Origin of the sequence: Streptomyces sp. NPDC046939, assembly GCF_040644575.1 — a bacterium.
In the GTDB taxonomy this organism is placed as follows: Bacteria; Actinomycetota; Actinomycetes; order Streptomycetales; family Streptomycetaceae; genus Streptomyces.
On the sequence record NZ_JBEYWV010000011.1, the window covers coordinates 56,068 to 112,567 of the forward strand.

The 56,500-nt window shown below is 73.3% G+C and carries 47 protein-coding genes (2 of these 47 running past the window's edge); 18 read left to right on the forward strand and 29 right to left on the reverse strand.

What is annotated here, in order from left to right; translation table 11 throughout:
- The 5 genes from ABZ877_RS14340 to ABZ877_RS14360 form a co-directional block, all read right to left on the reverse strand.
- Positions 1–695, reverse strand: partial view of a sugar ABC transporter permease gene (locus ABZ877_RS14340; RefSeq protein WP_361069632.1) — the 5' portion only. The gene continues 274 nt to the left of window position 1, outside the view; the window shows 695 of its 969 coding nt (coding positions 1–695); the start codon lies at positions 693–695; its stop codon lies beyond the left edge, outside the window.
- Positions 695–1,960, reverse strand: coding sequence for a sugar ABC transporter substrate-binding protein (locus ABZ877_RS14345; RefSeq protein WP_361069635.1), 1,266 nt, complete (start codon positions 1,958–1,960; stop codon positions 695–697). Before ABZ877_RS14345 ends, ABZ877_RS14340 begins: the two co-directional genes overlap by 1 nt.
- A gap of 34 nt (positions 1,961–1,994) precedes the next feature.
- Complete coding sequence (locus ABZ877_RS14350; protein ID WP_361069638.1) at positions 1,995–3,161, reverse strand: ROK family transcriptional regulator; 1,167 nt, start codon at positions 3,159–3,161, stop codon at positions 1,995–1,997.
- Between the two features lie 172 nt (positions 3,162–3,333).
- On the reverse strand, positions 3,334–4,503 hold the full coding sequence (locus tag ABZ877_RS14355; RefSeq protein WP_361069640.1) for a hypothetical protein: 1,170 nt from the start codon (positions 4,501–4,503) through the stop codon (positions 3,334–3,336).
- A complete protein-coding gene (locus tag ABZ877_RS14360; RefSeq protein ID WP_361069643.1) occupies positions 4,500–5,717 on the reverse strand; it encodes a hypothetical protein in 1,218 nt (405 codons plus the stop codon). Before ABZ877_RS14360 ends, ABZ877_RS14355 begins: the two co-directional genes overlap by 4 nt.
- A 276-nt stretch (positions 5,718–5,993) precedes the next feature.
- On the opposite strand from ABZ877_RS14360, the gene ABZ877_RS14365 reads away from it, so the two are divergent.
- A complete protein-coding gene (locus ABZ877_RS14365) occupies positions 5,994–6,902 on the forward strand; it encodes a YceI family protein (protein WP_361069646.1) in 909 nt (302 codons plus the stop codon).
- 454 nt (positions 6,903–7,356) lie between these two features.
- Here ABZ877_RS14365 and ABZ877_RS14370 read toward each other — a convergent pair whose 3' ends face one another.
- Positions 7,357–7,533 carry a hypothetical protein gene (locus ABZ877_RS14370; RefSeq protein WP_361069648.1) on the reverse strand — a complete coding sequence of 59 codons (177 nt, stop codon included), beginning with the start codon at positions 7,531–7,533 and terminating at the stop codon, positions 7,357–7,359.
- Between the two features lie 104 nt (positions 7,534–7,637).
- Complete coding sequence (locus tag ABZ877_RS14375) at positions 7,638–8,447, reverse strand: SAM-dependent methyltransferase (protein ID WP_361069651.1); 810 nt, start codon at positions 8,445–8,447, stop codon at positions 7,638–7,640.
- Between the two features lie 157 nt (positions 8,448–8,604).
- On the opposite strand from ABZ877_RS14375, the gene ABZ877_RS14380 reads away from it, so the two are divergent.
- Positions 8,605–9,450, forward strand: a complete 846-nt coding sequence (locus ABZ877_RS14380; protein WP_361069653.1) for a GNAT family N-acetyltransferase — start codon at positions 8,605–8,607, stop codon at positions 9,448–9,450.
- A 761-nt stretch (positions 9,451–10,211) separates the two neighbouring features.
- On the opposite strand, the gene ABZ877_RS14385 is transcribed toward ABZ877_RS14380, so the two are convergent.
- The gene (locus ABZ877_RS14385) at positions 10,212–10,985 is read right to left on the reverse strand and encodes a crotonase/enoyl-CoA hydratase family protein (protein WP_361069656.1); all 774 of its coding nucleotides are present in this window, start codon (positions 10,983–10,985) and stop codon (positions 10,212–10,214) included.
- Positions 10,986–11,089: 104 nt separating this feature from the next.
- Between ABZ877_RS14385 and ABZ877_RS14390 the strand changes: the two genes are divergently transcribed.
- The 5 genes from ABZ877_RS14390 to ABZ877_RS14410 all read left to right on the forward strand — a co-directional run bounded on the left by ABZ877_RS14390 (position 11,090) and on the right by ABZ877_RS14410 (position 17,955).
- Positions 11,090–12,976 carry an ABC transporter ATP-binding protein gene (locus ABZ877_RS14390; RefSeq protein ID WP_361069996.1) on the forward strand — a complete coding sequence of 629 codons (1,887 nt, stop codon included), beginning with the start codon at positions 11,090–11,092 and terminating at the stop codon, positions 12,974–12,976.
- A gap of 65 nt (positions 12,977–13,041) precedes the next feature.
- Entirely contained in the window at positions 13,042–15,795 is a 2,754-nt protein-coding gene (locus ABZ877_RS14395) for an AAA family ATPase (protein ID WP_361069659.1), read from the forward strand.
- Positions 15,796–16,152: 357 nt separating this feature from the next.
- Complete coding sequence (locus ABZ877_RS14400; RefSeq protein ID WP_361069662.1) at positions 16,153–16,536, forward strand: hypothetical protein; 384 nt, start codon at positions 16,153–16,155, stop codon at positions 16,534–16,536.
- 16 nt (positions 16,537–16,552) lie between these two features.
- Entirely contained in the window at positions 16,553–17,515 is a 963-nt protein-coding gene (locus ABZ877_RS14405; protein ID WP_361069663.1) for a hypothetical protein, read from the forward strand.
- Entirely contained in the window at positions 17,515–17,955 is a 441-nt protein-coding gene (locus ABZ877_RS14410; protein ID WP_361069666.1) for an RDD family protein, read from the forward strand. Before ABZ877_RS14405 ends, ABZ877_RS14410 begins: the two co-directional genes overlap by 1 nt.
- Here ABZ877_RS14410 and ABZ877_RS14415 read toward each other — a convergent pair.
- Positions 17,940–19,358 (reverse strand): MFS transporter, encoded by a 1,419-nt coding sequence (locus ABZ877_RS14415; RefSeq protein WP_361069669.1) that lies wholly within the window; start codon positions 19,356–19,358, stop codon positions 17,940–17,942. The genes ABZ877_RS14410 and ABZ877_RS14415 overlap by 16 nt on opposite strands.
- A 158-nt stretch (positions 19,359–19,516) precedes the next feature.
- Here ABZ877_RS14415 and ABZ877_RS14420 point away from each other — a divergent pair, with 158 nt between their 5' ends.
- The 4 genes from ABZ877_RS14420 to sulP are packed head-to-tail and all read left to right on the forward strand — an operon-like array spanning position 19,517 to position 25,313.
- A complete protein-coding gene (locus tag ABZ877_RS14420) occupies positions 19,517–19,936 on the forward strand; it encodes a hypothetical protein (protein ID WP_361069672.1) in 420 nt (139 codons plus the stop codon).
- 60 nt (positions 19,937–19,996) lie between these two features.
- Positions 19,997–20,923, forward strand: coding sequence for a polyphosphate kinase 2 family protein (locus ABZ877_RS14425; protein WP_361069674.1), 927 nt, complete (start codon positions 19,997–19,999; stop codon positions 20,921–20,923).
- Positions 20,920–23,613 (forward strand): HAD-IC family P-type ATPase, encoded by a 2,694-nt coding sequence (locus ABZ877_RS14430; RefSeq protein WP_361069677.1) that lies wholly within the window; start codon positions 20,920–20,922, stop codon positions 23,611–23,613. Before ABZ877_RS14425 ends, ABZ877_RS14430 begins: the two co-directional genes overlap by 4 nt.
- 5 nt (positions 23,614–23,618) lie before the next feature.
- A complete protein-coding gene (sulP, locus tag ABZ877_RS14435; RefSeq protein WP_361069680.1) occupies positions 23,619–25,313 on the forward strand; it encodes a sulfate permease in 1,695 nt (564 codons plus the stop codon).
- Here the strand turns inward: sulP and ABZ877_RS14440 are convergent.
- From ABZ877_RS14440 to ABZ877_RS14450, 3 genes are read right to left on the reverse strand one after another with little or no spacing between them, the layout of a single operon-like run.
- Positions 25,310–26,797: an alpha-amylase family glycosyl hydrolase gene (locus tag ABZ877_RS14440; RefSeq protein WP_361069683.1), complete on the reverse strand. Its 1,488-nt coding sequence runs from the start codon at positions 26,795–26,797 to the stop codon at positions 25,310–25,312. The two genes, sulP and ABZ877_RS14440, sit on opposite strands and share 4 nt — an antisense overlap.
- A complete protein-coding gene (locus ABZ877_RS14445; RefSeq protein WP_361069686.1) occupies positions 26,794–29,493 on the reverse strand; it encodes a glucosidase in 2,700 nt (899 codons plus the stop codon). The genes ABZ877_RS14440 and ABZ877_RS14445 overlap by 4 nt, the downstream gene beginning before the upstream one ends.
- Positions 29,494–29,513: 20 nt before the next feature.
- On the reverse strand, positions 29,514–30,968 hold the full coding sequence (locus ABZ877_RS14450; protein ID WP_361069689.1) for a hypothetical protein: 1,455 nt from the start codon (positions 30,966–30,968) through the stop codon (positions 29,514–29,516).
- Between the two features lie 135 nt (positions 30,969–31,103).
- Between ABZ877_RS14450 and ABZ877_RS14455 the strand changes: the two genes are divergently transcribed.
- From ABZ877_RS14455 to ABZ877_RS14465, 3 genes are all read left to right on the forward strand, one after another.
- A complete protein-coding gene (locus ABZ877_RS14455; RefSeq protein ID WP_361069692.1) occupies positions 31,104–31,658 on the forward strand; it encodes a DUF1269 domain-containing protein in 555 nt (184 codons plus the stop codon).
- Positions 31,658–32,143 (forward strand): DUF1269 domain-containing protein, encoded by a 486-nt coding sequence (locus ABZ877_RS14460; RefSeq protein ID WP_361069695.1) that lies wholly within the window; start codon positions 31,658–31,660, stop codon positions 32,141–32,143. Before ABZ877_RS14455 ends, ABZ877_RS14460 begins: the two co-directional genes overlap by 1 nt.
- 302 nt (positions 32,144–32,445) lie before the next feature.
- Positions 32,446–34,725 (forward strand): LuxR C-terminal-related transcriptional regulator, encoded by a 2,280-nt coding sequence (locus ABZ877_RS14465; protein ID WP_361069698.1) that lies wholly within the window; start codon positions 32,446–32,448, stop codon positions 34,723–34,725.
- Between the two features lie 10 nt (positions 34,726–34,735).
- Here ABZ877_RS14465 and ABZ877_RS14470 read toward each other — a convergent pair whose 3' ends face one another.
- Positions 34,736–34,945, reverse strand: a complete 210-nt coding sequence (locus tag ABZ877_RS14470; protein WP_361069701.1) for a hypothetical protein — start codon at positions 34,943–34,945, stop codon at positions 34,736–34,738.
- A gap of 146 nt (positions 34,946–35,091) precedes the next feature.
- Here ABZ877_RS14470 and ABZ877_RS14475 point away from each other — a divergent pair, with 146 nt between their 5' ends.
- Positions 35,092–35,547, forward strand: coding sequence for a hypothetical protein (locus ABZ877_RS14475; protein ID WP_361069703.1), 456 nt, complete (start codon positions 35,092–35,094; stop codon positions 35,545–35,547).
- 15 nt (positions 35,548–35,562) lie between these two features.
- Here ABZ877_RS14475 and ABZ877_RS14480 read toward each other — a convergent pair whose 3' ends face one another.
- The gene (locus ABZ877_RS14480) at positions 35,563–36,888 is read right to left on the reverse strand and encodes a diacylglycerol kinase family protein (RefSeq protein WP_361069706.1); all 1,326 of its coding nucleotides are present in this window, start codon (positions 36,886–36,888) and stop codon (positions 35,563–35,565) included.
- Positions 36,889–37,022: 134 nt separating this feature from the next.
- On the opposite strand from ABZ877_RS14480, the gene ABZ877_RS14485 reads away from it, so the two are divergent.
- The gene (locus ABZ877_RS14485) at positions 37,023–38,429 is read left to right on the forward strand and encodes a DUF2252 domain-containing protein (RefSeq protein WP_361069709.1); all 1,407 of its coding nucleotides are present in this window, start codon (positions 37,023–37,025) and stop codon (positions 38,427–38,429) included.
- Here ABZ877_RS14485 and ABZ877_RS14490 read toward each other — a convergent pair.
- Positions 38,421–39,242 (reverse strand): YhjD/YihY/BrkB family envelope integrity protein, encoded by an 822-nt coding sequence (locus ABZ877_RS14490; RefSeq protein ID WP_361069712.1) that lies wholly within the window; start codon positions 39,240–39,242, stop codon positions 38,421–38,423. The two genes, ABZ877_RS14485 and ABZ877_RS14490, sit on opposite strands and share 9 nt — an antisense overlap.
- Before the next feature lie 100 nt (positions 39,243–39,342).
- On the reverse strand, positions 39,343–39,699 hold the full coding sequence (locus ABZ877_RS14495) for a PRC-barrel domain-containing protein (RefSeq protein WP_361069715.1): 357 nt from the start codon (positions 39,697–39,699) through the stop codon (positions 39,343–39,345).
- A 129-nt stretch (positions 39,700–39,828) separates the two neighbouring features.
- Between ABZ877_RS14495 and ABZ877_RS14500 the strand changes: the two genes are divergently transcribed.
- Both ABZ877_RS14500 and ABZ877_RS14505 read left to right on the forward strand, forming a co-directional pair.
- A complete protein-coding gene (locus ABZ877_RS14500) occupies positions 39,829–40,722 on the forward strand; it encodes an NAD-dependent protein deacetylase (protein ID WP_361069718.1) in 894 nt (297 codons plus the stop codon).
- Between the two features lie 110 nt (positions 40,723–40,832).
- Positions 40,833–41,459 (forward strand): GNAT family N-acetyltransferase, encoded by a 627-nt coding sequence (locus ABZ877_RS14505; RefSeq protein ID WP_361069999.1) that lies wholly within the window; start codon positions 40,833–40,835, stop codon positions 41,457–41,459.
- 15 nt (positions 41,460–41,474) lie between these two features.
- Here the strand turns inward: ABZ877_RS14505 and ABZ877_RS14510 are convergent, their stop codons facing one another.
- The 13 genes from ABZ877_RS14510 to ABZ877_RS14570 all read right to left on the reverse strand — a co-directional run.
- Positions 41,475–42,317, reverse strand: coding sequence for an alpha/beta hydrolase (locus ABZ877_RS14510; protein WP_361069721.1), 843 nt, complete (start codon positions 42,315–42,317; stop codon positions 41,475–41,477).
- A 31-nt stretch (positions 42,318–42,348) separates the two neighbouring features.
- Positions 42,349–43,077 carry a spheroidene monooxygenase gene (locus ABZ877_RS14515; protein ID WP_361069724.1) on the reverse strand — a complete coding sequence of 243 codons (729 nt, stop codon included), beginning with the start codon at positions 43,075–43,077 and terminating at the stop codon, positions 42,349–42,351.
- Between the two features lie 25 nt (positions 43,078–43,102).
- Positions 43,103–44,806 (reverse strand): class I adenylate-forming enzyme family protein, encoded by a 1,704-nt coding sequence (locus ABZ877_RS14520; RefSeq protein WP_361069727.1) that lies wholly within the window; start codon positions 44,804–44,806, stop codon positions 43,103–43,105.
- Between the two features lie 6 nt (positions 44,807–44,812).
- Positions 44,813–46,123, reverse strand: coding sequence for an NAD(P)-binding domain-containing protein (locus ABZ877_RS14525; RefSeq protein WP_361069729.1), 1,311 nt, complete (start codon positions 46,121–46,123; stop codon positions 44,813–44,815).
- Complete coding sequence (locus tag ABZ877_RS14530) at positions 46,120–46,506, reverse strand: hypothetical protein (protein WP_361069732.1); 387 nt, start codon at positions 46,504–46,506, stop codon at positions 46,120–46,122. Before ABZ877_RS14530 ends, ABZ877_RS14525 begins: the two co-directional genes overlap by 4 nt.
- The gene (locus ABZ877_RS14535; protein WP_361069735.1) at positions 46,503–47,618 is read right to left on the reverse strand and encodes a saccharopine dehydrogenase; all 1,116 of its coding nucleotides are present in this window, start codon (positions 47,616–47,618) and stop codon (positions 46,503–46,505) included. Before ABZ877_RS14535 ends, ABZ877_RS14530 begins: the two co-directional genes overlap by 4 nt.
- A complete protein-coding gene (locus ABZ877_RS14540) occupies positions 47,611–47,775 on the reverse strand; it encodes a hypothetical protein (protein ID WP_361069737.1) in 165 nt (54 codons plus the stop codon). The genes ABZ877_RS14535 and ABZ877_RS14540 overlap by 8 nt, the downstream gene beginning before the upstream one ends.
- Positions 47,776–47,927: 152 nt before the next feature.
- Positions 47,928–49,352, reverse strand: coding sequence for a flavin monoamine oxidase family protein (locus ABZ877_RS14545; protein WP_361069740.1), 1,425 nt, complete (start codon positions 49,350–49,352; stop codon positions 47,928–47,930).
- The gene (locus ABZ877_RS14550; RefSeq protein ID WP_361069743.1) at positions 49,333–50,784 is read right to left on the reverse strand and encodes an FAD-dependent monooxygenase; all 1,452 of its coding nucleotides are present in this window, start codon (positions 50,782–50,784) and stop codon (positions 49,333–49,335) included. The genes ABZ877_RS14545 and ABZ877_RS14550 overlap by 20 nt, the downstream gene beginning before the upstream one ends.
- Before the next feature lie 4 nt (positions 50,785–50,788).
- Positions 50,789–52,402, reverse strand: coding sequence for an aldehyde dehydrogenase (locus tag ABZ877_RS14555; RefSeq protein ID WP_361069745.1), 1,614 nt, complete (start codon positions 52,400–52,402; stop codon positions 50,789–50,791).
- Positions 52,399–53,769, reverse strand: a complete 1,371-nt coding sequence (locus ABZ877_RS14560) for a TrpB-like pyridoxal phosphate-dependent enzyme (protein WP_361069747.1) — start codon at positions 53,767–53,769, stop codon at positions 52,399–52,401. Before ABZ877_RS14560 ends, ABZ877_RS14555 begins: the two co-directional genes overlap by 4 nt.
- A gap of 64 nt (positions 53,770–53,833) precedes the next feature.
- Positions 53,834–55,444: an MFS transporter gene (locus ABZ877_RS14565; protein ID WP_361069750.1), complete on the reverse strand. Its 1,611-nt coding sequence runs from the start codon at positions 55,442–55,444 to the stop codon at positions 53,834–53,836.
- A 63-nt stretch (positions 55,445–55,507) separates the two neighbouring features.
- A protein-coding gene (locus ABZ877_RS14570) for an FAD/NAD(P)-binding protein (RefSeq protein ID WP_361069753.1) crosses the window boundary here: on the reverse strand, positions 55,508–56,500 show its 3' portion. It continues 942 nt past the right edge of the window; 993 of the gene's 1,935 nt are visible here — the last part of the coding sequence; its start codon lies beyond the right edge, outside the window; the stop codon is at positions 55,508–55,510.

A 56,500-nucleotide genomic window follows, 5' to 3' on the forward strand; every position in this document is an offset into this window, starting at 1 on the left:
ATCGTGAAGAAGCGGCGCACCGGGCCCGCCCCGTCCAGCTCCGCCGCCTCGTAGTAGTCCTGCGGGATGCCCTTGATCCCCGCGATGAAGATGATCAGGTAGTAGCCGACGCTCTGCCACACCGAGACGAGGCCGATGGCCCACAGCGCGGTCGACGGGTCCGATGCCCAGAAGTGCCGCGAGACGCCGAACCAGGACAGGATCTCGTTCAGGAGGCCGAAGTTGCCGTTGTAGAGCCAGTTCCAGACGAGGCCGACGGCGACCGGGAGCGTGACGAACGGGATGAAGTACAGCGCCCGGTAGACGCCCACGCCGCGCAGCCCGCGCCGGTTGAGGAGCGCCGCCACCACGATCGAGAGCGGCAGGGTGAGCAGGCCGATCGCCCCGTACAGGAGCGTGTTGCCCAGCGCGCGCCACACGGTGACGTCGCCGACGACGCGCGCGTAGTTGTCACCGCCGGTCCAGGTGTTGCCGCCGAAAGGGCCGAAGTGGGTGAAGCTGAACCCGAACGTCTGGATCAGCGGCCAGATGTAGAACACCAGGAAGCCGATGCCGATCGGGGCGATGAAGAGGTACGCGGCCTTCTGCGTACGGGAGTTGGGGCCCTTGGTGGCGCCGTCGGGCCCGGCCTTGGTACGGGGCTTCCTGATCCGGCCCGCCGCCTCCGCGGCGGCCGTCGACGGGAACACGGCCATCACTTGTCCTCCTCGTCGAGGGCCCGGTCCATCTGCCGCGCGAGCGTGCGCGCCGCCTGCTCGACGCCGCCCTTGCCGCTGAACGGGGCGCCGAGGAGCAGGTACTCCTGGTCCTCCCAGACGGCGGTGTTGCGCGAACTCGGGTACGGGACCGCGTAGTCGAGCATGTCGATGAAGCACGTGAGGCCGAACTCCGGCATCGACTTCAGCCAGGCGTCCTGCGTCCCCTCGTAACTGGAGATGGTGATGCCGCCCTTGGCCTGGATCTCCGCCGCCTCGCGCCGCGCCATGAAGTCCACGAACTTCCAGGCCGCCTCCTTCTTGGCGGACTTGGCGCTGATGACGTTGGCGAGACCGTGGATCACGGTGGCCCGCTCGCGCCCTTTGGGGAGCACGGTGACGCCGCCGTGGTCCTTGATGGCGGGCGTCGCGTACATGAAGGACGCCATCGCGGAGAGGTCGTAGTTCATCGCGACCTGCTCGGAGAGGTACAGGTTGCGGGCCCGCACCTCCGACATGGCGCTCTGCGGCGGCGACCAGCCCCGGTCCACCAGGTCCGTCCAGAACCGCAGCCCTTCGAGGGAGCGCGGGTCGGCGAAGCCGGAGCGTCCGTCGCGGAGCACATAGCCGCCCGCGCCGAAGATCGTCGGATAGAACTTCGCCTGCCGGTCCATCTCGGCGGCGATCCCGTACACCCGCGTCTTCGGGTTGGTCAGCTCACGCGCCGCGTCCCGTACGTCGTCCCAGGTCCAGCTCTCGTCGGGGTACTTCACGCCCGCCTTGTCGAAGAGCGCCTTGTTGTACCAGAGCCCGACGGTGTCGAAGTCCTTCGGGAGCCCGTACTGCGTGCCCTCGTAGGCGTAGATGTCGACGAGCGCCTTCGGGTGTCTGCCGACAGGTGTGCCGTCCCGGGATATGTGTTCACTCAAGGGTTCCAGGACGCCGTTGGCCGCGTAGAGCTGGATGTTCACCGCGTTCATCCAGAACACGTCCGGAGCGGTGCCGCCGCGCATCGAGGTGCGCAGCGTCGTCCAGTACGAGGTCCAGGGCGTGACCTGGACCTCCACGGATATCCCGGGATTGTCCCGCTCGAACGCCTTGATGATGGCGGCCATGCCCGGCGCCTGCGCGGGGTCCCAGATGCCGTACGAGAGGGTCGTGCGGCCGCCTGCCGCGGTGCTTTCGGACGTCGTGCCGCCGCCGCTGCACCCCGCGACGATCGGGGTCGCCGCGAGCGCACCGGCGATCAGCGTTCTCCTGCGCATACGCGTCTCCGGTCGGGTCGATGGAGTCGGTGGTTCAGTGCTGGGCGGCCGGTGACGGCCGTGCCGGGCCCGCCGCGTCGGGGAGCCGCGTCTCGACCGCGTCGAGGGCGCGGCGCACCGCGCCCAGGGCCACGCCCTCGCGGCCGAGCGTGCTGACCGCGATCCGTGGCACGTGCAGGGTCAGCGGGCGCAGGTGCTCGGTGAGCAGCGGGCCGAGGGGCGGGCCGACGGGGGCGAGCGCGCCGGACAGGACGAGCAGCTCGGGGTCGAGGGCGAGGACGAGCGCCGCGATCCCGGGGGCGACCCCGGCGAGATAGCGGTCCAGGACGTCGAGGGCCGCGGGGTCACCGGCGCGGACGGCCCGCGCGAGCGCGTCCGAGCCGGACTCGCCGTCGCGCCGCTCACCGCCCCAGACGAGCGTCTTCCCGGCCTCGTCGAGCCCGAGCTGGGGCAGGATGCCCAGCTCGCCCGCGCCGCCGCGGCGGCCCCGGTGCAGCTTGCCGTCGATCATCACGCCGCACGAGATGCGCCGTCCCACGAGCACGCACGCCACGTCGTCGGCGAGGACGGCGGCGCCCCGCCAGTGCTCGGCGAGGACGGCGAGGTTCACGTCGTTCTCCACGAGGACGCGGCACGGGACGTCGTCCGCGAGGCGCCGCGCGAGGTCGAGGTCGGTCCAGTCGGGGACGACGACCGACAGGATCCGCCCCGTGTCGTCGACCATGCCGGGCACGCCGACACCGACCGCCCACACGTCGTCCGGGCCGAGCCCCTCATCCCTGACGAACCGCCGCAGCCTGGACCGCAGCAGCTCGATCCGCTCGGCGCCCGGCAGTTCGGCGGGGAACTCCTCGCGGTGCCGGGCGACGACCTCGCCGTCGAGCCGCGCGAGCAGCAGCACCAGCTTGCGCAGGCCGATGTCGACGCCGACGACGTGCCCGGCCTCGGCACGGAACCGGAACCGGCGCGCGGGCCGCCCCGGCGCCCGCCCGGCCGCCGGGGCGTCGGTCTCGGCGATCCACCCCTGCCCGGACAGCTCCTCCACGAGCGCCTCGACGGTCGGCCGGGAGAGCCCGGTGCCGGCCGCGAGGGCGCTGACGGTCTGCGGGCTCTCGCGCCGCAACGCCCGCAGCACCACGGCGGTGTTGAGACCGCGCAGCGCCGCGAGGTCGTGCCCCCGGGCCCTGTCGTGCACCGTCATGGCCTGATTCCCTCCCGGGCCGACCTGTCCGGCCTGTCGACCGTAATGCGCAGGACTCTTGCATAACTACGGCACCTTGGGAAGACCACCCGCACGAAGATTACGCAGAACTGTTGCGCAATACGTCCGGACAGTACGCGCGGGGCGGGTGAGCCGCCCCGCGCCGACGGGCTCACACCCGCTGAACGGCCCGGAATCCGGCCAGCTGCGACAGCAACGCGCGCGCGGAGGGCGCGAGTTCGGCCAGGCTCACCGTCGCCCCCGCGTTCAGCAGGCCGACGACGGCGGAGAGTTCGGGCCCCGTCAGCCCGGTCTCCAGCACATGGCCGCACGCCGCCACGAGCCGCCGCCCGCCGGCCTCCGCCCAGAGCACCCGCTCGACGGCCCGTACGGCGTCGCCCTCGGTGAAGTGGACCGGGCGAGCGGGTGGCGGGACCGGCCGCAGCCCGCCGTCCGTGGCGTGCAGCAGCGCCTCCCGCACCGTCCGCCGCCGCAGCACCCCGGGCCGCGCGGCCTCCCGGTAGCGGGCGAGGGCCCCGGCGAGCACGGGGGGCAGCCGGTCCGCGTGGCCGTCGGTCGTCGGGCGTACGAGGATGTCGGCGCCGTCCTGCCAAGTCCGCGGGGGCGCCGGATCGGGCCCGGGCACGAGCAGGGAACGCACCCCGTGCCCGGGTGCGGGCGCGGCGCGGGGGACACCCAGACGCACGACGGCGGCCGGGGCCCCGCCCGCCTCCACGACACAGCGCCGACCGGCGGGCCAGTAGAGCAGATCACCGGGTGCGAGGCGGACGGCCGCCCAGCGCTCGTCCAGCGCGAGCCGCAACCGGGGCCGTCCGAGCAGGGCGTGGAGAAACGTGGCGACACGTGTGTACGGGTGGCCGTATGCGGCCCGGCCGGGGCCGCACACCCCGTGGTGCAGGGCGGTGGACGCGCCGAGCAGCGGCTGGCCCGTGCGGTCCCACAGCGGGGACAGGAAGTTCCGCGCCCTGCGCCACACGGGATGGTGATAGGTGTGCGGCCCGCCCACGCGGAGGGTGAACGGTTCACGGCCCACGTGGGCGACGAGCCGCTGGTCGTACCGGGCGAAGGAACGGTCCTCCGGCTGGGGGAGCAGGTCGCCGGGGTCGGTGAGCCGGCGCGGTCCGAGGGTGAAGCCGAGCTGCCCGGAAGCGGGGTGCCGGGCGGCCGTGACGGCGCTCTCGAAAACCTCGTGCACGTCGAAGGGGGCGGGGATCGCGCCCGAGGCGATGAGCACGGGGCGCCGGTCCCAGTACGTGTCGACGAACAGGTCCCAGTCGAACGCGGTCAGGGTGTCGATCTCGACCGTCCCGGAGCGGCTCACGACTCCGCCTCCAGGGCGCGGACCCGGTACAACTCGGTGAGCAGCGTATGAAGTTGAGGGGTGTCAGGGTGCAGATCGCCCGCCTCGGCCAGGGCGGTGACGGTGGTGCGCGGTGTCGTGGCGAGGTGGTCGAGGACGCGGTGAGCGGCGGGGGTGGTGACGGGGGCCGCGTGTCCGTTGGCGGCCCAGAGCGGCGGGCCGGTCTCCGGCCGTGTGCGCAGGATCTCGGCCGTACGCCGTAATCGGCGGCCCGGGACGAGCGGGACGCCGGGTCTGGGCGGCGGGGCCGGGAGGAGACCGGCCGCTGAGCGCAGGGCCGCCCAGCGCAGCGACAACACGCGTTCGGGCTCGTCACCGCTCAGGGCGGTCATGCAGCGCCGGGCGGGGGCGGTGCAGCGGGGGGTGGGTGTGAGGCGTCCGTCCGGGGCGGCCGGTGCGGGGTGCGGGACGGTGGCCTGGTCGTCGGCGGGGAGCGGGTGGCGGCGCAGGATGTCGCCGAGCACCTCGCCGACGTAGGGGAGGGCCGAGGCGGAGCGGGCCGGGACGCTCAGACGCAACGTCGTGCACAGCCGCGTACGGTCCTCCAGGTGGGTGCTCCCGGCGGGCCAGTGCACCAAGTCGCCCCTCGACGCGCGCAACGCGTACTCGGTGCCGGTGTGCTCGGGCCGCACCCGCAGGGTGAGGGAGCCGTCCAGGACCCAGGTGAACCCGGCCGCGTCGGAGCGCTCGCGCGGGTCCTCGACGGTCCGGTGCCGGGTGCCGACCGCGAGCTCGGCGGTGACGGGCAGCGGAGGCAGTCCGATGTGGAGCCAGAGCCCCGTCACGGCGTCACGGACCCGCGACCAGAGGGAGAAGTCGAGGTGGAGGGCGTGACGGGCAGTCAGCAGCCAGCCCCCGTCCGGCATCCGACCGGAGGCGGCGAGGCGGGCGGCGTAGTCGGCGGCGCTCCGGTCGTCCCGCGAGGGCAGCAGCGGACCGGGGGCGCGGAGCACGCCGTCGGCGACGGCCAGCCGCGTCGTGGTCGGCTCCGGGGCGGTGGCCGCGGCCACCAGGAGGCGGTGCGCCCCCGCCGCGTCCAGGCCGGGACCGGGCGCGCCCGGCACGACCAACGGCTCCTTCGCCCAGTTCGCCGCGTACTTGTCCGCGAAGGGACGCCAAAGGTCGGCGGTCGGTGCGGCGGGTGCCGGGGCGAGCGCGGGTTCGTGGCGGTTCATGGGGGCCGGGATCTCCTCAATCCCTCGGTCGGGAGGCGGCGTGACGGGCCTGGTGACCTTGGCAGAGGCGCTCCGAGACAGTCAACGCCCCGTCACGAACCCGCGTACATGTGGCGTGGAACATACGTTCGCGCTTCGGTCGAGCCGAACTTTGAGGAGATTTCGTGAAGTGCCGCACCCGCAGGAGCGGAATATGGAATTCCGCCTCATTTGCGCCGGTCAGAGCCATGGCAAGGTGTCGAACGAAGATCAACCGTTCTTGGAAAGGCCGCACTCATGCCCCTCGCCCTGTTCCGCCGCAAGCGGGCCCGTTCCGCGGGCGGAGCCGGTCTCGCGCACCCCGTACCGGCGGGCGCGGGCGCCTTCCACTGCCAGGTCGCCGACCCGCTGGGGGAGCCGATGGCGGGCGTCGAGGTGACGGTCACGGAGACCAGCACCGGCCAGGTCGCGGCGAAGGCCACGACGGACCCGTACGGCCTGGTCTTCCTCACGCTGCGGGCGGGCCGGTACGGGGTGCTGCTCGCGGCCGAGGGGCTGCAGCCGCACCAGCAGACGATCGACGTCCTCGCCGGCGCGACCGTCCCCCTCACCCAGGTCCAGCTCCACCCCGGTCGCGCCCCCGAGCTGCCCGGCACCGGCACCTGGCTCTTCGACCCGCCGCACACCGCGATCCGGTTCATCGCCAAGCACGTCGGCATGGCCCACGTCCACGGCCGCTTCACCCGCTTCGAGGGCGGCATCCACGTCGCGCCCGACATGGCCGACTCCCGGGTGGAGGTGCGCATCGACGCGGCGTCGATCGACACCGGCAACAACACCCGCGACAACCACCTGCGCTCCGCGGACTTCCTGGACGTCGAGAACTACCCCTACATCCACTTCTCCTCCGACCGCTTCCTCTACCGCGGCGGCTCGAAATGGACCGTCCAGGGCGCCCTCTCCATGCACGGCGTCAGCCGCACCGTCGAACTCGACACCAACTACCTCGGCGTCGTCAACGGCGGCTACGCCGAGGAACTCCGCTGCGCCGCCCTCGCGACGGCGGAGCTCCACCGCGAGGACTACACCCTCAACTGGAGGACGATGCTGGCCCGCGGCATCGCCGTGGTCGGCCCCACGGTCAAGCTGGAACTGGACGTCCAGGCGATGTACCGCAGCCACGACACGCCTACGCCGCCGGAGTAGACCCGGAGCGGGCCGCCTTCCCCGGCCCTACGGGCAGGACTCGGAAGTCGGGCATGGAGACCCATACCGACGAACCTCGGCACGGCCTTCTTCGCGATGGCCGTGGGCGACTTGTGACGGCCTTCCGTGGGGGCGCCCTATGCCGTGCGCATGGGGGAGTTCCTGGCGTGGCTGCGGGCCTTCGATGGCGTCGGTAGCGGCGCCTGACGCGGTTCGGCGAGTTGGCTACCCGGTTCATCGGCCGGGTTTGCCGGCGTCGCGGGGTGGCGGGGCCTGTGCGAAGGTGGCGGGTGGGCTATATGTCCTGCTTGTCCGCCTGGTCGCGCGCTCGCAGCGTCGCGCCCACGAAACTCAGGAGGCAGTCATGTCCTCGAAGCGTCGCCGTAAGAAGAAGGCCCGCCGCAAGCACGCCGCGAACCACGGCAGCAGGCCGCAGTCCTGATTCGTGCCGGGGTCACGCCCTCTGCACGAGTCCTTCACCGGCCACTGTGGCCCACTCTGTGACCAGTGCCTCGTACTCAGCCCTGTCCTCGGCGGTCAACTGGCCGCCCGTGCGGGCCCACAGGTCGCGGATCTGCTGGTTGACCACATCGGCGGAACGGGTTGAGCGAGGGGTGGGAGTGGAGGACATGTGAACGAGGGTAGGGGATCAGTACGCCTCTTCGCTCCGGTCCGTCACGTGTGTATCGCCATGTGTGATGTTCGCCATGTCGGGCAACCCTTACCGGATGCGCGTCACGGCTTGCGCGCGACCCCCGCGTACAGCGGCACGGGCGTGCCGTCCCGCTCCTCGTCGACGGCCAGCTCGGGGTGCCAGTCCGGCAGCCAGACGAGGCCTGGGTCGAGCAGGTCCAGGCCCGTGAAGAACCTGGCCGTCTCCTCGCGCGTGCGCGGCACCAGTGTCACCCCGCCCGCCGCGTACATGGCAACGGCTTGCCGGGTGCGTTCGGGGTCGTGGTCCGACGCCAGTTGCGACAGCACCAGGTGGCTGCCGGAGGGGAGCGCGTCCACCAGCGTACGGATGATGTCGTACGCCCCCTGCTCGTCCGGGATGAAGTGCAGCAGCGCGATGAGTGACAGCGCGACCGGGCGGTCGAGGTCCAGGATCTTTCCGGCCAGCTCCAGGATCCGGTGCGGTTCGCGGGCGTCCGCCTGCACGTACCGCGTCACGCCCTCCGGGGTGCCACGCAGCAGCGCCTCCGCGTGGGCGAGGACGATCGGGTCGTTGTCCACGTAGACGACGGCCGCCTCGGGCGCCGCGGCCTGGGCGATGCGGTGCAGGTTCGGCTCGGTCGGTATGCCCGTGCCGATGTCGAGGAACTGGCGCACTCCGCACTGTGCCGCGAGCATCCGCGTCGCCCGCTGCATGAACCAGCGGTTGTGCCGCGCCCCGTAGGGGGCGGTCGGCTCCATCGCGGTGATCTGGCGCCCCAGCTCCTCGTCGACCGGATAGTTGTCCTTGCCGCCGAGGAACCAGTCGTACACCCGGGCCGGATGCGCCTTGCTGGTGTCGATGGCGGGTGTGGCGGGGGACAGGTCCGTCATGAGACAACTCCGGGGTCGGTGCGGTCCTCTTCGGGCATGCGTCCGATCATCCTGCCGTACGGGGGTGTCGCGGAGGGCGTGATCGGGAAGGATGCCCGGCGCGCCGGGGCCGGGCCTGGCGGGTCCGTGGAGCGTTACGTGAACAGGAGCGGTGCGCATGAGCGACGAACCGGGGCGCCTCGACATCTCCCGGGCCCGTCTCGCCGACTGGCCCGTGATCCGCGGCTGGGCCGCCGACGAGGGGTGGAACCCCGGCCTCCACGACGGTGCGAGCTTCTTCGCGCAGGACCCCGACGGGTTCTTCCTCGGCCGGATCGACGGCGAGCCCGTCTCGGCCGTCTCCGTCGTCACCTACGGCGCCGACTTCGCCTTCCTCGGCTGCTACCTCGTCCGTCCCGGCCTGCGCGGTCTCGGCCACGGCCTCGCCACCTGGCGGGCCGGGCTCGCGCACGCGGGTGCGCGCACTGTCGGCCTCGACGGGGTTGTCGCCCAGCAGCACAACTACCGCAGGTCCGGGTTCGCGCCCGCCCATCGCACGATCCGGTTCACCGGGGTCGTCGAGCGGGTGGGAGTTGCGGGGGCGGTCGTGCCCGTCGGCGCCGACCTCCTCGCGCCCGTCCTCGCCTACGACAGTGCCTGCCACCCCGCCGACCGGCCCCGTTTCCTGACGTCCTGGCTCACCACGCCCGGGCACACGGCACTCGCCCGCGTCGCCGACGGTCGGGTCACCGGGTACGGGGTGGTGCGCCCGGCACAGGACGGCCGACGGATCGGCCCCCTCTTCGCGGACACCGCCGACGACGCACGGGCCCTCTTCGACGCCCTCGCGCCCGGGGAGGGCCCGGTGAACATCGACGTACCGGAGACGAACGCGGACGCTCTCGCGCTCGTGGCATCACATGGTCTGACAGCCGGATTCGAGACGGCCCGCATGTACACCGGCCCCGTCCGACGATTCGCCCAGCACAAAATCTTCGGCGTCACCACGCTGGAGCTCGGCTGAGGATGGGCCTTTCGGCCCGCGGTCGGTTGAGGAGGGAGCTTTCGACCTCCGGTCTGCTGAGATCGGGGCTCCTTCGCCTGCGGTCGTCTGCGGCGCCCCTTCGATCTGCGCTCGGCCGACCCAGGACGGCCATCTCGGCCCGCGCTCGGCTAGGGAGGGGATTTCGCCCGCGCCTGGATGTGGAGAGCCCCCTTCGACCCGCACTCGGCTCAAAGCAGTCCCCTCTCAGACCGCGCTCGGCTGCGGAGCGCTCCTTTGCCCGCGCTCGACTGGGGAGGAGGATTCGGCCCGTGCCTGGTTGCGGAGAGCCCCCTGCGGCCCGCACTCGGCTGAAGGCAATCCTTCTCAGCCCGCGCTCCGGTTGCGAACGGTCCCTTCGATCTGCGCTCGACTGTGGAGCGTCCCTTCGCCCGCGCTCGGCCGAGGACGGGGCCTTCTCGGCCCATGCCCTGCCGGGGTGAGTCCCCTCAGCCTTCGCCCCCTGCAAAAGCCCCGTGCCGCCCTTCACCGGCGCTCGGCCGAGGACGGGGCCTTCTCGGCCCATGCCCCGCTGGGGTGAGTCCCCTCAGCCTTCGCCCCCTGCAAAAGCCCCGTGCCGCCCTTCGCCCGCGCTCGGCCGAGGACGGGGCCTTCTCGGCCCATGCCCGGCCGGGGTGAGTCCCCTCAGCCTTCGCCCCCTGCAAAAGCCCCGTGCCGCCCTTCACCCGCGTTCGGCCGAGGACGGGGCCTTCTCGGCCCACGCCCTGCCGGGGTGAGTCCCCTCAGCCCTCGCCCCCTCCAAAAGCCCCATGCCGCCCTTCCCCCGACACGAACCGCCCCGCCCCCTCGATCCCCTCCGCCAGTACGCCCGCCCCGTACGTCAGCTCCGCCCGCATCGCCGTCTCCTCGTCGGCGCCGCCCTGTTCCCGCGCTGACGCCCGGTCGCTGCGCAGGCACGCCTGGGGGAACGCCGCCAGTTGGGTGGCCAGGGCCTCGGCCGCCGCGCGGGAGCGGCCCGGGGGGACCAGGCGGTTGGCGAGGCCGATCTCGTAGGCCTCCTGGGCGGGGACCGGGCGGCCGGTGAGGATCAGGTCCATGGCGCGGCTCTCGCCGATGAGGCGGGGCAGCCGGACCGTGCCGCCGTCGATCAGGGGCACGCCCCAGCGGCGGCAGAACACGCCGAACACGGCGTCCTCCTCGACGACCCGCAGGTCGCACCAGAGGGCGAGTTCGAGGCCGCCCGCGACCGCGTGGCCGCTGACGGCGGCGATCACCGGCTTCGTCAGGCGCAGCCGCGTCGGGCCCATGGGCCCGTCACCTTCCTGGGTGACCTTGTTGCCGCGCTCGGTGCCGACGGCCTTGAGGTCGGCGCCCGCGCAGAACGTGCCGCCCGCGCCCCAAAGCACCGCCACCCTCGCCGTGTCGTCGGCCTCGAACTCCCGGAAGGCGGCGGCCAGTCGCGCGGCGGTCGGTCCGTCGACCGCGTTCCGCGCCTCCGGGCGGTCCAGGACGACGGTGCTGACGTGACCTCGGCGTTCCACGCGGACGGACGGCATGCGCGCATCCTGCCACGCCCCGCCTCCCCGGCCCCAGACCCCGGCACCGCCTCCGATTCCTTGACCTCAACATTGGTTGAGGTCCTACTGTCGTCCGCATGAGCATGGAAACCACAGCCTGGACGCAGCTCCACAGCGTCATGAACGCCCAGAACGGCGGCCCGGACAAGCGCCCCTTCGCCCGCGCGACCCTGCGCCGCATCGCCGGGTTCGCCCGCCCGCACCGGCGCCGCATCATCCAGTTCGTGCTGCTCAGCGTGGTCGGGGCGCTGCTCGCGGTGGCGACGCCGGTTCTCGCCGGGCACGTCGTCGACGCGATCGTGGGCGGCAAGGAGCAGGGCGAGGTGGTCCGGCTCGCCGTGCTCATCGCCGTCATCGCGCTCGCCGAGGCGGGCACCGGCCTGCTCGCCCGCTGGCTCTCCGCCAACCTCGGCGAGGGACTGATCCTGGACTTGCGGACCGCTGTCTTCGACCACGTGCAGCGGATGCCGGTCGCGTTCTTCACACGTACCCGTACGGGAGCGCTCGTCAGTCGTCTCAACAACGACGTGATCGGCGCCCAGCGCGCCTTCAGCAACACCCTGTCCGGCGTGGTCGGCAACATCGTCACGCTCGTGCTGACCCTGGCCGTCATGCTCACGCTGTCCTGGCAGATCACCCTCCTCGCCCTGCTCCTGCTCCCCGTCTTCGTGCTGCCCGCGCGCCGCATGGGCAGCCGCATGGCGCGCCTCCAGCGCGAGGCCGCCGCCCACAACGCGGCCATGGGCACACGGATGACCGAGCGGTTCTCCGCGCCCGGCGCCACGCTGGTCAAACTCTTCGGCCGGCCCGAGGAGGAGTCCGCCGAGTTCGCCGCCAGGGCGCGCCGCGTCCGTGACATCGGGGTGCGGACGGCGATGGCGCAGTCGGCGTTCATCACCGCGCTGACCCTGGTCTCCGCCCTCGCCCTGGCGCTCGTCTACGGGCTCGGCGGCTACTACGCCCTCGACGGCACCCTGGAGGCGGGCGCCGTCGTCTCCCTCGCCCTGCTCCTCACCCGCCTGTACGCGCCGCTGACCTCCCTGGCCGGGGCCCGCGTCGAGGTCATGAGCGCCCTTGTCAGCTTCGAGCGGGTCTTCGAGGTGCTCGACCTGAAGCCGCTGATCGACGAGAAACCGGACGCCCGTGACGTGCCGGACGGCCCCGTCGCCGTCGAGTTCGACGACGTCCGCTTCGGCTACCCCTCCGCCGACAAGGTCTCCCTCGCCTCCCTCGAAGAGGTCGCCACGCTCGACACGCGCGGCGGCGCCGAGGTCCTGCACGGCGTGAGCTTCCGCGCCGAACCCGGCCAGACCGTCGCCCTCGTCGGCTCCTCGGGCGCGGGCAAGTCGACCATCGCGCAACTCCTGCCCCGCCTCTACGACACCGACGCGGGCGCCGTACGCATCGGCGGCGTCGACGTACGCGACCTGAGCGCACCCGCCCTGCGCGGGGCGCTCGGCATGGTCACCCAGGACGGCCACCTCTTCCACGACACGGTCCGCGCCAACCTGCTCCTCGCCCGGCCGGAGGCGACCGAGGACGAACTCTGGGACGTGCTGCGCCGCGCCCGCCTCGACCACCTCGTACGGGAACTGCCGGACGGGCTCGACACGGTCGTCGGCGAGCGCGGCTACCGGCTCTCCGGCGGCGAACGCCAGCGCATGACCATCGCCCGGCTCCTCCTCGCCCGCCAGCGCGTCGTCATCCTCGACGAGGCCACCGCCCACCTCGACAACACCTCCGAGGCCGCCGTCCAGGAGGCGCTGACCGAGGCGCTCACCGACCGCACGGCCATCGTCATCGCCCACCGCCTGTCCACGATCCGCTCCGCCGACCAGATCCTCGTCGTGGAGGACGGCCGGATCGTGGAGCGCGGCACCCACACCGCCCTGCTCGCCGCCGGAGGCCGCTACGCGGAGCTGTACCGCACCCAGTTCGCACCGGAGGACGCGACACCGGAAGCGGCCTGAACTCCCGCGCAGTTCGGCCGAGTTGACCTATGGGACGGGGGCGGCGGCGCGGTTACCCTGAGTCCATGCTGCTGGGTCGTACGGCGGAGTGCGCACGGATCGCCGACCTCATCGACGAAGCGCGGACGGGGCGGAGCACGGCCCTCGTCATCCGGGGCGAGGCCGGGATCGGCAAGAGCAGCCTGCTCCGCTACGCCGAGTCGGTCGCCGGTGACCTCACCGTGCTGCGCACCCACGGCATCGAGACCGAGTCCCAACTGCCCTACGTGGGCCTCGCCGACCTGTTCCGGCCGGTCACCGACCTCCTGGACCGCATCCCGGGCCGACAGGCGGCGGCCCTCACCGGGGCGCTCGCGCTCGGCCCGGCCGTCGCCCAGGACCGGTTCGCCGTCGCCGCCGGGACGCTCAGCCTGCTCGGCGCGGTCAGCGAGTCCGGGCCCGTCCTCGTCGTCGTCGACGACGCGCAATGGCTCGATCCGTACTCCCTGGACTCCCTCGCCTTCGCCACGCGCAGGCTCGGCCGCGAAGGCGTCGTCGCCCTCTTCGCGACCCGCGACACCGACGAGGCCGCCTCCCGGCTCGCCCCCGTCGAGACCCTCACCCTGCGCGGCCTCGACACCGACGCGGCGCGCGCCCTGGTCGCCGACGAACCCCTGTCCCCGCACGACATCACCTGGCTCCTCTCCGAAGCACGCGGCAACCCCCTCGCCCTGGTCGAGCTGCCCTCGCTGCTCGCGCGCGGCGGCCACCGGCCCGACACCGGGGCCCCGCTGCCCATCGGCGAGATGCTCGCCCGCACCTTCCACAGCGCCATCGCCCGCCTGCCCGCCGAGGCCCAGGACGCCATGCTGCTGCTCGCCGTCCTCGGCCCGCGCCCCCTCGCCGGCACCGAACGCGTCCTGCGCGACCAGGGGTTGACGTACGCCTCGCTCGAACCCGCCGAACGCGCGGGCCTGGTGACCGTGGAGGAAGGCGCGTACGTCTTCCGCCACCCGCTGGTCCGCTCCGGCGTCTACCACGGGGCGAGCGCCGTGCGCCGCTGGCGCGCCCACCGCGCCGTCGCCCGCGCGCTCCGGGACGCCCAGGCCCCCACCGCCCTGGAGCGGTACGCCTGGCACCTCGCCGAGTCCGGCGCCGACCCCGACGAACAGGTCGCCGCCGCCCTCGAACGCGCCGCCTCCGCCGGACCCGCGAGCCTCACCTTCCCGCTCGCCGCACGCCTGTACGCGCACGCCGCCCGCTTCACCCCCGAGGGCGAGCACAAGGCGGGCCGCCTGCTCTCCGCCGCCCGCGCCGCACAGGCCGCCGGTTCGCAGGACGAGGCCGCCGAACTCCTCGACCGCGCCCTCGGCCACGCCACCCGGCCCCGCACCCGCCTCGACGTGCGCCAACTGCTCTGCTACGTCGACATCCAGCGGGGCCGACCGGCGCGCGCCAGTGAGGAGCTGCGGGCCGCCGTCGACGAGGCCAGGAGCGTCGACCCCGCGCTCGCCGCCGTCATGCTCGGCGGCGTCACCCTCACCGAACTCGCCATCGGCGACCTCACCGCCGCCCGCGCCGCCTCCGACGAGTCCATGCGCATCGTCGAAGCCTTCACCGACGCGCCCGCCGTCCTGCCCGTACGCCTGCTGCACGCCCTCGTCCAACTCCTCGGCGGCGACGCGGAGGACGGCCGGGCCCTGCTCCACGAACTGGAGAAGCCGCTCGCCGAACCGGACCTGTCCTTCCCCTACCCGGTGTCGGGCGTCGGTGGCCTCTGCTACCTGGCCGCCGAGGAGCTGGACGAGGGCCACGCCCTGCTCGACCGGGCCGTGCACGCCGCGCGCGCCGCCAGCACCGTGGGGGTGCTGGCGCATCTGCTCGGCACGTTGTCGGTGATCGAGTTCTGGCGCGGCCAGTGGACCTCCGCGCTCGCCCACGCCGACGAGTCCGCGCGGCTCGGCGAGGACACCGGGCGCGTCATCGAGGTGTGCCGCGCCCTCGCCGCGCAGGCCAAGGCCGAGGCCGCCCTCAACCGCGAGACGGACTGCCGCCGCCACGGCGCCCAGGCCGCCGCGCTCGCCGCCACCGCCGACCTGCCCATGGACGCGGCCCGCGCCCACGGCGCCCTCGGCCTCCTCGAACTCGGCCTCGGCCGCCACGAGGAAGCCGCCCGCCACCTGGAGAACGTACGGGACTTCTCCGTCGCCAACGGCCGCGGCGACGGCCTCTACCTCTCCTGGGCCGCCGACCTCGCCGACGCCTACGCCCACCTCCACCGCACCGACGAGGCGTACGACGCCCTGCGCGTCCTGGAGCACGAGGCGGGGCGCGGACACCGGCCCATCGCCGCCGCTGCCGCCGCCCGCTGCCGGGCCATGCTCGAACCCGGCGACGCGGAACGGCACCTGGACCGGGCGCTGCTCCATCTCGGGGGAGTGGTCGCGCCGTTCGAACGGGGGCGCACCGAGTTCACGCGGGGGGAGCTGCTGCGGAGGCAGGGGCGCCGGGGCGAGGCGCGGCGGTGGCTGCGGCGCGGGCTCGCCACGTTCGAACGGCTCGGGGCGGCCGGGTGGGCGGCACGGGCGGCGGCCGAGCTGCACGCGGCGGGCGGAGACCAGGTCCGTACGGGGCCCGCCCCGCTGGACGGGCTCACCCCGCAGGAGTTGCGCGTGGCGCTGGCCGTCGGGCGCGGCGTCACCAATCACGAGGCGGCCGAACAGCTCTTCCTCAGCGTCAAGACGGTCGAGTTCCACCTGGGGAACATCTATCGCAAGCTCGACGGGGTGCACCGGCGGGCGCAGTTGGTGCGGCTGCTGAGCCACGCCAGCGAGGCGTGAGCGCGGGCGCCGGCCGGGTCCGTCCTGACACAGAACAGCGGGGGTGCCCTGCTGGGCACCCCCGTCCCCCGATCGTCCCCCGTTGGAACCCCCGTAGATCCCCCCGCGGTCGGAAGCCCCGTGCGCTTCCGTGGTTCCACGATGGACCCGGGCGGCCTCGCGGACCACGGTGAAAACCCTGGGATCGCCGACCAGGGTCGTACGGCGGTTGCTGTACGCGCCGGGGACCCGGGGAGCGGGGCCGTTCGGCCCTACGGGTGAGGGCCGAACGGCCCCTGCCCGCGCCCCTGCCAGGGCGTCACGGTGTGCGTCCGCCGCTCCGCTCGTGCGCGACGACAGGCTCTCAGGGGGGCCACCATGGCATGGACGCCCGCGCCGCGACTGCGCCGCCTGCGGACCGCGCGGTCCTTCGCCGGCCCTTCGCCGGTCGCCGTCCGGTACGTCGCCGGATGCCTGGTGATCGAATTGCGGGCCGAACTCGGCCCCGCCGCCGAGGCGTCCCTCGGGCGGCTCCTGCACCGCGTCATCCGCCCCGGCGGCACCGCCGTCCTCCTCGACCTCCGCCACGCCGGGAACCTCGGACCCGGCGGCCTCAGCGCCCTGCGCCTGGCCCGCGTCCTCGCGGACCGGCACGGGCTGGCGTTCGCCGTCCGGCTCGACGGGCGGCCCCGGCTCACCCGCGGCGGAGGATGCCCCGAGCCCGACCCCCTGCTGCGGTCTGGTGATGAGGCTGCGACATGACGCGGACGGGCCCGCCTTGACGGCCCTGCTGACCTGGCCGGTGCGATACGCGCTCGGCGCCGCGGACCGGGTGACGAGCGCCGCGGTACGGGGCGTGGTCGGCGCGGTGCTCGACCGGCTCGACCTGGACGAAATCGTGTCCCGGGTCGATGTGGACCGGGTCGCGGCCCGCGTGGACGTGAACGGGATCGCGGCGCGGGTGGACGTGGACGGGATCGCGGCGCGGGTGGATGTGAACCGGGTGGCGGACCGGGTGGATGTGGACCGTGTGGCGGATCGGGTGGACGTAGGGCGGGTTGCCGAGCGCGTGGATGTCGATCGGGTTGCCGATCGGGTGGATGTGGCGCGGGTTGTGGACCGTGTGGATGTGGATCGGATTGCGGATCGAGTGGATGTGGCGCGGATCGTGGATCGCGTCGACGTGGACCGGGTTGCCGAGCGCGTGGATGTGAACCGTGTGGCGGACCGGGTCGACGTAGGGCGGGTCGCGGATCGCGTGGACGTGGACCGGGTCGCGGATCGGGTGGATGTGGCGCGGGTTGTGGAGCGCGTCGACGTGGATCGGATCGCCGATGGGGTGGATGTGGCGCGGGTTGTGGATCGCGTGGACGTGGATCGGATCGCGGATCGGGTGGATGTCGCGCGGGTCGTGGCTCGTGTCGACGTGGACCAGGTCGCCGAGCGCGTGGACGTGGGGCGGGTTGCGGAGCGGATCGACGTGGGGCGGGTTGCCGAGCGCGTCGATGTGGACCGGATCGCCGACCGCGTCGACGTCGGGCGGGTCATCGCGCGGATCGATCTCGTGGGGCTCACCCGTGACGTGCTGCGGGAGATCGATCTCGGGCGGATCGTGCGGGAGACGGGCGGGGGGATGGCCGCGGACACCGGTGCGGCGATACGGGTCCTCGGCAGACGAGGCGACCGCGCGGTGTCCCGCCTGGCCGACCGCGCCCTCGGCCGGGACAGCGAGGCGCGGTGATGAGGGGCGCGGCCGAGGCCGGGGCGGAGGTCGCCGGGGTCGTGTCGCGCGGGGTCGCCGGGCTTGTCGATGTGTGCGTGGTCGCCGTCATCGCCGTCACGGTGCAACTCGGCGCCGGGTGCGTGCTGTTGATCGCCACCGGGCCCCCGTTCCGGGTTCCGGAGGTCCCCGGGTGGCTGTCGGGGGCGCTCGGCTGGGCCTTCGCCGTGTGCTACCTCGGCGGGGCCTGGGCGACGACCGGGCAGACCGTGGGGGGACGGCTGATGGGCGTGGTGGTGGGCGACCGCGCGGGGCGGCGGCTCGGGACGGCGCGCGCCTTGCTGCGGGCCGCGCTGAGCGTGTCGTTCCCGCTGGGCCTGTTGTGGGTGCCGTTCAGCCGGCGGCGCGCCTCCTTGCAGGACCTGCTCGTCGCCAGCGGCGTGCGCTACGACGGGCGTTGAGGCGCCGCGACCGCCCCGGGACCCTGCCGGGGCAGCAGCGCCCCGGCCACGAGCCCGCCGAGCCCGATCACGCCGAGCACCACGAGCGCCGTCATGTACGGGCCCACGGCCGGGTCCGCGACGAGGATCGTGCCGGCGACCGCCGTGCCGACGGAGGAGCCGAGGTTGGAGACGGAGCGGGAGAGGCCCGAGATCTCGCCCTGGAGGTCGTCGGGGAAGGCCGACTGGACGACGTTGACCGAGGGGGTCAGCATCAGGCCGAGCCCCAGGCCGATGAGGAGCAGGCCCGGGGTGAACGCCCACGCCTTGTTCGTCACGTCGGCGAGGACGATGAGGACGCCGATGCCGCTGACGGTCGTGACGAAGCCGGCCATGATGAGCGTGCGCTGTGCCCGCCGCTTCGCGAAGCGCTCCGCGAGCAGGGAGGACGCGAGGAGCCCCACGGTCGACGCGGTGAAGATGACTCCGGTGCCGATCGCGTCGTAGCCCCGTACGACCTGGAGGTAGGTGGCCGCCACGAACGAGACGCCCATCAGCACCAGCCACTGCACGTGCTGGGTGATGAGGCCGAGGTTGGAGGTGCGGTTGTGGAACAGGGACGTCGGCAGGAGAGCCTTCACCCCCTTGCGTTCCCGCGAGCGCACCCACGCGAAGAACGCCGTCAGGACGAGGACGCCGACGACCATGAGACCGAGCGCCAGCCAGCCGTTGTCGTCGGTGACCAGGATGCCCGTGACGACCAGGACCAGACCGGCCGCGGAGAGCACCGCGCCCACCGTGTCGAAGTGACAGCCGGGGTCGGCGGGGAGCGGGTCCTCCAGTTTCCGCGTCAGCACGATGATGACCACGATGACCACCGCCTGGAAGACGAAGGACGCCCGCCAGCTGATCGCCGAGGTGATGAGGCCCCCGATCAGCGGGCCGGCCGCCGCGCCGACGCCGCCCATCGCCATGATCGCCCCGAACGCCCGCGCCCGGTCGGAGACCTCGGTGAACAGCAGGGTGGTGAGGATGTAGACGGGCGGGATGAGCAGCGCCGTGCCGACGCCCTCGAGGATCGAGTTGCCGAGGATGAGCACGCCGAGCCCGGGCGCGGCAGCACTGAGCAGGGCGCCGACCCCGTAGATGAGCAGACCGAGGACGAGGCAGCGCTTGCGGCCGTAGCGGTCGGTGAGGATGCCGCCGGGGATCATCAGCGCGGCCATGACCAGCAGGAACACGGTGATCGCGGTCTGTACGCCCTGGACCGTGGTGTTCAGGTCGTCGCTGATGTCCTTGATCATCACGTTCATGTTCGACCCGGCGAAGCTGCAGATGAACTGCGCGAGGGCGAGCGGCGCGAGGATCCGGCGCGGCCACGCGCGCGGGGCGTCGGCTCCGCTCTGACGGGACGGCACGGTCATCGGCTTGCCTCCGATCGGCGGCGGACGACCGCCAGGGTCGTGGCCGCCCTCCGCCCGGTCGTCACCCCCGGAGGGTGACGACCGCGGGGCCCCGCCGGGAGCAACACTCGTTCCGCAGCGGTGCATCGGGCACCCTCCACACGCACGGAGGTCCTGTCATGGCCACCTCGACGACCCCGCACCACCGCACCAGCGCGAAGGAGGCGGCGGCCGGCGGGCTGACCGTCTTCGCGGCGGTGATGCTGTTCATCTCCGGGATCCTGGCCTTCTGCCGCGGTCTCATGGGCGTCCTGAAGGACGACGTCTTCCTGGCGACCCGTGACTACGTCTTCCAGTTCGACCTGACGGCCTGGGGCTGGATCCACATGCTGATCGGCGCGATCGCCGTCGCCGTCAGTCTCGGTCTGTTCGCCGCCGTCAAGTGGGCCCGCGTCCTCGGCGTCGCCCTCGCGGGGCTGCTGATCATCGCCAACTTCCTCTCGATCCCGTACTACCCCTTCTGGTCCCTGACCCTGATCGCCCTGAACGGGTTCATCATCTGGGCGCTCTGCGTGGTGCGGCGGGACACGCTCATCTGACCGGCACGGCCCCGACCCCGTACCCCAACCCCTTGACCAGGCGACCAGGCGAGGTGACGCATGCGCGACGGACCGGCACGGACGACGGACGAGAGGGCCGGGCGGATCGCCGAGTTCATCGCGCCGCTGCGGGTGGAGCCCGGCACCCGGGTGCGCCTGGCCAAGGACTTCGACCCCGCGTACAAGGCGGGCGTCAAGAACAAGAAGGCGGGTGAGGAGCTGCTGCGCGCCGGGGTCACGCTCCTGGCCGAGTACCAGCGGCGTCTCGCGGCCGAGGGCACCCACGGCGTCCTGCTGTGCCTCCAGGCGCTCGACGCGGGCGGCAAGGACGGGACCATCCGCCACGTGATGAGCGGCGTCAACCCGCAAGGGGTGCGGGTGGCCGGGTTCAAGGCGCCCTCCACCGGCGAGCTGAGCCACGACTACCTGTGGCGCTACGTCCGTGACCTGCCGCGCCGCGGCGAGATCGGCATCTTCAACCGCTCCCACTACGAGGAGGTCCTCGTCGTCCGCGTGCACCCCGAGCACCTCACCCGCCAGGGGCTGCCGCCGGAGGCCAGGGGCAAGAAGGTCTGGCAGCGCCGCTACCGGCAGATCAACGACTGGGAGCGCCACCTCACCGAGAACGGCTTCCACGTCGTCAAAATCTTCCTCAACCTCTCCAAGGAGGAGCAGCGCGTCCGCTTCCTCAAGCGCATCGACGTCCCCGACCGCAACTGGAAGTTCTCCGCCGCCGACGTCCGCGAGCGCGGGTTCTGGGACGCCTACCAGGACGCGTTCGCCGAGATGCTCTCCGCCACCAGCACACCGTGGGCGCCCTGGTACGTGGTGCCCGCCGACCGCAAGTGGTTCGCGCGGATCTGCGCGGCCTCCGTCCTCGCCCACACCCTCATCGCCATCGACCCGCGCTACCCGGAGATCGACGACAAGAGCCGCGCCGCCCTCGCCCGTGAGCGCAAGAGGCTGGAGCGGGAGGCGCCGCGATGACCGCGCAAGCCGAGGCCCGCGTCTGGTACGCGCGGCCCGCCGAGACCGTGGCCGGGGAGCTCGGGGTCGACCCGGCCACGGGTCTCAGCGCCGACGCGGCGGCCACGCGGCTGCGTGAGGACGGCCCCAACGCGCTGCCGCAGGAACGCACCAGGTCCGCCCTGTCGCGGTTCCTCGGCCAGTACACCTCGTACATGCAGATCATCCTGCTCGCCTCCGCCGTGGTGTCGCTCGCGATCCAGGAGTGGGGGACGGCGGTCGTCCTGCTCGTCCTGACCGTCATCAACGCCGTCATCGGGCTCCGCCAGGAGGGCAAGGCGGAGAGCGCCATGAACGCCCTCAAGGAGATGTCGAAGGCCACCGCGCGCGTGCGCCGCGACGGCACCGAGGCCGAGATCCCGGCCGAGGAGGTCGTCGTCGGCGACATCGTGCTGCTCACGGCGGGCGACGAGGTCCCCGCCGACGGACGGCTGCTGAGCGCGAGCGCCCTCCAGATCGACGAGTCCGCGCTCACCGGGGAGAGCGTGCCCGCCGCCAAGGACGCCGCGCCCGTACGGGGGGACGGGCTCGGGCCCGCCGACCAGACGGACATGGCGTTCATGACGACGCCGGTCACGCACGGCAGCGCCGTCCTCGTCGTCACCGCCACCGGCTCCGACACCGAACTCGGGCGCATCTCCGGCATGTTGACGACCACCAAGCCCGAGCCGTCACCGCTCACCACCGAACTGAACCGGCTGACCCTGTGGATCGTCGGCGCCGCCGGGCTGACGATGGTCGTGATGTTCGCCCTGGGGCGCTCGCGCGACGAGGCGTGGGACGCGCTCTTCGTCAGCGCCGTCTCGCTGGCCATCGCCGCCGTCCCCGAGGCGCTGCCCACCGTCACCCAGACCATCCTCTCCCTCGGCGGGCTCGACCTGGCCCGCAGGCACGCCATCGTCAAGGACCTCCCGTCGGTGGAGACGCTCGGCTTCACCTCGGCGATCAACTCCGACAAGACCGGCACGCTCACCATGAACCAGATGACGGTCGTCGAGGTCGTCGACCCCTACGACCGGTACACGGTCTCCGGCACCGGCTACTCCCTTGAGGGCCGCGTCCACCACGCCGCCGGTTCCACGCCGGGCATCGAGGACGCGATCCTGCCCTACCTCGTCGCCAGCGACGCCGCTCTGGTCGACGGGCATGTCGTCGGCGACCCCACCGAGGGCGCCCTCCTCGTCCTCGGTCACAAGGCGGGCCTCGACGTCACCGCCACCCGCGAGCGCCTGCCGCGCCTGGCGACCCTGCCGTTCGACCCGGCGTACAAGCTGATGGCGACCTTCCACACGGCCCGCGACGGGCAGGGCCGCGCGGTCGTGCGCTGCTTCGTCAAAGGGGCGGCGCCGGCCGTCCTCGCGCGCACCACGACCGCCCTGTCGCAGGGCGCGGCCGTCCCCTTCGACGGCGAGCTGCGCACCCGGGCCCAGGACGAGATCGACCGCATCAGCCGCGCGGGCCGCCGCGTCATGGCCGCCGCCACCCGTGACCTCGATCCCGGTCTCTTCGCCCCGGACGGCGATCTGCTCGCGCTCGTCCAGGAGTTGACCGTCACCAGCCTCGTCGGCATGGTCGACCCGCCCCGCGAGGAGTCCTTCGCCGCCGTGGCCGCCGCGCAGGCCGCCCACATCCGCGTACGGATGGTGACCGGCGACGACGTCGTGACCGGCGCGGCCGTCGCCGAGCAGGTCGGGATCGAGGGCGAGGCGATCCTCGGCGCCGACTTCGCCGCCCTGCCGCCCGAGGAACGCCTCGCCCGCATCGACCGGATCGGGGTCGTCGGCCGCGTCGCCCCCGAGCACAAGGTGCTGCTCGCCGAGACCCTCAAGGAGAAGGGCGACGTGGTCGCCATGACCGGCGACGGCGTCAACGACGCGCCCGCCATCAAGGCCGCCGACATCGGCATCGCCATGGGGTCGGGCACCGAGGTCGCCAAGAACGCCGGACGCATGATCCTCTCCGACGACAACTTCGCGACGATCGTGCACGCCGTCGAGCAGGGCCGGAAGATCTACGACAACCTCACCAAGTACATCCGGTTCGTCCTGGTCCTCCTCGTCGTCTTCGTGCTCACCTTCCTCGGCGCGACACTGTTCGACATCGCGGGCGGCGAACCGTTCACGCCCGCCCAGGTCCTCTGGATCCACTTCTTCGTCAACGCGGCCTTCGGCTTCTCGCTCGGCTTCGACCGGATCAGCGCCGGGCTCATGGACCGCCGCCCCCGCCCGCGCGGCGAACCCGTCATGACCCGCGGCCTCATGCTCACGGTCGGGCTGGCCGGTGTCGTGATCGCCGCCTCGCTGCTCGCCCTGCTCGCACTCGGCAAGGCCCGCTACGACAGCACGGAGATCGGCAACTCCATCGCCTTCACCGCGTTCGCGCTCTGCCTGATCGTCGCCGCGCTCGAATGCCGCAACCAGACGGAGACGGCCCTGACCGTCGACACCTTCGACAGCAAGCAGCTCAACTGGACGGTCTTCGGCGAGTTCGTGCTCGCCGTCCTCGTCATCCAGACCGACGTCTTCAACCGGCTCCTCGACACGACACCGCTCCACATCGGCCAGTTCGGCTGGGCCCTGCTGCCCGCGCTCGCCCTGCTCGGCCTGTGGGAGCTGGGCAAGCTGCTCGCCCGCCGCCGGCTCGCCGGGTGAGGCGCATGGGCTGGACGCCGCCGGGTGTACGGGCGCTGCGGGAGTACCGGCGGGCGTGGCTGGTCAAGGACGTCGTCGCGGGCATCGTCCTGAGCACGCTCCTCGTGCCGCAGGGCATGGCCTACGCGGAGCTGGCCGGGCTCCCGCCGATCACCGGGCTCTACACCTCCGTGCTCTGCCTCCTCGCGTACGCCGTCGTCGGCCCGTCCCGGATCCTCGTCCTCGGCCCGGACTCCTCGCTCGGGCCGATGATCGCCGCCACGGTGGTGCCGCTCGTCGCGGCCGACGGCGACCCGGACCGGGCCGTCGCGCTCGCCTCCGTCCTCGCCCTGATGGTCGGCGGCATCACGCTCCTGGCGGGCGTGGCACGGCTCGGGTTCGTCGCCGACCTGATCTCCAAGCCGACCATGATCGGCTACATGAACGGGCTCGCCCTGACCATCCTCGTCGGGCAGCTGCCCAAGCTGTTCGGCTTCTCCACCGACGCCGACGGGCTCGTGGACGAGGTGCGCGCCTTCGCCGACGCGCTCGGCGACGGCGCGACGGTCCCGGCCGCCGTGACGGTCGGCCTCGGCTGCATCGCCCTGATCCTGGTGCTGCAACGGTGGCTGCCGAAGGTGCCCGCCGTCCTCGTCATGGTCGTCCTCGCGATCACCGCGTCCGTCGTCCTCGACCTCGGCGACCACGGCGTACGCACCGTCGGCCGGCTCCCCGAGGGGCTCCCGCCGTTCACCGTCCCGCACGTCGCGTGGGACGACCTCGGCCCGCTGTGCGTCGGCGCGCTCGGCATCGCCCTGGTCTCCCTGGCCGACACGATCTCCAACGCCTCCGCCTTCGCCGCCCGTACGGGGCAGGAGGTCCGCGGCAACGACGAGATGATCGCCATCGGCACCGCCAACGCCGCCGCCGGACTCTTCCAGGGCTTCCCCGTCAGCACCAGCGGCTCGCGCACCGCCGTGGCCGAACGGGCGGGCGCCAAGACCCAGTTGACGGGTGTCGTCGGCGCCGTCCTCATCCTCCTCATGCTGGTGCTGCTGCCCGGCCTCTTCCGCGACCTGCCGCAGCCCGCGCTCGCCGCCATCGTCATCACCGCGTCCCTGTCCCTCGCCGACCTGCCCGGTACGCGCAGGCTGTGGCGGCAGCGCAAGGCGGAGTGCTGCCTGTCGGTCGCCGCGTTCCTCGGGGTCGCCCTGCTCGGCGTGTTGCAGGGCATCGCCATCGCCGTCGGCCTGTCGATCCTGAACGTCTTCCGGCGCGCCTGGTGGCCCTACAGCACCGAGCTGGGCCGGGTGCCGGGCCTGGAGGGCTTCCACGACGTGCGGTCCTACCCGACGGCCGCACACCTGCCCGGCCTGGTGATCCTGCGCTTCGACGCGCCGCTGTTCTTCGCCAACGCCAAGACGTTCCGCGACGAGGTGCTGCGCGCCGCGCAGAGCACTCCGCCGCCGAGCCGCGTGGTGCTCGCGGCCGAGCCCGTCACCGACGTCGACACGACGGCCGCCGACATCCTGGAGGAGCTGGACGCCGCGCTCCAGGACCTCGGCGTCACCCTCGTCTTCGCCGAGCTGAAGGACCCGGCCCGCCGCAAGATCGAGCGCTACGGCCTGACCCGTACCTTCGCCCAGGACCGCTTCCACCCGACGCTGGAGGCGGCGGTGGCCGCCTACCGCGCCTCCAGCGGCGCCCGGTGGGAGGCTTAGAGGCCGCTCGACTCCACCGAGAACACATGCGTGCCCCACGGCGGCAGATCGACGTAGAGTCCGTTGGAGAGCAGTTCGGCGCCGGAGCGTCCGTAGCGGTCGGCGGCGGTGAGCAGTTCGGTCAGCTCCCACGTGTCGGGCCCGAGTTCGTGCCACGGCAGCGGGATGCGGGCCTGCGCCGGGTGGCCGGAGAGGTTGACGACGGTCAGGAAGCGGCCCGCGTCGCCGGTCCAGCAGGAGGCGATCAGGTCGTCGCAGGAGCGGTTGTCGGGCCAGCCCGCGCACTCCAGGAGCCGCCAGCCGCCGGTCCGCATGCCGCTGCGGTGGACGCGGGCGAGCAACTGTTCGTGGAAGGAGCGCAGCGCGTTGTCCGGTGGTTCGTCGGGGCGGCGGTCGAGGAAGACCGGCAGGTGCACGCGGCGCCCCGTGAACTCGCCCTCGTGCCACAGCGTCGCGCCCGGCAGCGTCGCGATGAGCACGGCCGCCGCGCGCTCCTTGTCCGGCGGCAGGGTCTGCGCCGCGCGCGGCTCGTCGTGGTTCTCCAGGAAGCGGACGAGCCGCCGCTGGTAGCGCTCGTCGGCGTGCAGGTGGCCGCGTACGGACGACGCGCTCTCGTGCAGCACCCGGTCGTAGAGCCGCTTGTCGTAGCAGAAGTCGAAGCCCTGCTCCTGGAGCGTGTACTCCAGGTCCCAGTACGCCTCCGCCGCGAAGACCATCGCGGGGTGCCGGTCGTGGACCTCGCCGATGACCTGCGTCCAGAAGTCCCGCTGGGGCACGGCGCCCGCGCGCTCGCCCCAGGTCCGGGCGAAGACGTCGTTCAGCAGGAGCATCGCCATGTCGCAGCGGACGCCGTCGCAGAGGTCCCCGATGTCCTTCAGCGTCTCCGCCGTCGCCTGCCGCAGTTCGGGTGCGAACGCGTTGAGCTGCACGACGTCGGGCCACGGCGCGAAGAACGGGTCGCGCCCCCGGGCCAGCACAAAGCGGCCCGTGTCCAGGAAGGCCGCCGGATCGCGCCGCGCGTCCGCCGCGTCACCGTGCACGAAGTACTCGGGGTGCTCGCTCACCCAGGGGCTGTCCGGGGCCACATGGTTCGGCACGTAGTCGAGCAGGAGGCCGACGCCCCGGTCGTCGAGCGCGGAGCGGGCGGCGGCGATCCCCGCCGGGCCGCCGAGCGCCTCGTCGACGACGTACCGGCGGATGCAGTACGGCGACCCGGCGATGTCCTCCTCGCCGATGCCGGGGACGGCCGAGGCGAACGCGGCGCGCAGCGCCGGGTCGGCCAGGGCGATGGAGCGGCCGAGCGGACTGCGCTCCCAGACGCCCATCAGCCAGACGGCGTCGACACCGTCCGGGGTGATCTCGTCCCACACGTTCTTCGGCACGTCGGCCAGGGTCGTCGGGCGCCCGGCCCGGCGTCCGGTCTCGCGCAGCCAGACCCGGGTGTTGATCTCGTGGATGACGGGTTGCGCGGGCAGCGCGGTCATCGGCTCTGCCTCCTCGCCGTGCCGGAGCGGAAGTCGTCGGGGCCCAGCCTGCCGAACAACTGCATGAGCGGGGCGATCAGACCGGTCCAGCCGGTCTGGTGGGAGGCCCCGAGACCGGCGCCGTTGTCCCCGTGGAAATACTCGTAGAAGCTGATGAGGTCCCGCCAGTGCGGATCGTCGCGGAACTTGGCCTGGCCGCCGTAGACCGGCCGGTGCCCGTTCTCGTCGCGCAGGAAGATGCGGGTGAGGCGGGCGCTGATGTCCTCGGCGACCTCGTACAGGTTCTTGTGCACGCCGGACCCGGTCGGGCATTCGACGGTGAGGTCGTCGCCGTAGAAGCTGTAGAGGTTGAGCAGCGCGCGGATCAGGAGCGTGTTCATCGGCAGCCAGACCGGCCCGCGCCAGTTGGAGTTGCCGCCGAACATGCCGGAGTCGGACTCGGCGGGCAGGTAGCCGACGCCGAACTCCTGGCCCCGCACCCAGAAGGTGTAGGGGTGCTCGGCGTGGTGGCGGGAGAGCGCCCTGATCCCGTACGGGGAGAGGAACTCGTCCTCCGACAGAAGGTGGCCGAGGACCCGTACGAGCTTCTTCTCGTCCAGGACGGACAGGAGCCGGGGCCCGCCCGCCTTGCCCGCCGCCGCCGTGGTGAGCGTCACCGACAGCGAGGGGTGGCGGGTCGCGAAGCGCTGGAGGCGTTCGCCGAGACCGGAGAGGCTGGCGAGCTCCTCGGGCTGGAAGACGGTCGAGGCGCACAGCGGGAGCAGCCCCACCATGGAGCGGACCTTGAGGCGGACGGCCTCGCCGTCGGGGAGGCGCAGGACGTCGTAGAAGAAGCCGTCCTCCTCGTCCCAGAGCTCGTCACCGAGGTCGCCGATGCGGTCCATGGAGGCGGCGATCCACAGGTAGTGCTCGACGAACTTCAGGACCAGCTCCTCGTACGCGTCGTTGTGCCGCACGAGTTCCAGGGCGATCTGGAGCATCGACTGGCAGTACAGCGCCATCCAGGCGGTGCCGTCGGCCTGTTCGAGCGTGCCGCCGGTCGGGAGGGGCGCGCTGCGGTCGAAGACGCCGATGTTGTCCAGGCCGAGGAAGCCGCCCTGGAAGACGTTGCGGCCCGAGGGGTCCTTGCGGTTGACCCACCAGGTGAAGTTGGTGAGCAGCTTCTGGAAGGTGCGCTCCAGGAACGCGTGATCGGCGTGGCCCGTGGTCCGCTCCTCCATCATGTAGACGAAGTAGGCGGCCCAGGCGTGCACGGGCGGATTCACGTCGCCGAAGTTCCACTCGTAGGCCGGGATCTGGCCATTGGGGTGCAAGTAGGAGTCGCGGAGCAGGAGTTCGAGCTGCTGCTTGGCGAAGTCGAGGTCGACGACCGAGAACGCCACCGCGTGGAAGGCGAGGTCCCAGGCCGCGTACCACGGGTACTCCCACTTGTCCGGCATCGAGACGATGTCGTCGTTGACCATGTGGAACCACTCGCGGTTGCGGACACCGGGGCGCGGCATGCTCCACGGCGACAGGTCGTGCTCGGCGAGCCAGGTCTCCAGGTCGAAGGCGTAGTACTGCTTGGACCACAGCAGCCCCGCCACCGCCTGGCGCAGCACGCGCGCCTCGTCCTCGCCCGCCCGCGGCGGCGTCAGCTCACGGTAGAAGGCATCGGCTTCGGCGATGCGCTGCTTGAACACCGACTCGAAGCCGCGCCCCACCGACAGCTTGCCGCCGGCGGGCCCGAGACGCAGCCGCAACGTCTCGGACCCTCCGGGGGCGACCACCAGCGAGTAGTGGGCCGCCGCCTTGGTCCCCTCGCGGGCCGGGTTCACGGCCGTCCCGTCGCCCTCGACGATGTACCGGCCGATGCCGTCCTTCACGTACGGGGAGGCGTTCGCCGTGCCGAAAAGCCGCGCGTTGTTCGTCTCGTTCTCGGTGAACAGGATCCGGGGCGCCCCCGCGCACCGCAGGTCGTAGGAGCCGAGCTCCGGGTGGTCGGCCCGGACGCCGCTCGTGCGGCTCGGGCTCTCGACCGCCCACAGACGGGGCTTTGCGTCGTCGGCGTGGCGCTTCCCCCACGACCAGGTGTTGCGGAACCACAGCGTCGGCAGGACGTGCAGGGCTGCCTCGCGCGGGCCCCGGTTGTCGACGGTGATCCGCATGAGGATGTCGTCGTGGTCCGCCTTGGCGTACTCGACGGTCACGTCGAAGTAGGCGTCGTCGTCGAAGATCCCGGTGTCGAGCAGCTCGTACTCGAACTCCTGGCGGCCGCGGGAGCGGTTGACGGCGAGCAGGTCGTCGTAGGGGTAGGCGGCCTGCGGGTACTTGTACAGGTAGCGCAGGTACGAGTGGCTGGGCGTGCTGTCGAGGTAGAAGTAGTACTCCTTGACGTCCTCGCCGTGGTTGCCCTCGCCGTTGGTCAGGCCGAACGCGCGCTCCTTGAGGATCGGGTCCTGACCGTTCCACAGGGCGAGCGCCAGGCACAGCCGCTGCTTCTCGTCGCAGACGCCGCCGAGCCCGTCCTCGCCCCACCGGTACGCGCGCGAGCGCGCGTGGTCGTGCGGGAAGTACGACCACGCGTCGCCGCCCGGACTGTAGTCCTCGCGGACCGTGCCCCACTGCCGTTCGCTGAGGTACGGGCCCCACAGACGTGCCCGCGCGTTCCCGTCGGCCGTCGGCCCGATCCTCGCGCCCCGCGTCTGCGTGTTCATCCGCGCTCTCCCTGCCTCGGTCAGCCGGATGCGCCAGTCTTGGCGGGGGCCGGACCGCCCGCCTCACCTCCCGGGGGTGAGCCCTCCGCACGGGCCTGCGTGCGGGCCGCGAGCGTGATCGCGATCTCGTACGCGGCGAGCAGCGCGCCCACCACGAACAGGGATGTCCACGAGGACAGCGCGAGCGCCACGACGACGGCGACGACCGCGCCGCCCACCCGCAGCGTGTCGGCGTGCCGCGCCAGCCACGGGCGCAGCGCCTTGTCCTTGCCGATGCGCTCCCCGGCCCGCGCGGCGTACTGCCCGGCGGCGCGCGCCCCCTGGGCGGTGTGGCGGCGCAGCCAGACCGGCAGGCGCCCGGGGCCGACGAGGTAGGCGACGACCGCGAGGACGATGCCGAGCCACAGGAGCTGGTCGCCGCGGTCGCGCAGGGTGGTGAACACGGTCCGCAGCGCGGCGCGCAGACCGTCGCGGTAGACGCCCTCCGGCACCTGGCCGAGCAACTGCTCGCGCACCGCGCGCAGCACGGTCGACAGGACCGTCACCGACACCACCAGCCAGAGACCGAGCTGGAGCACGGTGCGGCGCCGGTTCGGGGAGGCCCACAGGGCGAGCGCGAGCAGCACAGGGACGGCGACGAGCAGGCCGACCAGGCCCTTCTTGAAGACGAGGACCGCCTGCTGGAGCTGGCCCAGCTCCTTGCGGTCGTAGAGGCGGATCTGGGCGAAGTCCTCGGGGAGCTGGACGCCGAGGGCGTTCTCGATGCGTTCGTGCAGGCCCGGCGGGATCTCACCGGAGGTGAGGGTCGGCAGGTCGATCTTCTTGTCGAAGACCGAGGGGAGCTGCTGTTGCAGGGAGTCGAGGAGGTTGTTGACCATCGGGAGCAGGTTCAGGGTGACGGTGTCGCCCTTCACCTGGACGTTCTTGTTGCTCTTGTCGAGGATCGAGACGATCCGCTCGTGCGCGAACCGGTTCGTCGCCCGCCACACCGCCTGGAACCGGTCCGTCGCGATCAGCTTGGAGACCGACTGCCGCATGTAGTCGTGGACGGCGCCGGTGACCGGCCCCGCGAGGAAGGCGGCGCGGGGCGGCAGCGCCTCGGTCAGCTTCCGCTCGACGTCGAGCTGGTCGAAGATCTCGTCGGCGAGGTACGTGGAGACCGCCTTGTTGACGTCCGGGTCCTCGGGGAGCGGGCCCACGGCGGCGATCCAGCGGTCCGTGTTCAGCGTCGTCCGCGCGCCCCACACCCCCACGACCGAGGTGACCGACACGACCGCGACCAGGGCGATGAGCACCGCCGCGACCATGCGGCGCACCGCGAGCGTCCGCGCGCCGCGCCGCCGCTCGGTCCCGGCCCGGGCCCGCAACTCGGCGACCTCGGCGCGCAGCCGCTCCAGCTCGGCGCGGTCCGCCGGCTCCGGGGTCCGCCCGGGGTCCGGGCCCCGCTCGGGAGCCGGTGTCTGCTCAGGGGACATGGCGCCACCTCCGGCCCCCACCGTCGCCGCGTCCCGGCGGCCCTCCCTCACCTGCGGCGGGTGACGCGCCACGGCGGGCGCGGGCGCTGTGATGACCGTCGTGACGGGGGCGGTTCTCCGTGGAAGGGAGGCACGATGGCTGCGATCGGACCGGTGCAGTTGCTGACGGTCGAGTTCGGGCCCGACGCCAAGTTCGAGGGGCGGATCATCGAAGAGCTGGCGATCCTCGAGGCGAACGGGCAGATCCGCGTCCTCGACATGCTCTTCGTCCGCCGGGAGCCGGGCGGCGGTCTGTTCAGCCTGGACTACCAGGCCGAGGGCATGGGGGAGACGGTCGCCGCGCTGCTCGGCATCGACCGCGAGGCGGTGCGCGAGGCCCAGGAGGAGTACCCGAGCCTCGTCGAGGGCAACGCGTTCGGCCTGTCGGTCGACGAGGTGAAGGAGATGGCCGAGTCGCTCGACCCGGGCACGGCCGCGGCGTTCGTCCTCCTGGAGCACGTCTGGGCGAAGTACCTGCGCACGGCGATCCGCGACGCGGGCGGGGTGCCCGTGGCCGAGGGCTTCCTCACCGAGGAGGCGCTCGCCCCCGTGGCGGCCGAGATCGCGGCGGCGGCCGAGCGGCTCGGCGAACCCGTCGCCCCCGCGTCCCCGCCGGACAACACGGCACGCAACCACCGGAGGAGTACCTGATGGCCGATCTCGTCGTGCTCGGATTCTCGGACAAGGAGAAGGCGGAAAGCGTGCTGCGGCTCGCCAAGGACCTCTCCAAGCAGGAACTGCTCGACCTGGAGGACGCCGCGCTCGCCTGGCGCACCATGGACGGCAAGCTCCACATCCACCAGACGTACAACACCACGGCGACCGGCGCCGCGGGCGGCGCGCTGTGGGGCTCGCTGTTCGGGCTGCTCTTCCTGATGCCGGTGTTCGGCGCGGCCGTGGGCGCCGCGACCGGCGCCGTCGCGGGCAAGCTCACCGACATCGGCATCAACGACGCGTTCGTCAAGGAGACCGCGGCCACCCTGGAGCCCGGCCGCGCCGCCGTCTTCGCCCTCGTGCGCCGCTCCACCCCCGACCGCGTCCGTGAGGCCGTGCGCCCCTTCAACCCCACCGTGATCCGCACCTCGCTCACCAAGGACCGCGAGGAAGAACTGGTCGCGGCCCTGCACTCGGTCTGAGACCCCCGCCGGGGCGCGGAACCGCACCCCTCGCGCCGCGCCGTCTCACCCCGCAACTTCACCCGGGTGAGATGGCGCCGCCGCGTGCGCCCCCGCCCGCCCCGGGCCGCACACTGGCCTGGCACCCGCCCCCCGCGCCCCACACACCCGGGGCGGGCCGCACCCCGGCCACCCGTGCCGCTCCCGGCCCCCGAGCGAGCGAGCGCCGCCGCAGGCCGCCCCGCCGGGCCCGCGACCGCGGCACGATCCGTCCCCCTCGGGCCCTGAGCCGTACCGCCGTGCCCCCGAAGCGAGGTGCCGTGATGGCCCAGCCCCGCTCCCGACCCCCGGAGACGGCAGGCGCGCGGGCGCCGGCGCCCACCGTCCCCGCCCTGCCCACCTGGCTCGTGCCCCGCCCCCACCTCACGGGCCGCCTGGCCCGGGGCGTGCGAGGGCCGCTGACCGTGATCCTCGGACCCGTCGGCGCGGGCAAGACGGCCGTCGCCCTGGAATGGGCGCACACCCGGCTGCCGCCCGGCCCGGTCGCCTGGGTCACCTGCGACGGGCCCGCCGAACAGCCCGGCGTGTTCTGGCCCCGCGTGACCGGGGCGCTGCGCGACGCGGGCGTGGCGGTGCCCGAGGCCGTCGCGTCCGGCGAGGGCCCCCTCCTCGTGGCCGCGCTCGCCGCCGCGCTCAACCGGCGCGCCGAACCCGTCGTGCTCGTCCTCGACGACTTCCAGCCCGCCCCGGGCTCCCCGCTCGCCGACGGCGTCGGCAGCCTGCTGCGGCACGCGCCCGGCGCCCTGCGCCTGGTCGTCCTCGCCCGCCGCGACCCGCCCCTGCACCTGCGCCGCACCCGGCTCACCAGCGAGGTGACCGAACTGCGCACCGCCGACCTCGCCTTCGACGACCGCGAGACCGCCGCCCTCCTCGCCCAGCACGGCATCGACGTGCCCCGGCAGACCGTCAGCGTGCTGCGCCGGCGCACCGACGGCTGGGCGGCCGGGCTCCGGCTGGCCGCGATGTCCATGGAGAAGCGGCGCGAACCCGAGCGGTTCGTCGCCGAGTTCGCCGGGGACGACGAGGCGATCTCCAGCTACCTCGTCGAGGAGGTGCTCGACCTCCAGCCGCCCGGCATGCGGCAGTTGCTGCTCATGACGAGCGTCCTCGACCGGCTCAACGCCGAACTCGCCGTCGAGCTCGCGGGCGAGGAGGTGGGCCGCCACTTCGCCGACCTCGTCCGCGAGAACTCCTTCCTGCACCCCGAGGGACAGGGCTGGTACCGCTGCCACCAGATGTTCGCCGACGTGCTCCGCATGCGCCTGCGCCACGAGTCCCCGGGCCTCGTCGCCCCGCTGCACCGCCGCGCCGCCGCCTGGCTCGACGCCCACGGCCACCTCGCCGACGCCCTGCGCCACCTGCTCGCCGCCGACGACTGGGAGCCCGCGGGCGCCCTCGTCGTACGCCGCCTCGCCATCGGCCAGGTCCTCGGCCTCACCCGCGAACGGCTGCCCGCGGGGCTCGTCCGCGGACTCCCCGAGGAACCGGCGGGCGACAGCCCCGAGCCCGTGCTGCTCGCCGCCGCCGTCGCCCGGCTGCGCGGCGACGACCCCTCCTGCCGCCGCCACCTGGACCGCGCCCACAAGCTCCTCGACGCGCTCCCGCCCGAACAGCACGACCGCGCCGCCCGCTGCCGCTGCGCCCACGCCATGATCCGCATGGACCGGCTGCGCTCCCGCGACCTCGCCCAGGCACACGCCGCCGCCCTGGACGCCGAGGCGGTCATGCCGCTGCTCCCGCACGCCCTGCTCGCCCAGCACCCCGAGATCGCCGCCCTCACCCTGTCGGTGCGCGGCAGCCGCGAGGTGCAGACCGGCAACCTCAAAGGCGCCGAGGCGCTGCTCACCGGCGCCCTCAAGGCGGCGGGCGCCGCCGGGAACGGCGCCCTGCGCCGCGACTGCCTCGTCGAACTCGCCCTGCTCGAAGCGGTCCGCGGGCGCTTCCGCGCCGCCGACGAACTCGCCGCGCACGCCACCCAGCCGCCCCTTCCGAGCTGGACCGCCGCCGAACGCTCCCAGGCGACCCTGCACTTGGTGCGGGCCTGGGTCGAACTGGCCCGCGGCGGCCCCGGGCGGGCCCGGCACGAACTCGCGCGCGCCGACACCGTGCTGCGCGGCCGCCCCGACGTCTTCCTCACCGAGGTGGGCGCGCTGGTCGCGGGCCTCGCGACGGCCCTCGAACAGGGCGGCCCCGCCACGACCGCCGACGACCTGACGCGCGGCTCGCGCCTGCCGCGCACGGTCCTGCGCGCGGCGGGCCCCGCATGCGCCGCCGTCCTCGGCGCGAGCCGCCACGGCCGTGTCGCCGTCGGCGCCGCGCCGGACCGCCCGGGCGGCCGTCCGGCCCCCACCGAGCAGCTCAGCGCCCGCGAGCGCGACGTCCTCGCGCGCCTCGCCCAGATGATGACCACCGAGGAGATCGCGACGGAGCTGTACCTCTCGGTGAACACGGTGAAGACCCACCTCAAGAGCGTCTACCGCAAACTCGCGGTGACCCGCCGCTCGGCGGCGGTCCGCCGGGCCCGCGAACTGCAACTCCTGTGAGGGGCTGGTTCTAGTGCGGGGTGGCGGGCAGCCGCCGCACTTCGAGGAGTTCGAGGCCGAGGGCCTGGATCCGGTCGAGGACCGCGTAGAGGGCGGCCTGGTCGAGGCCCGAGCCGAGCAGGACCGTCTCCGCGGGCCGCAGCACCACCGTCAGCTCCCCGAAGGCCGCACGGAAGGCCTCGCCGATCCTGCCGCGTACCCGGATCTCGAAGTCGCCCATGGCGACACCTCCTGTGCGACGGACCGGCCACCGCCCGCACCGTCCCGCCGCGCCGGCGGACGCGACATCACCTCGTGCGGGTGACGGTGGCGCCCCCGCGCGGCGGGATGCTCCGGACTCACCCCGGACACACGAGGAGGTGCGGGATGACGGACCCGCTCCCGCAGCAGCAGCCCCGCCCCGGCGCGCCCGAACCGGAGCCGCACGTCAATCCGGTCACCGTCGGCGGCGTCGTCTTCGCCGTCTGCGTGCTGGTCATCGTCGGCGCGTACCACACGATCGCGGGCCTCTCCGCGATCCTCGGCGAGAACTACTACCAGCAGCAGAACGACTACGCCTTCGACTTCGACGTCAACGCCCGCGGCTGGGTCGAGCTGATCACGGGCTTCATCGTCCTCCTCGCGGCCCTCAACCTCTTCGCGGGGCGGGTGTGGGCCCGCACGATCGGCATCCTCGTCGCGATGTTCAGCGCGATGCAGAACTTCTTCTTCACCCCGTACCAGCCGGTCTGGTCGGCCATCATCATCGCGCTGGACGTCCTGGTGATCTGGTCCCTCGCGATGTACGGGCACCGCGTGGCCCACAAGGTGTACGGGGCGTGAGGCGCGGCGCGGGACTCAGTACCGGCCGGTCAGGCCGAGCCGGCCGAGCACGCGCCAGTCGAGCGCCGGACGCTCCCGGTAGGCGCCGGGCCGCTCCCGGGGGACGAGGACCCGCAGCGCCCCCGGCCGGATCTCGCACCGCACCGGTACGGGCAGCCGCACCGCCTCGCCGTCGATGCCGGCCGGGACCGTCTCCCGGTCGGCGTCGACGACCACCGTGGCCGCCGTCGTCCGGTGCAGGCCCGTGGCCCGGCTGCCGCGCAGCAGCCCCGTCGCCTGCGCGGCGCTCGTGACCCGGACCCCGACGCAGCCCAGCACCCCGGTGTCGAGGCGGGTGCGGCGGCCGAGCCCGGCGATGTCCCCTTCCCCGTACGGGTTGTTGCTCACGAGGAGCGCCTGCGGGTCGGTGAAGGTCTCCGCGCCGGCCCGCGCCGTGAGCCGCACCCCCTTGTGGCCCATGAGCAGATCGGGGAGCAGCCCGAGGGTGGTGCGCGTCTTGCCGTCGCGGTAGGACGGGCTCTGCACGACCTCGGCGTACGCCCCGAACGACACGTTGTTGACGAACGGGCGCCCCGCCGCGAAGCCGAGATCCACCCGCAGCTCCCTGCCGTCGCGCAGGGCGTCCAGGGCCTTCGCCGGGTCGTCGCGGTCCAGGCCCAGGTCGAGGGCGAAGTGGTTGCGGGTGCCCGCCGGGATCACCAGGAACGGCAGGCCCAGGTCGGCCGCCACCTCGGCGACCAGCGCCTGCGTGCCGTCACCGCCCGCGACGCCGAGCAGATCGGCGCCCTCACGCGCACACGCGCGCGCCAGCGCCGACACATCCGTCTCGCCGGGCCCCTCCAGGAGCACCACCTGGGCACCGAACTCCTCCGCGCGCTCCGGCAGCGCGAACCGGCCCACCTTGCCGCCGCCGGAGCGCGGATTCATGATCAGCACCGCGCGGCGGAACGCCGGCGCGGGACGCTCCTCCACCGGCGCGGGGGCGACGCGCCCGGCGAGCGCCGCGCGGCCCGCCCCCGCCGCCAGGAGCCACAGCGCGCAGGAGACCACGACCACCCAGGTGAGCCGCGCCCTGGTGTAGGTCGCGATGACCCAGACCGGCGCGGCGAGCGCGAGCAGCACGGCGAGGTAGCGGGTCAGGCCGCGCCTGCTGACGATCCACCAGACGGCGGCGACCGTGACCAGCACACCCGCGAGGCCCACGCCGAGCAGCGCGAAGGTCTTCAGGCCCGCGAAGACCCCGAGCACGACCACCGCGGCCGCGGCGGACGCCAGCGACGCGCGCGCCAGCCACCGTTGCCCGCGCGGCGCGTCCGCCGTCGTGCGCGTCGTCGTTTCCATGCCGGGAAGTCTGTGACCGCCCCGCACCCCGGTCCTCACCCCTTGCAGGGGATTCGCGCCCGAGCTCACACCGGCGGGGTGACGCCGCCGCGCCCCGGCGGGCGCACGCTTCCCGCACCGGGAAGGAGCGCGCCATGACCGACACCACGTTCCAGGGCGGGACCCCGCGCGAGCGGGCGGAGCGGGGCCGGGCGGCCCGGGCCCGCGTACGCCGCTCGGCGCACGACGCGTACACGCCGTCGGCGCACCGCCCCGACCCGGTCGACATCCTCGAACGGCAGTCCGCCAGCAGGCTCTCCGAGCTGATCCCGATCCGCTACGGGCGGATGCTGGAGTCCCCGTTCCGGTTCTACCGAGGAGCCGCGGCGATCATGGCCGCCGACCTCGCGGCGGCCACCCCGGCGACCGGGCTGCGGGCCCAACTCTGCGGCGACGCCCACATGCTGAACTTTCGGCTGCTCGCCTCACCGGAGCGGCGCCTGATGTTCGACGTCAACGACTTCGACGAGACCCTGCCGGGCCCCTGGGAGTGGGACGTCAAACGCCTCGCCGCGTCCCTGGTGATCGCCGGGCGCGGCAACGGCTTCCGCGACGTGGAGCGCGCCCGCGTGGTCCGGGCCACCGTCGCCGCGTACCGCACCTCCATGGAGAGCTTCGCCGCGATGCGCACCCTCGACGTCTGGTACGCCCGCATCGAGGCCCAGGAGCTGTTCGCCACCCTCTCCGAACGGCTCGACCCGCGCACCCGCCGCCGCATGTCGCGCGCGCTCGACAAGGCCCGCACCCGCGACCACCTCCAGGCGCTGTCCAAGCTGGCGTACACGGTCGGCGACGAACTGCGCCTCGCCCCCGACCCGCCGCTCGTCACCCCCCTGGACGAACTCCTGCCCGACGTCGAGCGCAAGCACATGGAGGAGCAACTGCGCGAACTCATCGAGCGGTACGCGCACACGCTCCCCGCCGACCGGCAGGCGCTGCTCGCCCAGTACCGGGTGGTCGACATGGCCCGCAAGGTCGTCGGCGTCGGCAGCGTCGGCACCCGCTGCTGGATCGTCCTGCTGCTCGGCCGGGACAACGGCGACCCGCTCCTCCTCCAGGCGAAGGAGGCGCAGCGCTCGGTCCTGGAACCGGCCGCGGGCCCGAGCCTCCACGACAACCAGGGCGAACGCGTCGTCGCGGGCCAGCGCCTCATGCAGGCCGCGGGCGACATGTTCCTGGGCTGGGAGCGCGCCGAGGGCTTCGACGGACGCCAGCGCGACTTCTACGTACGGCAGTTGCGGGACTGGAAGGCCATCCCGCAGGCCGAGCTCATGGCCCCCGACGTCATGGCCCTCTTCGGCCGCACCTGCGGCGCCACCCTCGCGCGCGCCCACGCGCGCTCCGGCGACCGCATCGCGATCTCCGCCTATCTGGGCCGCGCCGACACCTTCGACAAGGCCGTGGCGCGCTTCGCCGAGTCCTACGCGGACCAGAACGAGCGGGACCACCGGGCGCTGGCCGACGCGGTCCGCGAGGGACGGGTGACCGCCGCGTCAGCGTGAGGGCGTCGCCGCCCCGGGCGCCTGCGCGTCGCCGAGCCTGCGGCGCAGGAACTCCTCCTGGGCGAGGGTGCGGCCCACCGCGATGGCGGACACCACGACGGTGAAGTACACGATGAGCCAGGACAGCAGCGTGAACACCGAGCCCAGCGTCCCGTACCGGTCCATGCTCATGCGCAGCGCGCGCGGCAGATAGAGCTGCGAGACCAGCGTGAGGCCGACCACGCCCACCCCGGCGAGGACCGCGCCCGGCAGCAGCGGCGGCCAGGGCACGCGGCCGACGAGTAGCAGGTGCTGCGTCCACCAACTGATCAGCGTCGCCGTCACCAACTGCGAGGCGACACCGAGCGCGGGGCCGAGCCCGAACGCCTGGTGCACCGCGCCCTGCACGACGAGGAACACGATCCACACCAGCAGCCAGGCCGCCCACCGCCACGCCGTGAGCCGGACGGCCGCGCGCGGCAGGTGCCAAGAGCGCTCGCACACCCGTTGCAGGGCGCGTGTGAAGGACGTGGCCGAGAGCAGGGCGACCAGGACGCCCAGGGCACCCCAGTTGTGCAGGGCGCCGTCCCCGCCGTCGGTCAGATCCGTCGCCTGGGCGATGACCGGCCCCTTCGCGCCCATCAAGGTGTGCAGCGAGCGCAGCAGTTCGCGCCGCACGGGGCGCGGGCAGAACGACGCCACGGCGATGAGCATCGGCAGCGCGGCGAGGAACGCCTGGGCCGCGAGGCGCGTCGCCATGTCGAGGACGTTGACGTGCACGAGCTGCTGGAGGACGCGCCCGACCAGCGGCGGGACGGCACCGACGATCGCCATGACGCGGTCCTCTCGTGGCGGGACGCACTCGTGCCGCCACGGTGCGGCCGGCCCGTCCGCCGCACGTCACCCGGCGCGGGCGACGTGGAGCGCGCGCACGTCAGCGCCGCGCCAGCCGCCGCTCGCCGCGCGCGCCCGGCTCGAAGGGCAGCTTGTAGTGGTCGAAGACGGCCCACTCCTGGTCGGCAAGGAGCTCACCGTCGGTGTCGATCGACGGCGCGTCCTTGACCTGGTCCTTGCCGTAGTTGAGCTTGAGGTGCCCCGGGCCCACCGTCGCCCCCATGAGCGGCGCGAAGACGAGGCGCCGCCGCGTCGGCAGGCCCACGGTGACGGTGACGAAGAAGGGCGCGTCGGAGACGGTGTCGACGTAGACGGACTCCAGAGTGCCGATCTTGTGGCCCTCCTCGTCCACCACGTCGTGGCCGCGCCAGTCGCGGATGTTCTCTGCGGCGATCATGGTGTCCTCCCGTGGTGCGTGGGCCGTGCCCCCACGTCGATCTGCGGTACTGCCCTCACCCGTACCCGCTGACGCCGCGATCACGTGTGCCGGGCGGGGTTCGCGCGGCGCCTGCGTAAGCTGGCGGGTATGCGCACCCGCCCCACGCTGAGCTGGGAACCCGTCGAAGGACTGCCCCCTGCCTCGACCGACCTGACCCCGGTGGCCGACGCCCTGCGGGCGGGCGGCGTCCTCGTGCTGAGCGGCGCGGGCCTGTCCACCGAGTCGGGCATCCCGGACTACCGCGGGGAGCACGGCTCGCTGCGCCGCCACACCCCGATGACGTACCAGGAGTTCACCGGCGACGCGTGGGCGCGGCGCCGCTACTGGGCGCGCAGCCAGGTCGGCTACCGGGCCATGACGCGGGCGCGGCCGAACACCGGGCACCGGGCCGTCGCGACGCTCGCCGGGGCCGGGCTCGTCACGGGCGTGATCACGCAGAACGTGGACGGGCTCCAGCAGGCGGCGGGCCTTGCCGACGTCGTCGAGCTGCACGGCAGCCTGCGCCGGGTGATCTGCCTGGACTGCGGCGACCTCAGCGACCGCGACGACCTCGACCGGCGGCTGCGCGCGGCCAACCCGGCGTTCGAGGAGGCGGCCGAGCGCCACGCGGCGGCGGCCCGCGTCAATCCGGACGGTGACGTGGAACTGCCCGACGAGGCGGTCCGCGAGTTTCAGCTCGTGCCCTGCCTGGTCTGCGGCGGGGTGCTCAAGCCGGACGTGGTGTTCTTCGGGGAGAACGTGCCGAGGGACCGGGTCGCCGTCTGCCGCGCCCTCGTGGACGGCGCGTCCTGCGTGCTGGTCCTCGGCTCCTCGCTCACCGTCATGTCGGGCCTGCGCTTCGTCCGGCAGGCGGCGCAGGCGGGCACCCCGGTCCTGATCGTCAACCAGGGCGCGGGCCGCGGCGACGCGCTCGCCTCCCACCGCGTCGCCCTGCCACTGGGCGAGGCGCTCACTGACGTGGTGGCGCGGCTCGGTCTCTGATCCGTTCAGGGCGGGCGCGGGAGGACGGGCACAGGAGGGCGGTCGAAGGGGGGCGCAAAAACGTCTTTGGGAGCGCTCCCATGGCTGGAATCATGACCGCCATGACAGCCATGCCCCAGGGACCGTTCATCCGCCCGTACCGGCCCTCCGACCGTGCCGCGCTGGCCGACGTCTGCGTCCGGACGGCCCATGTGGGCCAGGACGCCTCGTCCCTCTACCCGGACCCCGACCTGATGCCGACGATCTTCGCCTACCCGTACGTGGAACTCGCCCCGGACTTCGCGTTCGTCCTGGACGACGGCGCCGGGCGGGCGGTCGGCTACGTCCTGGGCGTGCCGGACACGGAGACCTTCGTCAAGCGGTTCCGCACCGAGTGGCTGCCGGGGGCCGGGGCGCGCTTCCCGGCACCGGAGGGCGAGCCGCGGACACCGGCCGAGGAGATGGCGGTGCTCCTGCACACCCCGGAGCGCATGGTCCGGGACGAGCTGCGCGACTTCCCCGCCCATCTGCACATCGACCTGCTGTCCCCCTACCAGGGCAGGGGGCACGGCCGCGCCCTCATGCGCACCCTGCTCGGCGCCCTCCGCCGGGCCGGTGTCCCCGCCGTGCACCTGTGCATGGTCCGGGCGAACACCCCGGCCAGGGCCTTCTACGACCGCCTCGGGTTCGAACTCCTCGACGTGCCCGACCCGGGCCCGGTCTGGTACCTGGGCCGCTCCACGACGACGCCGCTCTGAGCGGGCCCCGGCCCCTCACGCGTGGGTGAACTCCCGGATGGCGCGGGCCAGGACGGCGGGCTGGTCGAGCGGCACCAGCGTGTAGGAGTCCGGCACCTCCACGAGCCGCCCCTGGGGCAGCGCTTCGGCCAGGCGCCGCCCGTGCTCCGGGGGCATCACGCGGTCGCCCTCGGCCCATACGACCAGCGCGGGCCGGTCGAAGGCGGGCAGCCGTCCGGCGGCCTCGGTCAGGGCCGTGCGGTGGGCGGCGATGCCGCGCAGCACCTTGACCGTGTCGCGGCGGACCGGCGGCAGCTTCAGGACGGGCCGCAGCCAGGCGGCGGTCACGGCGTCGCCGCGCTTGGTCAGCCGCCCGAAGGCGATCGGGAGGCGGCGGGCGGGCCTGAACCGCAGCTGCTGCATGAACGCGCCGAACAGCGCGGGCGGCAGCTTGCCGGTGAGGACGACGGTCCTGCCGGTCAGGCCGGGCGGGAAGTTGTCGTAGGCGTCGCAGGAGACGAGGACGATCCGGCCGATCCGCTCGTCGAGGTCGCCGAGCATGAGCTGGACGAGGGCGCCGCCCGTGTCGTTGCCGGCCAGCGTGACGTCCGTGAGGCCGAGATGGTCGAGGAACGCGGCGACGAGCCGGGCCAGACCCCGCGGGGAGAGGTCGGCGTCCTCCGGCATCGCCAGGGTGTGTGCGCCGAGCGGCAGCACGGGCACGACACAGCGGTGGTCGGCGCGCAGCTCGTCCACGACCCCCTGCCACAGCGAGGCGTCCATGAGCAGCCCGTGCAGCAGGACGAGGACCGGTCCCTCACCCCCGGTGTCCTCGTAGACGAGGGTCCCGGACGGCAGCTCGGCCGTGTGCGTCGCCATGTCGCTCCTCCCTCGGGCCGTTCTCAGGCGCTCAGCCCTTCGCCGCCGGTTCGGTGCGGCCGAGCGGGTCGCGCCCGCCCCAGCGCCCCTGGGTCGCGTAGGGACGCATCCGCACGAACACGGTCTCGTGGTGGAACTCCTTCTCCTGGTGCTTCCTCATCGCGTCCACGTGGCCCCCCGGACAGGAGCCGACGGTGTACTGGCGCATCTCGCGCGCGGTGCGCCACAGGGAGAGCGTGGCGACGAGGCCGGGCGGGCGCAACAGGGAGGTTCCGGCCAGGAACGCCGGATGGCGCCGCGCGTCGCGCTCGGCCGGGCCCGCGGCCGCGGCGAACGGGCCCCAGCGGTGCAGGCGCACCCGCGCCATGGTGAGGACGGCGACCGGCTCGTCGTCGGTCGGCCGCTCCTGGCGCGGCAGATCGGGCAGGCCGGGCCACGCGCCCACGGTGCGTACGGGCTCGCAGCGGGCGTGCCACCCGTCGCGGTAGACCCGCGCCGTCGGATGGGACAGATACCGGTCGAGGGACCGGTCGTCGTCCCAGGCCGCGACCAGGGCCACACCGGTGACCTCGGTCGAGGGCAGGGCACCGGTGCGCAGCGGGCTCATCAGCCAGGTCTGGGCGTAGCGCAGCCCCTGGACCGAGGCCGGATCGGGCCCCGCGCGCACGGCCCTGAGCGCCCGGACGGTGCCGACCTCGGCGAGGTGCAGCGACATCGGGCCGGTCCGGTCGTACACGGGGAACCGCGGGACTTCGTGCATCGTTCGACGCCTCTCTCGGCCGTGCTCAGGCGCCGTCGCGCAGGACGATGTCGGCGGGCAGGGGAGCGGGCCGGCCGTTCTTGATCATCTCGGTGAGGAGATAGCGCCGGGCCTTGACCGTCGCGGTGCGGCGCAGGTCCTCCGGCGAGACCTCGAACGGCGCCCCGAGCCCCGTCAGGCCCGCCGAGGCGCTCTTCCAGGCGGCCGCGTCCAGCGCCTTGCCGTCCCGCATGCACACCACCGGCACCGGCCGGCCGTCCCCGTCGGGCACGACGACGATCTCCTCGGCGTCGGGGATCCGGGTCATGAGGACGTCCTCCAGCCACAGGCAGCTCTCCACGCCGTCGATCCGGTCGGCGACCCGGTCCAGGATCTCCAACTGCCCCCAGCGGCCCCGCCGTCCCCAGTCCCCGGTGTCGAACCACCGGCCGTGGCGCCGCTCGGAGAACTTCTCCGGGGTGCCGACGAACGACAGCGCACGCGCGCGCGTACGCGCCTGGATCATCCCCGGCTCGGACTGCGAACCGCGCCGCCTGCCGGTGGCCGGATCGGCGATGCGGGCGCGCACGCCGGGGATCTCCCAGCCGACGCTGCGCGAGTCGCGCTCGCCGAGCCGGGCCGCCGAACGCCGGGTGTACGGACGCACGGAGACCGCCTGCGTCTCGGTCATGCCGTAGCACTGCCACCACACCGGCATCCTGCGGGTGGAGGCGTTCAGGAAGCGGCGCACGGTGCGCGGGTGGATGGCGTCGAAGGTGTTGATGAAGACCCGGATCCCGGCGAACGGCTGCGCCGGGTCGTCGATGAGCCGCTCCCAGCCGACGTACGCGTTCGGGTGCGCCTCCAGGATCGTCGGCCGGTGCTTGGGCAGCAGCCGCAGCATCGTCGCGTCGTCGGGGCGGCCGATGCCGAGCAGCGGCGTGCCGCGCGAGAACGCGGCCTGCTGGGTGATCGCGCCGCGCACGTGCACATGCGAGATGGCGCTGGCGAACAGCTCGTCGCCGCTGTGCACGAACGGGAAGACCGACTCCAGGAACGCCGAGAACGACACCGCCCGCGCCGACGTCTCCGCCAGCTTCGACACACCCGTCGTGCTCGACGTGTGCGTGATCATCATCGGGTCCTCGTCCTTGAGCGGCGCCGGAGCGGGCACCGCCGCGCCCCACAGGTCCTCGACCGGGACCCCGCCGTCGATGTCGGCGATGGCCCGGATGCCGAGCGCGTCGAGACGGGCCCGGTCCAGACGCGCGTACGCGGCCGTCCGCGGGTCGGTGATCAGATAGCGGGCCTGGAGCCGCTCCAGGAGGACGTTCAGGATGTCGGGGTCGAGCCCGGCGGAGAGCAGCGCGGGGATCGCGCCGATCCGGGCGGCGGCCCAGGCCAGCGCCTGCACGTCGTAGTTGGGGGTCTTCAGGACGACGACGCGGTCCCAGCGCCGCACCCCGGCCGCCGCGAGCACGGCGGAGAACTCCCGCACCAGCTGCGCGAACTCGACGTAGTCCGTCTCCGTGCGCTGCTGCGGGTCCCAGGCGAAGGGCTGGTCGAGGTGGATCGGGACGGGCCCGTGCCGCTCGGCGGCCAGCTCGGCCATCAGCCCGACGTTGACCGGCTTGCGCAGGGCGACACGGCGCGGCTCGAACTGGCCGCGCAGCACCTTCCCGAAGGTGGTGCGCCGCACGGGGCGGCCCGGCTGTGTGCCGGGCCCCCCGGTCTGCAGGGTCTGGGACATGACTGCTCAGTCCTTCCTCGCGCTCTCGGCGCGTTCGGCGGTGCGTTCGGTGGTCATGAGCCGCTCGTACTCCCGCGGATCGACCAGGAGGTGCCCGGAGGAGTCGTGGAACCGCTTGTCCTGGCGGCGCCGCGCCTGCCGGACCCGCGCCCACATCCGCTCGCGCGGCGGAAGCCGGACGGCACCGGTCAGCAGGTCGCCGACCCACTCCGACTGGGCCTCCGCGAGCGGCATCAGCGCCGTCATCGAGTGCAGCAGGCCGATGAAGTACAGGCCCTCGGTCTGCGGGGGCACGACCTGGTGGTAGAGCGGCGGCGCGTCGTCGCCGTCGCCCGCGTGCTCCCGGTCGAGGAACGGGACGGCGATCCGGTAGCCGGTGCAGTGGATGACCGCGTCCGCCTCGGCACTGCTCCCGTCGGCGAAGCGCAGCGTGCGCTCCTCGGCGGAGACGATCACCGGCCGCGGCGTGATCCGGCCGTGCACGATCGCCGGAAGCAGTTCGCTGCTCGCCACGAACGGGCCCTGGCCTACCTTGTACGGGGGAGCGGGCAGCCCGTAATCGGTCATGTCACCGTGGACGAGCTTCAGCATCAGCTTCACCAGCGGGCGGCGCTGCTCGACGGAGAGCCTCCTCATCAGCGGCGAGAGCCGGTCGATCGGCCGCCCTTCGAGGATCTTCGGGACGACGTAGTGACCGGTGCGCACCGACAGGTACGTGGCCTCCGCGACCCGGGAGACCTCGGTGGCGATGTCGGCGGCGGTCGCCCCGAGACCGAGGACGACCACCCGCTTCCCCGCGAAGCCGTCCGGCCCGCGATACTCCACGGAGTGCAGTTGCTCGCCGGTGAACTTCCCCTCGAACCGGCCGTGCACGGGCTCGCCGTGGCGCCCCCCGGAGGCGACGAGGACGGCACGGTAGTGGTGCGCGGACCCGTCGGCGAGGGTCACGTCCCAGCCGCCGCCCGGGGCGGGCGCGGCGCGCGTCACCTCGGTGCCGAACCGGATGTGCCCGCGCAGGCCGTGATGGTCGGCGTACGCGTTCAGGTAGCGGAGCACATCGGTGTGGTGCGGGTAGTCCGGGCAGTCGTCCGGCATCGGGAAGCTCGGGTACTGCATGACGGTCTTGGAGGTGTTCGCGTGCAGGGAGGGGTAGGCGCAACTGCCGCCCTGCTCCGACGGGTCCGGCGGATAGCGCCACAGGCCGCCGATGGCCGGACCGCGCTCGTAGCAGTCGAAGGGGATGCCGCGCACGACCAGGGCGCGGGCCATGGCGAGGCCCGCGGCGCCCGCCCCGATGACGCAGACGCGCTCGGTCACCGCTCCGCCTCCCCGCGCGCGGAGCGCGCACCGGCCACGCCGACCGCGGTGGCGGCCAGCGCGGCGAGGGTGTGGACCGCCGCCCCCGCCTTCCTCCCGGTGCGCAGCGCGTCGAGCCCCGCGGCCGTGTCGAGGGCGTCGCAGACGGCGCCCGCCTGGAACCACAGGCGCCGCGCCGGGCCCTTGCTGAGCAGCAGGCCGCCGGCCACGGCGATGTTGCGGGCGGCGAACAGCCGCACCAGGTAGATGCCTTCGGCGTCGTCCTTGATGCCGAAGTTCCTCGTGCCGAGCGTCGGGGCGAGGAAGGCGGCGCCGCCGACGGTGCGCAGGGCGGCCAGGAGGAGGGCGGCGTTCCGGCCGTCGCCCGGCTGCTTGTCCCTCATGTGCGGTTCCTTTCGTGGGCGGGTCGGGGTGTCTGGGTGAAGCCGGTCGTACGGACCTGGACCAGCGCCCGGCGCAGCAGGTCGAGGTCGGCCTCGGGGCGCGCGGACTGCTCCGGGTAGGAGACGCCGGGCGGCAGCCCCGGGCCGAGGATCCGCTCGGCGGCCCAGGTCGCGCCCACGGCGCTGAGATGGGCCTGGCCGCGCGGGTCGAGGAGGTCGACGGAGACGGTGCGGCCCGCGCCGCGCGCGGTGACCGTGAGCCCCGCGAAGTCCCCCGCGCCGGGCCGCTCCAGGAGGGCGGAGCGGACCGTGCGCAGGGCGGGCAGGGTGAGGGCGCGCAGCGTCCCGGACCGCTTCAGGGCGACCAAGGCGCGCAGCGACGCGGGGCTCTGCAACGCCATCCGCGTCTCCACCGTCGGGACGCCGAGGGTGACGGGCAGCGTCGTCTGCTCCAGGGTGCCGACCAGCGCGGCTGGGCGGACGGCGCCGTCCGCGCAACGCGCCGGGCGGGCGTCCGTCATCGGCTGCGCCAGGACGCGACGGCCCGCGCGCATCGGGTGGTGGGGCCAGGCGAGGCGGTCGGCGAAGCCCCAGGAGTCCGGGCCGACGCGGTCGTCGGAGGAGACCAGGACGACGACGTCGACCCGGTCGGCGGCGCCGCCCAGCTCGCGCACCGTGGCGGCGGCCATGAGCGCGGCGAGCCCGGCGAACCAGCTCCCCGCCAACAGGACGGCCCCGGTGGGCCGTTCGCGGGTCGCCGTCATGCAGACGTCGAGGACGTCGGACGCGGCGGCCCGGTGGATGTCCGCGAACGGAATGCCGAGCCGCATCGCGTCGGCGGCCAGGTGCCCCCGCCCGTCACTGACCGCCCCGAGAACCGCGGCGGGCCGCTCGGCCAACGCGCCCAGCGGACGAGGCCGCCCGGCATCAACGGCCACGGCCCGCGCCCCGATCGACTCCGCGAACTCCACGGCCCGCTCCGGGTGCCGGCCACCGATGAGCAGCGGCAGCCCGGGATGGAGCTGCCGCAACAGCCGCGCGGCCTGTGCGCCGACGACTCCGTAGCCGCCGACGAGGAGGAGGGCGCCCTGCGTGGTCGGGTGGTCAGTCATGGGGCGCCGCCTTGGATGAGGCGGCGGGCTTCTCCGCGCGCTCCGGGCGCCGACCACCGATGAGCAGCGGCAGCCCGGCATGGCGCTGCCGCAGCAGCCGCGCCGCCTGGCCGCCGACGAGGAGGAGGGCGCCCTGGGTGGTGGGGTGGTCAGTCATGGGGCGCCGCCTCGGACAAGGTTGCCGATCGGTCCGGGGTGCGGCCCCCGCTCGGGGGCAGTTGTCGCGCCGGTTGCTCGGCGGAGCGTGCTCCCCCGAGGGCGGCGGCGAGGCGCCTTGTCCGTCCCGGATCGGCGGTGGGGCCGGCGCGGTCAGCCACGGCCCACCATCCCCAGGATCGCCACGCGCGGGTCCCGGTCTCCGACCGCGCGGGCGAAGACCTCGCGGGCCGCGCGCAGGCCCGAGTCGACGGCGCCGCCCATGGAGCCCATCTGGTGGACGCCGGTCTCGGTGCCCGCCCAGTGGATGCGGCCGATGGGGGCGCGCAGGGCGGGCCCGTACGAGGTGTAGACGCCGGGCGGGGCGAAGCCGTGGTAGCAGCCCCGGGTGAACTCCTCGTCCAGCCAGTTCTGTTCGACGAAGTCGGCGGGGCGTGCGGCCCGCGGGCCCAGGGCGCGGGCCAGGGCGCCGAGGACCACCGTGCGCCGCTCCTGTTCGCCGAGCCGCGTCAGCCTGCGCGCCGCCGAACCCGTGACGAACGCGGACAGGACACCGGGCTTCCCGTCGGGCGGCGACGTGTCCAGGGCCACCCGGAACGGGCCGTCGCTCGTGGTGACCTGGCCGCTGAAGCCGTCGGCGCGCCAGAACGGCTCGTCGTAGATCGCCAGGCACTTGAGCGCGGCCCCGGCCGGCATCCGCTGGGTGAGCTGATCGCGGTAACCGGGCAGGGCGGGCGCGTACTCGATGCGCCCCGACAGGGTCAGCGGGACGGCGACGATCACCCAGCGGGCCCGGACCTCGAGGCCGGGGCCCGAGACCGTCACCGAGTCGCTGTGCTGCTCGATGCGGCGCACGACCGCGCCGAGCCGGATCTCCTCGGTCAGATCCTGCGCGAGCTTCTGCGGGATGCTGTGCGCGCCGCCCTCGAAGCGGTAGCGCTGGATGCCCCGGCTGATCTCGAGGAGGTAGCGGAAGCCGCCCGAGGCGTTGGCGTAGTACAGCACGTGCAGCATCGACAGGTCGGCGGGCGCGGCGCAGTACGCCGCCTCCGTCACCATCGACAGGAACGCGCGAGCCGTAGGGGTGGCCACATTGCGGCGGCACCACGACCAGAACGTCTGGCTGTCCAGCGCCTTCGCGTCCGGCGCCAGCCACGGCGCCTCCGGCGGCACGGTGCGCGCGAGCCGCTCGATGCGCAGCACCGCCTGCCCGAAGTCGGCGAGCGTGGTCGGCGCGAGCTTCCAGGGGAACAGGCCGTTGTACGTATGACGGCGGCCTCCCACGAAGCTCAGACGGCGCCCCTCGTCGTAGGTGCGAAAGCCCCGCACCCCCACCGAGCGGCCGGTCTCGGCGATCAGCGTGCTCTTGTCGCCGAAGTACTCGCCGCCGAGGTCGGCCGTCTTCCCGTCGCCGAGGTCCAGGCCCTTGAGACGGCCGCCGACCCGGTCGCGGGCCTCCAGGACGCGTACCGTCCAGCCGGCCGACGTCAGTTCGCGGGCGGCGGTCAGACCGGCGAGGCCGGCCCCGACCACGACGATGTCGGCCTCCGCCCGGGGCTCATCCGTTATGTGCCGCATCCGCGGTCTCCCTCCGGTCCTTCTGGGTGGTGCGGGGTGTCCGTGCGGCCGGCGGGGCCGTCAGGTCGGACGTGGCGTACGCCGGGTGGCGGTTGATCCACCGGCGGCGCGGCTCGCGGGCGAGGAGCGCGAGGGTCTCCTTGAGCAGCGGTCCGCGGGGCTGCGCGCCGGACACGAGGCGGCGGGCGGTCGCGAGGCCCATGTCGCGCAGCGGGAAGACGTCGTAGTAGCTGGAGCGGTGCGCGTACAGGTCGAAGAAGCGGTCCAGTTGGCCGCGTTCGTCGAGGCGGCGCAGCGCCTCCTCGACGGCTCCGGGCAGCGGGCCCGCCTCGCCGAGGATCGTCGCGAGCCAGTAGTGGCCCTCGAAGCGGCGGTCGCGCCAGACGCCCCAGCGGCGCATCGCCGCGTCCGCGCCACCGCGGGCCGTGCCGTCCAGGGCGCCGACGATCGCCGGGACCAGCGCCTCCACCTGGAGGAACGCGTCGCCGATGCCGCGCCCGGCCGCCGGGTCCTTGAAGTGCCCGGCGTCGCCGACGAGCACCCAGCCGGGCCCGGATGCCTGGCGGAGGTAGCCGTCGAACTTTACGATGCCGGAGATCTTCTGCGCGATCCGGGCGTCGGCGAGCGCGGCGGCGGTGGGTTCGCAGGCCCGCAGATGGGCCCAGAGCCCGGCCTCGGTCTCCCCGCGGAAGTACTCCCGTTCATGCCTCTCGGGGGAGACCCCGCACAGGTACAGGCCGTGGTCGGCGGGGCCCGCCCACACCATGCGGTCGCCCCAGCGGTGGAAGACGAACAGGTCGTCGTGGGCGGGGTCGGCGTTCTCGAAGAAGGCGAAGTAGTAGGAGCGCTGGTTGGGGTTGACGTTGTACTTGTGGGAGCCGCACATGTAGGCGACGGTCGACGCGCGGCCGTCCGCGCCGACGACGAGCGGCGCGTGCAGCCGCGTCGAGACGCCCTTGCGCTCCGCGCGCACCCCGCACACCCGCCCCCGGTGCCACAGGACCTCGACGACCCGGGTCCCCATCCGCAGATCGGCGCCGGAGGCTGCGGCCTCGTCGGCGAGGATCGCGTCGAGCAGGTGGCGCTGGAGGAACGCGGCGCCGCCGAGGTCGTCGAAGGCCAGCGGGAAGCGGGTGCGGACCCGGAAGTCGCCGAGCCGGGTGTCGGTGTGCTTCATGAACCGCACGCCGGTCCGCTCGACCGGCCCGCGCACGCCGAGCCGGTCGAGGAACTTCAGCCCGTCCGCCTCCAGGAGGTGCGAGGAGAGCGTCGGCCTGGGGAAGGTCGCCTGCTCGAGCACGGCCACCTTCAGGCCGGCGCGCGCGAGCAGCGCGGCGAGCGGTGAACCGGCGCAGCGGGCGCCCACGATGATGACGTCGAAGCGCTCGACGGCCGTGGGACCGCCCGCAATGCTCGAGCCGTTGACGGTCATGGAGTCAGCCCCGTGCCCTTTCCCCGGCGGTTTCGCCGGCGGTGAGGACCCGCGGGTCGAGCGGCCTCGGGTCGCCGTCGCCCCACGAGATGCCTTGCAGGTGGGAGGTGCGCAGACCGGCGTAGTTCAGCTCGCCGTAGGGTCCGCCGGTGCGGCCGGTGCCGCCGTGCGTGGACAGGACCGAGTTGAACCCGATGTGCGAGTCGTTGATCTTCAGCGTTCCGCCGTTGGTGACGCTCTCGGCGAAGTGCCGCGCCAGATCCGGGTCGCCGGTCCACAGGGAGTTGCGCAGCCCGTACAGATTGCCGTCCACGAAGTCGACGACCCGCTCGAAGAGCTGCTCGTCCGGCGCGCTCTCCGGCACGACCAGCGGCAGGAGCGGGAAGAACGTCTCCTCGCGAACGAGCGAGAGGCCGCCCGCGCGCTGGAGGCCGTCGACGCGGACCACGGTCGGCTCGCAGAACATGCCGCGGGTCGAGGGTTCGCCGTCCACGTCCACCCGCTGTCCGCCGCACAGCACCTCGCCCCCGGCCTCACGGGCCTCGGCGATGAAGTCGAAGAACTTGTCGACCTTCAGTACGGGGCTGAGCAGCGTCTCCGGGTCCTCCGGATAGCCGGGCCGCAGGGTGCGGACCCGGTCCAGGAAGATCCTGGTGAACTCGTCCGCGATCTCCGGGTGCAGCACCGCGTACTTGGGCACCATGCAGATCTGGCTGGAGCCGTAGAAGCACTCCTCCAGGGCGCGGGCGGCGGCGTCGAGGTCGGCGTCGCGCCAGACGACGAAGCCGTCGTTGCCCGCGAGCTCCAGGATCGCCTTCTTGCCGTTCGCCAGGCACTCCTCGCCGAGCTTGAGCCCGGCCTCGCTGTCGCCGAAGAACAGGATGTCGTCGACGAGCGGGCTGGTGACCCAGGAGCGCAGGATGCCGCCCGCGTTGCCGCAGACCACGTTGAGGGTGCCGGGCGGGGCGCCGTGCCGCTCCAGGATCGGGGCGAGCACGTCACGGAAGACGAACATCACGCCGAGCGGGGAGGAACGGGGCGCCTTGACGACGACCGCGTTGCCGACGAGCAGCGCGAACACGGCCATGGTCGAGTTCGAACCGGCCGCGTTCTGCGGCGGGTTGACGCACACGACCCCGTCCGGCTTGCGGACGAGTTCGAGCGGTTTGCCCTCCACCTCGAAGGACTGCCGGAGCTGGCTCTCGTACCAGCGGATCGTCGCCTCGTCGGTGCCCCGCAGCATCCCGCTGACCTCCCACTGGGCGAGGCGGCGCGGGTGCCCCTCGGCGATCAGCAGGTCGATCAGCTCGTCGGCGCGGGCGGTCAGCGCCTCGTTGAACTCCAGCATGATCCGGCTGCGGGTCTCCTGCGGCAGCAGCCGGTAGGCGCGGCTGGCCCGGCGGGCCGCCTCCAGGGCGCGGTCGCTGTCGGCGACGGTGCCGACGGCGCACCGCGCCACCACGTCGTCGGTGATCTCCGTGGTGCGGCCGAGCTCCAGACCACGCTTGAGGTTGAAGGCGCTGTCGACGTCGCGCAGGAGCGCGGAGGCACGGACGACGTACGTCCAGCGCTGCCCCTCGACGTCCTTGCCGTCGATGTACTGGGCGTAGGAGATCATGACGCCCGCCCTTCGAGGACCGGGGCGAGGCTCGGGGCGGAGAAGTCCTCCTCCTCGACGTCGCGCAGCAGGCCCGCGTTGTACCGGCCGTACGCCTCCAGGTCGAGCAGCCCGTGGCCGCTGTAGTTGAAGACGATCGTGGCCTCGCGGCCCGTGCGCTTGCACTCCAGGGCCTTGTCGATGGCGGCGCGGATGGCGTGCGCGCTCTCCGGCGCGGGCAGATAGCCCTGGAGCCGCGCGAAGGTCCTGGCGGCGTCGAACACCTGTGTCTGCGGATAGGCGGTGGCCTCCAGGAGCCCCTCGTGGCGCATCAGGCCGACCAGCGGGGCGCAGCCGTGGTAGCGCAGGCCGCCCGCGTGGATCGGCGGCGGCACGAAGTCGTGGCCGAGGGTGTACGTGTACACGCCCGGCCCGCGACCGCCGGCGTCGGCCCAGTCGAGGCGGTACTCGCCGTGCGTGAGCGGCGCGCACGCCTCCGGCTCGGCGGCGAGGATCTCGATGTCCGCGCCGTTCAGCTTGTCCTCCAGGAACGGCATCGCGAAGCCGCCCAGGTTGGAACCGCAGCCGACGGACGCGATCAGGTAGTCGGGGCTGCGGCCGATCAGGGCGAGCTGCTCGCGCACCTCCTGGCCGATGACGGTGTGGTGCAGGAGGCAGTGGTTGGAGAAGGCGCCGACGGCGAGCCGGGTGCCCGGGTCCGCGTCGACCAGCTCAAGGGCCTCACTGACGGCGGTGGCCTCGCTGCCCGGGTGGTTGGGTTCCTCGGCGAGCAGCTTGCGCCCGAAGGCGGTGGTGTCGCCGGGGCTGGGCAGTACGGTGGCGCCGTACGTCTCGATCAGATGGCGGCGGTAGGGCTTCTGGTGGAAGCTGGCCCGCACCATGAAGACGGTCAGGTCGATGCCCATCAGCTGGCAGGCGAGCGCGAGGGCGCTGCCCCACTGGCCCGCGCCGGTGTCGGTGACGAGCCGGGTGTGCCCGTCGCGCTTGGCGTAGTAGGCCTGCGCGATGGCGGAGTTGAGCTTGTGGCTGCCGGTCGGCGAGGTCGCCTCGTACTTGAACCAGATCTGCGCCGGGGTGTCCAGCTCCCGCTCCAGTGCGACGGCGCGCACCAGCGGCGTGGGCCGCCACAGCTTGTACGCGTCGCGCACCGGCTCGGGGATGGTGATCCAGCGTTCGAGGGAGCTCTCCTGCGCGGCCAGGGCCTTGACGAAGAGCCGCTCGAGCCACTCCTGCGTGACCGGTTCCCCGGTGGCGTTGTCGATGTAGCGGTCGGGAATCCGGGGCAGATCCGGAATCACGTTGTACCAGCGGGTAGGGATGCGGTCGATCGGAAGGTCGACGCGCTCGGATATGCCCTGGTGCTTCATGCGGGGTTCCCCCAGAGAACGTGGTGCACGTGAATGGACGGTGGTGTCTGTTGCTGGTGGTGCGTCAGGAAGCTGTCTTGGTGCGCGAGTCGGCGCGCTCGTCCGCCGCGTCGTCCTCGTCGGGCAGGTCCGGCGGGACGCCGGTGAGGGCGCTCTCGTGCAGGTCCTTGTTGCGCAGGAACGCGAACGCGATCACCGCGGCGGTGAACGCCATCGCCGCGCACAACGTCATGGCCTGGTGAAAGCCCTCGGTGAACGCATGGCGCCCGTCCACCAGGACCTGCTCACGCAGGGCCGGGCCCGCCGACCGGGCGGCGGGTTCGATGGCGCCCGCGCTGATCGCCGACGCGACGTCGTGGCTCTTGTCGCCGAGGGTCGCGGCGGCGTCGGAGCGGGCGAAGGTGTCGGCCACCCGGTTCTCGAAGAACGCCCCGGCGACCGCGATCCCGAGCGCGACCCCGACCTGCTGGAACGTCTCGTTGATGCCGGAGGCCACGCCCGCCTTGGCGGGTTCGGCGACGCCGATGGCGAGCGCCGCCCGGGTCGGCTGGAACAGCCCGAACGCCGCGCCGGTCACGAGCAGACTCGGCAGCAGAGCCGTCCAGGAGTCGCCGGGGCCGCTGCGGTGGGTGAGGAGCAGAGCACCGGCGAGGGCGAGCTGCGAGACACCCATGATGATCCGGAAGGGGACCTTGTTGGTCAGCGCACCCGTCACCGCGCCGAGGACGAACATGGCGAGCGACAGCGGCAGGAACCGCAGCCCGGCCTCCCAGGCCGAGTTGTCCAGGACGTTCTGCAGGTACGAGGTCTCGATGAAGATCGCGGGCAGTCCGGCGGCGTTGGCGAGGAAGGTGACCGCGCACAGCGCGACGAACGTGCGGTTGCGGAACATCCGCAGGTCCATCATCGCGTTCTCGCCGCGCGCCCGCGCCAGGACCAGGAAGGCGATCAGGCCGACGGCCGCGACGACGTAGAGCGTGATGTTGGTCGCCGAGAACCAGCCGTCCGTGTTCCCGCGCACGATCGCCAGGACGAGCGCGGCGAGCGCGACGGTGAACACGGCCATCCCGGCGAAGTCCGGCGCAGCGCTGTGCGCGAGCCGCGACTCGCGCAGCCGCCGCACCGCGACCAGCAGGGTGGCGAGGCCGACCGGCACGTTCAGGAAGAAGATCCACCGCCAGCCCGGGCCGCTGGTCAGGGCGCCGCCGATGAGCGGCCCCGTCGCGGCGGCGATGCCGACCGCGGCGCCGAAGACGCTGAACGCGGCGGCGCGCTCCTTGCCGTGGAACTCGTGGCCGAGCAGCGCGGGGCCGACCGCGAACATGATGGCCGCGCCGACGCCCTGCACGCCCCGGCTGATGTTCAGGACCTCGATGGAGCCCGCGAGGCCGCAGGCGAGGGAGGCGGCGGTGAAGACGACGAGGCCGATGACGAAGACGAGCCTGCGGCCCCTGCGGTCCGCGAGCGAGCCCGAGATGACGAGGAAGGCGGCGAGGGTGAGCGCGTAGGCGTCGAACACCCACTGCATCTCGCTGAAGCTCGCGTGCAGGTCACCGCGGATGCCGGGCAGTGCCACGGCGACGACGCTCAGGTCGAGCATGAGCATGAACGTGCCGACGGACACGACTGCGAGGGTCCACCAGCGCAGTGCGCCCGGTGGGCGGAGCATGGTCATGCTTCCTCCAGAAAGAGGGTTCACGGATAGAGAGCGGGGAAGGGGCCGTCGTACTCCTGGCGATCACGCCCCTTCTTGGATTTCGGCTCGGACGGGCGCGGCCGGCGTCTGCTGCGCGGCCGGGGCGAGGCCGAGGACGGCGAGCGCGATCGCGTCGGCGTCGCCGAGGGTCACCGAGTTCACGCCGGGCCGTATCCCGGCCGCCGTCACCCAGTGGACCGACTCGGTGGGGACGCCGTAGGCGAAGCGGCGCGGATGCGGAGTGCCGTCGGCGGTGATCACGCGGTAGGGGCGGCCGGTGACCGCGAGACCGCCGGTCTCGTGGTCACCGTGGACGGCGTCGCGGATCACGTAGGGGCGGCACTGCCCGGTCGCGAGCAGGTGGCGCAGGAGCGGGTCGTCGGTGCGCCGCACATCGGGTTCGGGCAGCCGGGCCTCCACGAGGGCGGTCGCCGTGACCCGGTGGCCCGGCACGTCGGCGGACTCCGCGACGAAGACCCCGTCCCGCTCGTCGGCGCGCACCGTCATGCCCGGACCCAGGAGGTGCAGCACGCCCGCCTCGACCAGCGCGATCAACTCCTCGACGCGCTGCGGCGGCGGCCCGATGGACAGGAACGCGTTGAGCGGGGTGTACCAGCGCCGCAGATCGTCACGGTGGGAGCGGCCGGCGAGACCGCCGTGGTCCACGACGATCCTGATCTCGTTGCGCAGGTCGCGCAGCACGTCGAGCGCCGCCTTCAGCGGGCTGTCCACATTGCCCACCGCCGCCTCGGCGAGGTCGCGGCGGAGCGTGCTGAGGAGCCAGGCACGGTGGGCGCCCGCGGTCGGGAACCCGCCGTCGCCGTACGGGCGCTGGACGCGCTGCCAGTCCCAGCGCTCGCCCTGCGGAACACCGAACTCGTCGAGCAGCGCCGCCTCCTGCGGCGAGCCCCAGGGCGTCCCGAGCGTGCGCGCCGTGAAGCGGCGGGCGGCCCGTGCGCGGCCCGCGCGCGTGAGCCACGCCGCGTAGTAGACCGTCTCGACCTCCTTGGCGATGAGCGGCCACAGGTCGCGCGC

Bases quoted from the DNA above. Each gene is read 5' to 3' on its own strand.
- ABZ877_RS14350 (WP_361069638.1), bottom strand. From the start codon at position 3,161: ATGACGGTGCACGACAGGGCCCGGGGGCACGACCTCGCGGCGCTGCGC.
- ABZ877_RS14475 (WP_361069703.1), top strand. From the start codon at position 35,092: ATGACGGACCCGCTCCCGCAGCAGCAGCCCCGCCCCGGCGCGCCCGAA.
- ABZ877_RS14515 (WP_361069724.1), bottom strand. From the start codon at position 43,077: ATGCACGAAGTCCCGCGGTTCCCCGTGTACGACCGGACCGGCCCGATG.
- ABZ877_RS14345 (WP_361069635.1), bottom strand. From the start codon at position 1,960: ATGCGCAGGAGAACGCTGATCGCCGGTGCGCTCGCGGCGACCCCGATC.
- ABZ877_RS14470 (WP_361069701.1), bottom strand. From the start codon at position 34,945: ATGGGCGACTTCGAGATCCGGGTACGCGGCAGGATCGGCGAGGCCTTC.
- ABZ877_RS14495 (WP_361069715.1), bottom strand. From the start codon at position 39,699: ATGATCGCCGCAGAGAACATCCGCGACTGGCGCGGCCACGACGTGGTG.
- ABZ877_RS14375 (WP_361069651.1), bottom strand. From the start codon at position 8,447: ATGACGGACCTGTCCCCCGCCACACCCGCCATCGACACCAGCAAGGCG.
- ABZ877_RS14425 (WP_361069674.1), top strand. From the start codon at position 19,997: ATGCGCGACGGACCGGCACGGACGACGGACGAGAGGGCCGGGCGGATC.
- ABZ877_RS14550 (WP_361069743.1), bottom strand. From the start codon at position 50,784: ATGACCGTCAACGGCTCGAGCATTGCGGGCGGTCCCACGGCCGTCGAG.
- ABZ877_RS14555 (WP_361069745.1), bottom strand. From the start codon at position 52,402: ATGATCTCCTACGCCCAGTACATCGACGGCAAGGACGTCGAGGGGCAG.
- ABZ877_RS14520 (WP_361069727.1), bottom strand. From the start codon at position 44,806: ATGTCCCAGACCCTGCAGACCGGGGGGCCCGGCACACAGCCGGGCCGC.
- ABZ877_RS14535 (WP_361069735.1), bottom strand. From the start codon at position 47,618: ATGACTGACCACCCGACCACGCAGGGCGCCCTCCTCCTCGTCGGCGGC.
- ABZ877_RS14380 (WP_361069653.1), top strand. From the start codon at position 8,605: ATGAGCGACGAACCGGGGCGCCTCGACATCTCCCGGGCCCGTCTCGCC.
- ABZ877_RS14460 (WP_361069695.1), top strand. From the start codon at position 31,658: ATGGCCGATCTCGTCGTGCTCGGATTCTCGGACAAGGAGAAGGCGGAA.
- ABZ877_RS14455 (WP_361069692.1), top strand. From the start codon at position 31,104: ATGGCTGCGATCGGACCGGTGCAGTTGCTGACGGTCGAGTTCGGGCCC.
- ABZ877_RS14410 (WP_361069666.1), top strand. From the start codon at position 17,515: ATGAGGGGCGCGGCCGAGGCCGGGGCGGAGGTCGCCGGGGTCGTGTCG.
- ABZ877_RS14445 (WP_361069686.1), bottom strand. From the start codon at position 29,493: ATGAACACGCAGACGCGGGGCGCGAGGATCGGGCCGACGGCCGACGGG.
- ABZ877_RS14420 (WP_361069672.1), top strand. From the start codon at position 19,517: ATGGCCACCTCGACGACCCCGCACCACCGCACCAGCGCGAAGGAGGCG.
- ABZ877_RS14560 (WP_361069747.1), bottom strand. From the start codon at position 53,769: ATGAAGCACCAGGGCATATCCGAGCGCGTCGACCTTCCGATCGACCGC.
- ABZ877_RS14360 (WP_361069643.1), bottom strand. From the start codon at position 5,717: ATGAACCGCCACGAACCCGCGCTCGCCCCGGCACCCGCCGCACCGACC.
- ABZ877_RS14465 (WP_361069698.1), top strand. From the start codon at position 32,446: ATGGCCCAGCCCCGCTCCCGACCCCCGGAGACGGCAGGCGCGCGGGCG.
- ABZ877_RS14500 (WP_361069718.1), top strand. From the start codon at position 39,829: ATGCGCACCCGCCCCACGCTGAGCTGGGAACCCGTCGAAGGACTGCCC.
- ABZ877_RS14390 (WP_361069996.1), top strand. From the start codon at position 11,090: ATGGAAACCACAGCCTGGACGCAGCTCCACAGCGTCATGAACGCCCAG.
- ABZ877_RS14565 (WP_361069750.1), bottom strand. From the start codon at position 55,444: ATGACCATGCTCCGCCCACCGGGCGCACTGCGCTGGTGGACCCTCGCA.
- ABZ877_RS14480 (WP_361069706.1), bottom strand. From the start codon at position 36,888: ATGGAAACGACGACGCGCACGACGGCGGACGCGCCGCGCGGGCAACGG.
- ABZ877_RS14415 (WP_361069669.1), bottom strand. From the start codon at position 19,358: ATGACCGTGCCGTCCCGTCAGAGCGGAGCCGACGCCCCGCGCGCGTGG.
- sulP (WP_361069680.1), top strand. From the start codon at position 23,619: ATGGGCTGGACGCCGCCGGGTGTACGGGCGCTGCGGGAGTACCGGCGG.
- ABZ877_RS14510 (WP_361069721.1), bottom strand. From the start codon at position 42,317: ATGGCGACGCACACGGCCGAGCTGCCGTCCGGGACCCTCGTCTACGAG.
- ABZ877_RS14450 (WP_361069689.1), bottom strand. From the start codon at position 30,968: ATGTCCCCTGAGCAGACACCGGCTCCCGAGCGGGGCCCGGACCCCGGG.
- ABZ877_RS14400 (WP_361069662.1), top strand. From the start codon at position 16,153: ATGGCATGGACGCCCGCGCCGCGACTGCGCCGCCTGCGGACCGCGCGG.
- ABZ877_RS14440 (WP_361069683.1), bottom strand. From the start codon at position 26,797: ATGACCGCGCTGCCCGCGCAACCCGTCATCCACGAGATCAACACCCGG.
- ABZ877_RS14505 (WP_361069999.1), top strand. From the start codon at position 40,833: ATGCCCCAGGGACCGTTCATCCGCCCGTACCGGCCCTCCGACCGTGCC.
- ABZ877_RS14370 (WP_361069648.1), bottom strand. From the start codon at position 7,533: ATGTCCTCCACTCCCACCCCTCGCTCAACCCGTTCCGCCGATGTGGTC.
- ABZ877_RS14540 (WP_361069737.1), bottom strand. From the start codon at position 47,775: ATGACTGACCACCCCACCACCCAGGGCGCCCTCCTCCTCGTCGGCGGC.
- ABZ877_RS14395 (WP_361069659.1), top strand. From the start codon at position 13,042: ATGCTGCTGGGTCGTACGGCGGAGTGCGCACGGATCGCCGACCTCATC.
- ABZ877_RS14430 (WP_361069677.1), top strand. From the start codon at position 20,920: ATGACCGCGCAAGCCGAGGCCCGCGTCTGGTACGCGCGGCCCGCCGAG.
- ABZ877_RS14385 (WP_361069656.1), bottom strand. From the start codon at position 10,985: ATGCCGTCCGTCCGCGTGGAACGCCGAGGTCACGTCAGCACCGTCGTC.
- ABZ877_RS14530 (WP_361069732.1), bottom strand. From the start codon at position 46,506: ATGAGGGACAAGCAGCCGGGCGACGGCCGGAACGCCGCCCTCCTCCTG.
- ABZ877_RS14490 (WP_361069712.1), bottom strand. From the start codon at position 39,242: ATGGCGATCGTCGGTGCCGTCCCGCCGCTGGTCGGGCGCGTCCTCCAG.
- ABZ877_RS14365 (WP_361069646.1), top strand. From the start codon at position 5,994: ATGCCCCTCGCCCTGTTCCGCCGCAAGCGGGCCCGTTCCGCGGGCGGA.
- ABZ877_RS14545 (WP_361069740.1), bottom strand. From the start codon at position 49,352: ATGCGGCACATAACGGATGAGCCCCGGGCGGAGGCCGACATCGTCGTG.
- ABZ877_RS14485 (WP_361069709.1), top strand. From the start codon at position 37,023: ATGACCGACACCACGTTCCAGGGCGGGACCCCGCGCGAGCGGGCGGAG.